At 57.5% G+C, this 57671-nt stretch carries 56 protein-coding genes and 1 pseudogene (1 of these 57 running past the window's edge); 42 read left to right on the top strand and 15 right to left on the bottom strand.

Annotated features, from left to right (window positions below):
• Positions 1–1012, bottom strand: partial view of a plasmid partitioning protein RepA gene (gene repA / locus HGO38_RS22045; RefSeq protein ID WP_250958056.1) — the 5' portion only. Its footprint begins 179 nt before the window's first position; the window shows 1012 of its 1191 coding nt (coding positions 1–1012); its start codon is at positions 1010–1012; its stop codon lies beyond the left edge, outside the window.
• 376 nt (positions 1013–1388) lie between these two features.
• Between repA and traI the strand changes: the two genes are divergently transcribed.
• From traI to trbI, 12 genes are read left to right on the top strand one after another with little or no spacing between them, the layout of a single operon-like run.
• The gene (traI, locus tag HGO38_RS22040) at positions 1389–2027 is read left to right on the top strand and encodes an acyl-homoserine-lactone synthase (protein ID WP_250958055.1); all 639 of its coding nucleotides are present in this window, start codon (positions 1389–1391) and stop codon (positions 2025–2027) included.
• Positions 2024–2995: a P-type conjugative transfer ATPase TrbB gene (gene trbB, locus HGO38_RS22035; RefSeq protein WP_250958054.1), complete on the top strand. Its 972-nt coding sequence runs from the start codon at positions 2024–2026 to the stop codon at positions 2993–2995. The genes traI and trbB overlap by 4 nt, the downstream gene beginning before the upstream one ends.
• On the top strand, positions 2985–3389 hold the full coding sequence (gene trbC, locus HGO38_RS22030; protein ID WP_250958053.1) for a conjugal transfer pilin TrbC: 405 nt from the start codon (positions 2985–2987) through the stop codon (positions 3387–3389). The genes trbB and trbC overlap by 11 nt, the downstream gene beginning before the upstream one ends.
• Positions 3382–3681, top strand: a complete 300-nt coding sequence (locus HGO38_RS22025) for a conjugal transfer protein TrbD (RefSeq protein ID WP_250958052.1) — start codon at positions 3382–3384, stop codon at positions 3679–3681. Before trbC ends, HGO38_RS22025 begins: the two co-directional genes overlap by 8 nt.
• A gap of 11 nt (positions 3682–3692) precedes the next feature.
• A complete protein-coding gene (locus HGO38_RS22020) occupies positions 3693–6161 on the top strand; it encodes a conjugal transfer protein TrbE (protein WP_250958051.1) in 2469 nt (822 codons plus the stop codon).
• Positions 6133–6942: a P-type conjugative transfer protein TrbJ gene (trbJ, locus tag HGO38_RS22015; RefSeq protein WP_250958050.1), complete on the top strand. Its 810-nt coding sequence runs from the start codon at positions 6133–6135 to the stop codon at positions 6940–6942. The genes HGO38_RS22020 and trbJ overlap by 29 nt, the downstream gene beginning before the upstream one ends.
• An 8-nt stretch (positions 6943–6950) precedes the next feature.
• Positions 6951–7172, top strand: a complete 222-nt coding sequence (gene trbK, locus HGO38_RS22010) for an entry exclusion protein TrbK (protein ID WP_284739513.1) — start codon at positions 6951–6953, stop codon at positions 7170–7172.
• The gene (trbL, locus tag HGO38_RS22005; protein WP_250958048.1) at positions 7166–8356 is read left to right on the top strand and encodes a P-type conjugative transfer protein TrbL; all 1191 of its coding nucleotides are present in this window, start codon (positions 7166–7168) and stop codon (positions 8354–8356) included. The genes trbK and trbL overlap by 7 nt, the downstream gene beginning before the upstream one ends.
• Before the next feature lie 17 nt (positions 8357–8373).
• Entirely contained in the window at positions 8374–9051 is a 678-nt protein-coding gene (locus HGO38_RS22000; RefSeq protein WP_250958047.1) for a conjugal transfer protein TrbF, read from the top strand.
• A gap of 17 nt (positions 9052–9068) precedes the next feature.
• Positions 9069–9920, top strand: a complete 852-nt coding sequence (gene trbG / locus HGO38_RS21995; RefSeq protein ID WP_284739518.1) for a P-type conjugative transfer protein TrbG — start codon at positions 9069–9071, stop codon at positions 9918–9920.
• Positions 9920–10396 carry a conjugal transfer protein TrbH gene (gene trbH / locus HGO38_RS21990; RefSeq protein WP_250958046.1) on the top strand — a complete coding sequence of 159 codons (477 nt, stop codon included), beginning with the start codon at positions 9920–9922 and terminating at the stop codon, positions 10394–10396. Before trbG ends, trbH begins: the two co-directional genes overlap by 1 nt.
• A gap of 11 nt (positions 10397–10407) precedes the next feature.
• Positions 10408–11727 carry an IncP-type conjugal transfer protein TrbI gene (trbI, locus tag HGO38_RS21985; protein ID WP_250958045.1) on the top strand — a complete coding sequence of 440 codons (1320 nt, stop codon included), beginning with the start codon at positions 10408–10410 and terminating at the stop codon, positions 11725–11727.
• A 104-nt stretch (positions 11728–11831) separates the two neighbouring features.
• Here the strand turns inward: trbI and HGO38_RS21980 are convergent, their stop codons facing one another.
• The 7 genes from HGO38_RS21980 to HGO38_RS21950 form a co-directional block, all read right to left on the bottom strand.
• Positions 11832–12878 carry an aldose 1-epimerase family protein gene (locus tag HGO38_RS21980; RefSeq protein WP_250958044.1) on the bottom strand — a complete coding sequence of 349 codons (1047 nt, stop codon included), beginning with the start codon at positions 12876–12878 and terminating at the stop codon, positions 11832–11834.
• Between the two features lie 24 nt (positions 12879–12902).
• Positions 12903–13724, bottom strand: coding sequence for an inositol monophosphatase family protein (locus HGO38_RS21975; RefSeq protein WP_250958043.1), 822 nt, complete (start codon positions 13722–13724; stop codon positions 12903–12905).
• Between the two features lie 92 nt (positions 13725–13816).
• Positions 13817–14644: a glycerophosphodiester phosphodiesterase gene (locus HGO38_RS21970; RefSeq protein WP_250958042.1), complete on the bottom strand. Its 828-nt coding sequence runs from the start codon at positions 14642–14644 to the stop codon at positions 13817–13819.
• Positions 14645–14786: 142 nt separating this feature from the next.
• Positions 14787–15608: a carbohydrate ABC transporter permease gene (locus HGO38_RS21965; RefSeq protein WP_250958041.1), complete on the bottom strand. Its 822-nt coding sequence runs from the start codon at positions 15606–15608 to the stop codon at positions 14787–14789.
• Entirely contained in the window at positions 15609–16577 is a 969-nt protein-coding gene (locus HGO38_RS21960) for a carbohydrate ABC transporter permease (protein ID WP_250958040.1), read from the bottom strand. It abuts the gene before it with no gap.
• Positions 16574–17842, bottom strand: coding sequence for an ABC transporter substrate-binding protein (locus tag HGO38_RS21955; RefSeq protein WP_250958039.1), 1269 nt, complete (start codon positions 17840–17842; stop codon positions 16574–16576). The genes HGO38_RS21960 and HGO38_RS21955 overlap by 4 nt, the downstream gene beginning before the upstream one ends.
• Before the next feature lie 44 nt (positions 17843–17886).
• Positions 17887–18660 carry a DeoR/GlpR family DNA-binding transcription regulator gene (locus tag HGO38_RS21950; protein WP_250958038.1) on the bottom strand — a complete coding sequence of 258 codons (774 nt, stop codon included), beginning with the start codon at positions 18658–18660 and terminating at the stop codon, positions 17887–17889.
• 399 nt (positions 18661–19059) lie between these two features.
• On the opposite strand from HGO38_RS21950, the gene HGO38_RS21945 reads away from it, so the two are divergent.
• From HGO38_RS21945 to traR (HGO38_RS21870), 16 genes and pseudogenes are all read left to right on the top strand, one after another.
• A complete protein-coding gene (locus HGO38_RS21945) occupies positions 19060–20172 on the top strand; it encodes an ABC transporter ATP-binding protein (protein ID WP_250958037.1) in 1113 nt (370 codons plus the stop codon).
• Between the two features lie 211 nt (positions 20173–20383).
• A complete protein-coding gene (locus tag HGO38_RS21940; RefSeq protein ID WP_250958036.1) occupies positions 20384–22027 on the top strand; it encodes a Na/Pi cotransporter family protein in 1644 nt (547 codons plus the stop codon).
• Positions 22017–22517, top strand: a complete 501-nt coding sequence (locus HGO38_RS21935; protein WP_250958035.1) for an NUDIX hydrolase — start codon at positions 22017–22019, stop codon at positions 22515–22517. The genes HGO38_RS21940 and HGO38_RS21935 overlap by 11 nt, the downstream gene beginning before the upstream one ends.
• Before the next feature lie 220 nt (positions 22518–22737).
• Positions 22738–23718 carry a LysR substrate-binding domain-containing protein gene (locus tag HGO38_RS21930; protein ID WP_250958034.1) on the top strand — a complete coding sequence of 327 codons (981 nt, stop codon included), beginning with the start codon at positions 22738–22740 and terminating at the stop codon, positions 23716–23718.
• A gap of 201 nt (positions 23719–23919) precedes the next feature.
• Positions 23920–24954, top strand: a complete 1035-nt coding sequence (locus HGO38_RS21925; protein ID WP_250958033.1) for an ABC transporter substrate-binding protein — start codon at positions 23920–23922, stop codon at positions 24952–24954.
• A 51-nt stretch (positions 24955–25005) separates the two neighbouring features.
• Positions 25006–26076: an ABC transporter ATP-binding protein gene (locus HGO38_RS21920; RefSeq protein WP_250958032.1), complete on the top strand. Its 1071-nt coding sequence runs from the start codon at positions 25006–25008 to the stop codon at positions 26074–26076.
• Complete coding sequence (locus tag HGO38_RS21915) at positions 26069–26938, top strand: ABC transporter permease (protein ID WP_250958031.1); 870 nt, start codon at positions 26069–26071, stop codon at positions 26936–26938. The genes HGO38_RS21920 and HGO38_RS21915 overlap by 8 nt, the downstream gene beginning before the upstream one ends.
• Positions 26939–26949: 11 nt before the next feature.
• Positions 26950–27744: an ABC transporter permease gene (locus HGO38_RS21910; RefSeq protein ID WP_250958090.1), complete on the top strand. Its 795-nt coding sequence runs from the start codon at positions 26950–26952 to the stop codon at positions 27742–27744.
• A gap of 93 nt (positions 27745–27837) precedes the next feature.
• Positions 27838–28974: an NAD(P)/FAD-dependent oxidoreductase gene (locus HGO38_RS21905; protein WP_250958030.1), complete on the top strand. Its 1137-nt coding sequence runs from the start codon at positions 27838–27840 to the stop codon at positions 28972–28974.
• Positions 28964–29299 (top strand): (2Fe-2S)-binding protein, encoded by a 336-nt coding sequence (locus HGO38_RS21900; RefSeq protein ID WP_250958029.1) that lies wholly within the window; start codon positions 28964–28966, stop codon positions 29297–29299. Before HGO38_RS21905 ends, HGO38_RS21900 begins: the two co-directional genes overlap by 11 nt.
• Complete coding sequence (locus HGO38_RS21895) at positions 29292–30659, top strand: NAD(P)/FAD-dependent oxidoreductase (protein ID WP_250958028.1); 1368 nt, start codon at positions 29292–29294, stop codon at positions 30657–30659. The genes HGO38_RS21900 and HGO38_RS21895 overlap by 8 nt, the downstream gene beginning before the upstream one ends.
• Before the next feature lie 49 nt (positions 30660–30708).
• Positions 30709–31089, top strand: a complete 381-nt coding sequence (locus tag HGO38_RS21890; protein ID WP_250958027.1) for a RidA family protein — start codon at positions 30709–30711, stop codon at positions 31087–31089.
• Entirely contained in the window at positions 31076–32278 is a 1203-nt protein-coding gene (gene kbl / locus HGO38_RS21885; RefSeq protein ID WP_250958026.1) for a glycine C-acetyltransferase, read from the top strand. The genes HGO38_RS21890 and kbl overlap by 14 nt, the downstream gene beginning before the upstream one ends.
• Positions 32275–33249 carry an NAD-dependent epimerase/dehydratase family protein gene (locus HGO38_RS21880; protein WP_250958025.1) on the top strand — a complete coding sequence of 325 codons (975 nt, stop codon included), beginning with the start codon at positions 32275–32277 and terminating at the stop codon, positions 33247–33249. Before kbl ends, HGO38_RS21880 begins: the two co-directional genes overlap by 4 nt.
• A gap of 56 nt (positions 33250–33305) precedes the next feature.
• Positions 33306–34541, top strand: a complete 1236-nt coding sequence (locus HGO38_RS21875) for a D-amino acid dehydrogenase (protein WP_250958024.1) — start codon at positions 33306–33308, stop codon at positions 34539–34541.
• Positions 34542–34679: 138 nt separating this feature from the next.
• Positions 34680–35383 (top strand): annotated as a pseudogene (gene traR, locus HGO38_RS21870) (autoinducer-binding transcriptional regulator TraR).
• A 317-nt stretch (positions 35384–35700) separates the two neighbouring features.
• Here the strand turns inward: traR (HGO38_RS21870) and HGO38_RS21860 are convergent.
• Positions 35701–36645: a LysR family transcriptional regulator gene (locus HGO38_RS21860; protein WP_250958023.1), complete on the bottom strand. Its 945-nt coding sequence runs from the start codon at positions 36643–36645 to the stop codon at positions 35701–35703.
• A 338-nt stretch (positions 36646–36983) separates the two neighbouring features.
• Between HGO38_RS21860 and argH the strand changes: the two genes are divergently transcribed.
• From argH to traR (HGO38_RS21820), 8 genes are all read left to right on the top strand, one after another.
• A complete protein-coding gene (argH, locus tag HGO38_RS21855) occupies positions 36984–38453 on the top strand; it encodes an argininosuccinate lyase (protein WP_250958022.1) in 1470 nt (489 codons plus the stop codon).
• Between the two features lie 42 nt (positions 38454–38495).
• Positions 38496–39416 (top strand): ABC transporter permease, encoded by a 921-nt coding sequence (locus HGO38_RS21850; protein ID WP_284739512.1) that lies wholly within the window; start codon positions 38496–38498, stop codon positions 39414–39416.
• A complete protein-coding gene (locus HGO38_RS21845; protein WP_250958020.1) occupies positions 39382–40272 on the top strand; it encodes an ABC transporter permease in 891 nt (296 codons plus the stop codon). The genes HGO38_RS21850 and HGO38_RS21845 overlap by 35 nt, the downstream gene beginning before the upstream one ends.
• A gap of 46 nt (positions 40273–40318) precedes the next feature.
• Positions 40319–41884 (top strand): ABC transporter substrate-binding protein, encoded by a 1566-nt coding sequence (locus HGO38_RS21840; RefSeq protein WP_250958019.1) that lies wholly within the window; start codon positions 40319–40321, stop codon positions 41882–41884.
• 124 nt (positions 41885–42008) lie between these two features.
• On the top strand, positions 42009–43658 hold the full coding sequence (locus tag HGO38_RS21835) for an ABC transporter ATP-binding protein (protein ID WP_250958018.1): 1650 nt from the start codon (positions 42009–42011) through the stop codon (positions 43656–43658).
• Between the two features lie 395 nt (positions 43659–44053).
• Positions 44054–44935, top strand: a complete 882-nt coding sequence (locus tag HGO38_RS21830) for a LysR family transcriptional regulator (RefSeq protein WP_250958017.1) — start codon at positions 44054–44056, stop codon at positions 44933–44935.
• A gap of 99 nt (positions 44936–45034) precedes the next feature.
• Complete coding sequence (gene cuyB / locus HGO38_RS21825) at positions 45035–45745, top strand: cysteate racemase (RefSeq protein WP_250958016.1); 711 nt, start codon at positions 45035–45037, stop codon at positions 45743–45745.
• A 325-nt stretch (positions 45746–46070) separates the two neighbouring features.
• Positions 46071–46775 (top strand): autoinducer-binding transcriptional regulator TraR, encoded by a 705-nt coding sequence (traR, locus tag HGO38_RS21820; RefSeq protein WP_250958015.1) that lies wholly within the window; start codon positions 46071–46073, stop codon positions 46773–46775.
• Positions 46776–46784: 9 nt separating this feature from the next.
• On the opposite strand, the gene HGO38_RS21815 is transcribed toward traR (HGO38_RS21820), so the two are convergent.
• The 5 genes from HGO38_RS21815 to traA all read right to left on the bottom strand — a co-directional run bounded on the left by HGO38_RS21815 (position 46785) and on the right by traA (position 53043).
• Positions 46785–47093 (bottom strand): transcriptional repressor TraM, encoded by a 309-nt coding sequence (locus HGO38_RS21815; RefSeq protein WP_250958014.1) that lies wholly within the window; start codon positions 47091–47093, stop codon positions 46785–46787.
• A gap of 308 nt (positions 47094–47401) precedes the next feature.
• On the bottom strand, positions 47402–48028 hold the full coding sequence (locus tag HGO38_RS21810; RefSeq protein ID WP_250958013.1) for a TraH family protein: 627 nt from the start codon (positions 48026–48028) through the stop codon (positions 47402–47404).
• Complete coding sequence (locus tag HGO38_RS21805; protein ID WP_250958088.1) at positions 48025–49197, bottom strand: conjugal transfer protein TraB; 1173 nt, start codon at positions 49195–49197, stop codon at positions 48025–48027. Before HGO38_RS21805 ends, HGO38_RS21810 begins: the two co-directional genes overlap by 4 nt.
• Before the next feature lie 16 nt (positions 49198–49213).
• Positions 49214–49696 (bottom strand): conjugative transfer signal peptidase TraF, encoded by a 483-nt coding sequence (gene traF, locus HGO38_RS21800; RefSeq protein ID WP_250958012.1) that lies wholly within the window; start codon positions 49694–49696, stop codon positions 49214–49216.
• Positions 49697–49740: 44 nt separating this feature from the next.
• On the bottom strand, positions 49741–53043 hold the full coding sequence (gene traA / locus HGO38_RS21795; RefSeq protein WP_250958011.1) for a Ti-type conjugative transfer relaxase TraA: 3303 nt from the start codon (positions 53041–53043) through the stop codon (positions 49741–49743).
• Between the two features lie 255 nt (positions 53044–53298).
• On the opposite strand from traA, the gene traC reads away from it, so the two are divergent.
• The 6 genes from traC to HGO38_RS21765 all read left to right on the top strand — a co-directional run bounded on the left by traC (position 53299) and on the right by HGO38_RS21765 (position 56938).
• A complete protein-coding gene (traC, locus tag HGO38_RS21790) occupies positions 53299–53595 on the top strand; it encodes a conjugal transfer protein TraC (protein WP_250958010.1) in 297 nt (98 codons plus the stop codon).
• Positions 53596–53599: 4 nt separating this feature from the next.
• On the top strand, positions 53600–53815 hold the full coding sequence (gene traD / locus HGO38_RS21785; RefSeq protein ID WP_250958009.1) for a type IV conjugative transfer system coupling protein TraD: 216 nt from the start codon (positions 53600–53602) through the stop codon (positions 53813–53815).
• On the top strand, positions 53802–55763 hold the full coding sequence (traG, locus tag HGO38_RS21780) for a Ti-type conjugative transfer system protein TraG (protein WP_250958008.1): 1962 nt from the start codon (positions 53802–53804) through the stop codon (positions 55761–55763). The genes traD and traG overlap by 14 nt, the downstream gene beginning before the upstream one ends.
• 48 nt (positions 55764–55811) lie before the next feature.
• Positions 55812–56213, top strand: a complete 402-nt coding sequence (locus HGO38_RS21775) for a thermonuclease family protein (RefSeq protein ID WP_250958087.1) — start codon at positions 55812–55814, stop codon at positions 56211–56213.
• A gap of 96 nt (positions 56214–56309) precedes the next feature.
• Entirely contained in the window at positions 56310–56576 is a 267-nt protein-coding gene (locus HGO38_RS21770; protein ID WP_250958007.1) for a WGR domain-containing protein, read from the top strand.
• A gap of 83 nt (positions 56577–56659) precedes the next feature.
• Positions 56660–56938, top strand: a complete 279-nt coding sequence (locus HGO38_RS21765) for an HU family DNA-binding protein (protein WP_250958006.1) — start codon at positions 56660–56662, stop codon at positions 56936–56938.
• Positions 56939–56983: 45 nt separating this feature from the next.
• On the opposite strand, the gene HGO38_RS21760 is transcribed toward HGO38_RS21765, so the two are convergent.
• Positions 56984–57295: a DUF736 domain-containing protein gene (locus HGO38_RS21760; protein ID WP_041699667.1), complete on the bottom strand. Its 312-nt coding sequence runs from the start codon at positions 57293–57295 to the stop codon at positions 56984–56986.
• Positions 57296–57671 lie beyond the last annotated feature (376 nt).

The raw sequence follows: 57671 nt of genomic DNA, 5'->3' as shown, positions 1-57671 counted from the left end.
ACATTTGCTGGGCAAACATGGATTGCATGAACCCAACCATCTGGGCTTGCGGAATGTCTGTCGGCTCGAAGCGCGTGATGAGGTAGCGGAACCACTGGACCCGCATCTCGGCTCCGGCCTCCGCGACCGGGCCCATAATGCCGCCCAGCATCATCAGAAATTGGCTCATCGACATGATGTCCAACATCTGGGGATGGATGGTGATGAGAATGCCGGTTGAAGCCATCAGAGCGGTGATGGTCAGGTACCCAAGTTGTGGGGGGCAATCGATGACGACCACGTCATATCTCTCATCTACCTGCTTCAGCGCACTGGCAATCCGCATGTAGAATAGTCGGCCGTCCTCTCCCTTCTTGGAGGAAATCGCAAGGGGCACGTCGTACTCGTACTCCTGCAAAACGAGGCTCGCCGGCACTACGTCAAGGCCAGGAATGTTCGTTGGCTGGATGACATCAGCGATTGACTTCCGCTCGTCATCGAAACGAAGCGCCTCGTACAGGGACGCTGTATCATCAAGTTCAGGCTGAATTCCGAACAGCGATGTCAAGGATGCCTGGGGATCAAGATCGACCGCCAATACGCGATGGCCCGTTAGAGCAAGATATTGCGCGAGGTGGGCGGCGGTCGTGGTTTTACCGCTTCCGCCTTTGAAGTTCACGACCGATACGACCTGCATCGGTTCGCCCTCCCGTCGCTTAGGGACGTAGTATCTCTTGTCGGATTTCTTGTTGGCCTCAAGATAGTCTCGGAGTTCCAACATCTGGTCCGCCGTGTAGTATCGACGTCCGCCGACCGATTCGATCTCTGGCCCCTTTCCGTCAGAATGAATTTGTCGCAGGTGGGTCTGCGTGACCCCCATAAAATCCGCGACTTCCGCCAGTTGAAACTTTCGCAAGCCTTTGCGAGCATCGGGTGGATATTGCTGACTGCGCAGCATATGCAACGCGCTCGAGATCTTTGCCCCCTGCTGGGCAATCTCAATATCAAATCGGTTGGGCTGCGAAGTGCTCATTTTGCGAACTATTTCCCGGAGGTCTTCACTTTCGAAACAATGGCCACAAAGCCATCATTTGCGAAACTATCTCCCGATTCCCATGCTGCCGCAAGAGATTTAAAGTTAACAACGGGTTAACGAGTGCGGCGTGCTTTGGGCCTCTCTGCCGAATCTGCGATATGTTTCGGATAGTTAGGCAGCTTTTACTAAAAACGTATAGTGATCCGAAACTGCAGATCTGCAGATGCGCGCCTGAGCTCTCACACCGTTCACGGCCCTAATTGCCCATTGGCCCTACGCCGCGCGGTAGAATCAGCGTCTGCAGATCTGCAGATGGCCACCCGCCTTTTGAAATGATCTTTCTCCGTCACGACCACTTCATGCGGAGAACAAGATGCAGATTCTGACCGTCTCGCCAGATCGATATGTCGAGCATTCCAATCTTCTGAAACAGATGCACCGCCTGCGAGCGACGATCTTCAGTGAACGCCTTGAATGGGATGTCACCATCACTGACGCAGGCGAGCGGGACGAGTACGACAATCTCGACCCGACCTACATCCTGGCCGTCACGGCCGAAGCGAAGGTCGTCGGCTGCGCGCGCCTGCTGCCGGCATTGGGGCCGACCATGCTGGAGCGGACGTTCCCGCAACTGCTGGCAACGGGTTCTCTCAATGTTTCTGCGAGGATGGTTGAGAGCTCGCGCTTCTGCGTCGATACGACCTTGCCCGCCGGCAGGGGAGGGGGCCAACTCCATCTCGCGACGCTCACCATGTTTGCCGGGATCATCAAGTGGTCGATGGCAAACGGCTACGATGAAATCGTCACGGCAACCGATCTCCGCTTCGAGCGCATCCTGAATCGCGCCGGATGGCCGATGAAACGACTTGGCGATCCTGTGGCTATCGGCAACACCGTGGCTGTCGCCGGGACCCTGCCAGCCAATCGGGAAAGTTTTGAACGAGTTTGCCCGCATGGCTACCGCTCGATCACCATCGAAGATTACAGCCGTCAGACCCGGAGCGCTGCGTGACCCAGCTCCGTTCCCATCCCCGCCTGGTCCGCAAACTGCAGGACGCGCTTGGCGACCAACTCTGCATCGCGCTCGATGACGCCACCGTCGTTGAGATCATGCTCAACCCGGACGGCCGGCTGTTTATTGAGCGGCTGGGACACGGCGTGGCTCCTGCGGGTGCAATGAGCCCTGCCGCCGCCGAAGTCGTGATTGGAAGCGTCGCTCACGCGCTGCAATCTGAAGCCGACGACGAACGACCGATCATCTCTGGCGAACTTCCGATTGGCGGACACCGCTTCGAGGGCCTGTTGCCGCCGGTGGTTTCTGGACCGGCATTCACCATCCGCCGGCGGGCTTCGCGTCTCATCCCTCTGACAGAGTACGTGAAGTCAACGGTGATGACCGAAGCCCAGGCATGTGCCATTCGAACCGCAATCGATGCGCAGATGAACATCGTCATTTCGGGGGGCACGGGATCGGGGAAAACCACTCTCGCCAATGCCATTATCGCCGAGGTCGTGGCTGCTGCGCCGGAAGATCGAATGGTGATCCTCGAGGACACCGCCGAAATCCAATGCGCGGCCGAGAACACCGTTTCGCTGCACACCAGCGATACGATCGACATGGCGCGCCTGCTCAAGAGCACAATGCGCCTGCGACCAGACCGCATCATTGTTGGCGAGGTCCGCGACGGTGCGGCCCTGACGCTGCTCAAGGCCTGGAATACCGGCCATCCGGGCGGTGTCACAACGGTCCACTCCAACACGGCGATGTCAGCCTTGCGCCGACTGGAGCAGCTGACGGCGGAAGCCAGCCAGCAGCCGATGCAGGAGGTGATCGGCGAGGCCGTCGATCTCGTCGTTTCTATCGAGCGAACGGGAAAGGGACGACGGGTTCTTGAGGTCATCCACATCGAAGGATACCGCAACGGCCGCTACCAGACCGAACTCTATGCCCAGATCGATGAGGACAGCCATGTCGCGTAAAATCAACATTATTCTCACTTGTGCAGCACTGGCCGCCGTCTCTGTTGGCCTTGCAGAACCCGCGCTCGCGTCCTCAGGCGGCAGCAGTCTGCCGTGGGAGTCGCCGCTAGAGAAGATCCAGCAATCGATCACCGGACCTGTCGCCGGGTTTATCGCGCTGGCCGCTGTCGCCATCGCCGGCGCCATGCTGATCTTCGGAGGCGAGCTGAATGATTTCGCGAGGCGGCTTTGCTATGTCGCGCTGGTCGGTGGTGTGCTCCTCGGGGCCACCCAGATCGTTGCTCTCTTCGGTGCGACCGGCGCCTCGATCGGCGAGGCTCATTCGCGGGCTGGGCGCAGCATGACTGCGCCCACGATGGCGCCGGCAACCGCGGGGGAGGGGGCTCATGGCTGAGGCCGGCTCTTCTCTGGCACGCTCGCGGGTACATCGGGCGCTGTCGCGTCCGAACCTCCTGATGGGCGCCGACCGCGAACTCGTGTTGCTGACGGCGCTTACGGCCATCATCCTGATCTTCGTCGTGCTGACCTGGTACGCGGCTCTGTTCGGCATCGCAGTCTGGCTGGTGGCTGTCGCGGCTCTGCGCATGATGGCCAAATCCGATCCGCTGATGCGCCGAGTCTATCTCCGCCACATCTCCTACAAGACGGCCTATCGCGCGACGTCGTCGCCGTGGCGCAAGTTTTGAAGGGGCTTTAGATGGTTGCCCTCAAATCCTTCCGTCATTCCGGGCCGTCCTTCGCCGATCTCGTGCCCTATGCCGGTCTCGTCGATAACGGTGTCATCCTGCTGAAAGACGGCTCCCTGATGGCCGGCTGGTATTTCGCGGGGCCGGATAGCGAGAGCTCGACCGACGCCGAGCGCAACGAGGTGTCGCGACAGATCAACGCCATCCTATCGCGGCTCGGTTCCGGCTGGATGATCCAGGTCGAAGCAGTGCGCGTGCCGACTGGTGACTATCCAAGCGATGCAGAGTCTCATTTTCCAGATCCGGTCACGCGCGCCATCGACGATGAGCGGCGGGCGCATTTCCAGAAGGAGAGGGGGCATTTCGAAAGCCGCCATGCTTTGATCCTGACGTGGCGGCCGCCGGAGCCGCGCCGCTCAGGCCTGGCGCGGTATGTCTATTCGGATGCGGCGAGCCGTTCTGCGACCTATGCCGACACGATGTTGCAAAGCTTCCTGACCTCGATCCGTGAAATCGAGCAATATCTTGCCAATGTCCTGTCGATCCGTCGGATGATGACGCGAGAGACTTCAGAGCGCGGTGGGTTCCGTGTCGCCCGATACGACGAACTCTTCCAGTTCATCCGTTTCTGCATCACCGGTGAGAACCATCCGGTGCGCCTGCCGGACATCCCCATGTATCTCGACTGGCTGGTGACGGCCGAGCTGCAGCATGGCCTCACACCCCTGGTGGAAAACCGCTTTCTCGGTGTCGTGGCGATCGACGGCCTACCGGCCGAAAGCTGGCCTGGAATCCTCAACACGCTGGACCTGATGCCGCTCACGTATCGCTGGTCGTCCCGCTTTGTCTTTCTCGACGCGGAGGAAGCAAGGGCGCGGCTTGAGCGTACCCGCAAGAAATGGCAGCAGAAGGTGCGGCCGTTTTTCGACCAGTTGTTCCAGACGCAATCACGCTCGGTCGATCAGGACGCCATGCTGATGGTGGCGGAGACAGAGGACGCGATCGCTGAAGCCTCGTCGCAGCTCGTCTCCTACGGTTATTACACGCCGGTCATCGTCATCTTTGAGGAAGATGCGATCCGGCTCCAGGAAAAGTGCGAGGCGATCCGTCGCCTGATCCAGGCCGAGGGCTTTGGCGCACGGATCGAGACCTTGAACGCCACGGATGCCTTTCTCGGCAGCCTGCCAGGCGTTTCCTACGCCAATATCCGAGAGCCGCTGGTCAACACTCGCAATCTCGCCGATCTTATCCCGCTCAATTCCGTCTGGTCGGGCAGTCCGACAGCACCTTGCCCATTCTATCCACCGGCCTCACCACCGCTGATGCAGGTGGCATCCGGTTCGACGCCATTCCGGCTCAACCTGCATGTCGACGACGTCGGCCATACCCTGATTTTCGGCCCAACCGGATCGGGCAAGTCGACGCTGCTGGCGCTGATTGCCGCGCAGTTTCGACGTTATGCCGATGCTCAGGTGTTCGCCTTCGACAAGGGCGGCTCGATGCTTCCCCTAACATTGGGCCTCAGTGGCGATCACTACCAGATCGGCGGCGATATCGGCCCATCGGCTGGTGGTGTAGTGAAGGCGCTTGCCTTTTGCCCGCTCGCCGAACTGTCGACCGACGGCGACCGGGCCTGGGCCTCCGAGTGGATCGAGATGCTGGTGGCCCTGCAGGGTGTGACCATCACCCCGGACTATCGCAACGCCATCTCCCGGCAATTGTCGCTGATGGCGGAATCCCGTGGCCGATCGCTGTCAGACTTCGTTTCCGGCGTGCAGATGCGCGAGATCAAGGACGCACTGCATCACTATACCGTCGACGGCCCGATGGGTCAGTTGCTCGACGCCGAAGAGGACGGTCTGGCGCTTGGCGCGTTCCAGTGCTTCGAGATCGAGGAACTGATGAACATGGGCGAGCGCAACCTCGTCCCCGTTCTCACCTACCTGTTTCGGCGCATCGAGAAACGCCTCACCGGCGCGCCCAGCCTGATCATTCTCGATGAGGCCTGGCTGATGCTCGGCCATCGGGTGTTCCGGGACAAGATCCGCGAATGGCTGAAGGTGCTGCGAAAGGCCCATTGCGCTGTGGTCCTCGCCACCCAGTCGATTTCGGATGCCGAACGATCGGGCATCATCGATGTGCTGAAGGAATCCTGCCCGACAAAAATCTGCCTTCCGAACGGGGCGGCGCGCGAGCCGGGCACGCGCGAGTTCTATGAGCGCATCGGCTTCAACGAACGGCAGATCGAAATCGTCGCAACCGCCATTCCCAAGCGTGAATATTACGTCGTCTCACCGGAGGGTCGTCGGCTGTTCAACATGGCGCTTGGTCCAGTGGCGCTTTCGTTCGTCGGTGCGACGGGCAAGGAAGATCTGAAGCAAATTCGCAGCCTGCATTCCAAACATGGGGCCGCATGGCCTTGTCCTTGGCTCCAGCAAAGGGGGATAGCCCATGCCGAAACACTTTTCCCGACCTCTTGAGACCTATCGTGCGGTGGTCATCGTGGTGACCGGCCTCGCAATCGCAACGCCAATCCAGGTCCAGGCTGGTAGCGTGACAGGTCAGGCGACCGAATGGACACAGCTTGCCAACAATGCAGAGCTGATCTCGCTTGTCGGCAAGTCGGCGGAGCAGGTCAACAACCAGATTACCCAAATCTCGCAGCTGGCCGAGCAGATTCAGAACCAGATCAACATCTACAACAATATGCTGCAAAACACGGCGCAATTGCCAAACCACGTCTGGGGTCAGGTCGAGAACGATCTGAAGAACCTTCAGAATATCGTGGCGCAAGGTCAGGGCGTCGCCTTCTCGATGGGCAATATCGACGATGTGCTCAAGCAGCGTTTCCAGAGTTTTTCCGAGATGAAAAGCAATCTGCCTGACGGAGCAAGCTTCTCCTCGACGTATCAAAGCTGGTCCGACACCAATCGCGATACGATCGGAGGGACCTTGAAGGCCGCAAATCTGACGGCGGACCAGTTCTCAAGTGAGGAAAGCACGATGTCGTCGCTGCGATCGATGTCGGAGACGGCTGACGGGCAGATGAAGGCGCTGCAGGTCGGACATCAGATCGCCGCCCAGCAGGTCGCGCAAATGCAAAAGCTGCGTGGCCTGGTTTCCCAGCAGATGACCATGATGGGCACCTGGTTCCAGTCGGAGCAGGCGCAAAAGGATCTTGCCCAGGCGCGCCGTGAACAGTTCTTCGGCGGAAGCGAGCACGACATCCGCGGTGGGCAGACGATGGAGCCCCGCTGGTGAGCCCGCGTTTGATCGTCATCCTGACCTTGGCCGCAATCCTGACAGGGGCCGGTGTGGTCTTTTGGAGCAACTTTCAGCCGAAGCCGACCCCTATGTCGGGATCGAGTTCCGGCGCGGCGGCCAAACAGTCCGCCTCCGAAGCAGAGCAGCAACAGCACCGGGAAAGGTTCTTCGGTGGCGACACCGAGCGCGACATTCGCAGTGGTCAGGAGATGAAGCCGAGATGGTGATTGTTCGACCTTACCGGCTCCTCGAACTCGCCTTCACCGCGATGGGACTTTTCCTGATCGCGAGCGCACCGGCTCTGGCGCAGCAAGGACAGGTGCTGACCACACTGGAGAACTCCGTCGTTGCCGCAGCCAAAGGCTGGGAGACGACGGTTATGAATGCGGCGAGGTCGTTGTTCTGGATCCTTGCCGGAATCGAGGTCGGCATCGCCGCTGTATGGCTGGCGATCAACGCCGCCTCGCTCGACAGCTGGTTCGCGGAGCTCGTGAAACGCATCATGTTCATCGGGCTGTTTGCCTTCATCCTCACTGAGGGGCCGGCCGTTGCCAAGGCCGTTGTCGACAGCCTCTACCAGATAGGTGCCGGCGGCGGGTCGGCCTCGCCCGCCAACATTTTCGACGCCGGTATTCGTGTCGCGACCAAGATGTCGGAACAGGCGAAATTTGGCCTCTTCGAGGATAACTCCCTGGCGATCGCCGCCGTCTTCGCCATGGTCGTGGTCGTCGTCTGCTTCTCGCTCGTTGCCGCGATCTTTGTCTCGGTCATGGTTGAGATGTATGTCGGCCTGCTCGCGGGCATGATCATGCTCGGACTGGGTGGCACGTCCTATACCAAGGACTTTGCCATCAAATATCTGGTCTACGCTTTCTCGGTCGGCATGAAGCTGATGGCGCTGGTGATGATTGCCAAGATCGGCTCCGACATCCTGCTCGGTCTCGCCGAGGCACCGACGGCCACATCAGAGCAGTTCATCACGACGCTCGCGATCGCCGGTATTTCGGTCGTGGTCTTCGTCATCGCCATGTATGTGCCGCCAATCCTGCAGGGTGTCGTGCAAGGTGCCTCCGTTTCCGGCGGCATGGAATCGCTCCGCCATGGTGGGCAGGCCGCATCCTTTGCGGCCGGCGCCGGCTTTCTGGCGACGTCAGCAGCCAGCAGAGGATTTCAGACAGCAGGCGCGGCAAGCGCAGGGGGAGCATCCCTTGGCACTGCCGCGATGCGCGGCATGGAGGCAGGCATTGGTGGCGCGGCAGGTGCCGTCGGATCGGCCGCGAAGGACAAGGCGGTCGGGTCGCCCGGCGCCTATGCCGGATCTCTGCTCGGGCTTGCCAATGCCAAACTCGACCAGCATGCCAACCGACCTGGATCGCCGCCTCCACCACCACCGATCAACGAGACCAAATGACTGGAGGCCGATCCGCCATGGCCGGACACAATCCGCTTGATAATCCCGATCTTGCCAATCCCTATATCGCCGCGCGCAACGAATGGAACGAGCGCTATGGCTCCTATGTCAGGTCCGCCGCTGCCTGGCGCATCGTCGGCATAGCCGGCATGACCATGGCTGTGATCGGCTTTGGCTATGCGCTGTACCAGAGCACGCAGGTCAAGCTCGTTCCCTATATCGTCGAGGTCGACAAGCTCGGCACGGCCGTCAGTGCGGGGTTCCCACAGCAGATCGAGTATGCCGATCCGCGTGTGGTGCGCGCCACCCTCGGCAGCTTCGTCTCGAATTTTCGCAGTGTGACGCCGGATGCGGTCGTGCAGAAGCAATATATCGACCGGACCTATGGTCTGCTGAGGACTTCGGATCCCGCAACCGAGAAGGTCAATGCCTGGTTTCGCTCCAACTCACCGTTCGAGAAAGCGAAGAATTCGACTGTCGCCATCGAGGTGAACAACATCGTCGCGTTGTCGAACCAGAGCTATCAGATGGACTGGACGGAATTCGAGCGCGACCGGCGCGGCAAGGAAACGGCCGTCCGCCGTTTCCGCGGCATCGCAACCGTGACCCTGACGCCGCCGCAGGACGAGGGCGTCATTCGCTTGAACCCCATCGGTCTCTATCTCCGCGACTTCGACTGGACAGCACAGCTTTGAAAGGCATGGCCCCGAACATGATCATCCCGCGCAAAAGAACACGGGCCACCCTGACGGGCGCTCTCGCCTCGGCAATGTTGGCGTCTACAGTAGTCGCTCCTCTGCATGCATATGCTGCCGACGGCGTCACAGCCAACGAAGCAAAGGGGATGGGGATTTCGACCCAATGGCGTGGATCGCGGGGTATCGTCACCAAGGGTCCTGACGGCAAGGTGATCTTCCTTTACGGCGAGGTCCAGCCCTCCGTCGTCTGCTCGCCTCTGCAGGTCTGCGATATCGAGCTTCAGGGCGGGGAGGTGGTCCGCGACGTTCTGGTCGGCGACAACGTGCGCTGGAAGGTAGAGCCGGCGACTTCGGGTGCTGCCGGCGGTCAAGCCATCCACCTGATCGTCAAACCGTCGGAGCCTGGTCTTGTGACCTCGATGGTGGTGACAACGTCACGTCGCACCTATCACATCCAGCTCAAGTCCCACTCGACGCAGTATATGGCGCGTGTCGGCTTCGAATATCCGGAGGATGTTTCGACAAAGCTCGCTGACATCAACGCGCGTTTGGAAGCAAGCACCATCCCGGGCGCCGGTGTCCCAGCCGAGCAGCTGAACTTCTCCTATTCGGTCTCGGGCAACGCCGGCTGGCGGCCGACACGGGTCTATTCCGACGGGCTCAAGACCTACATCCAGTTTCCACGCTCGATTTCCGGCCAGGATGCGCCGGTTTTGTTCGTCACGTCAGGCGGGCAGAACCGGATCGTCAACTACCGGATGAAGGGCGACATGATGGTCGTCGATTACCAGGTCGATCGCGCGGTGCTCGTGTCGGGGGTCGGTTGGAAACAGGAAAAGATCACCATCAAGCGGGGAGGGCGGTAATGAACATCCCTTTCTCACATTCGCGCGCCTTGCAACCCCTCCGCAACTTCGCTGCAGCCTGCACCCTCACCATCCTTCTTTCCGGATGCCAGTCGATAGGAACTGACAATGTCGTGGCTAGCAGCGCGCCGCCAGAAATCTCCGGTCCCGCCGCCAGCGCCATCGCCGGCGATATGGTGAGCCGCCTTTCCGAACAGATCGGACCGGGAAAAGCGACCGTTGCGCTCAAGACTGATACCTCGCCCTTCGGACAGGCGATGGAAGCGGCGCTGAAGGGATGGGGCTATGCCGTCGTCACCGACCAGAAGACCGATAGCGGTACGACGGTCATCCCGCTGGCCTATGTGATCTTGGCCGCAGATGGTCAAGTGCTGGCCCGTCTCTCGACAAACAGCGTCGAGCTCGGCCGTGCATACACGGTCACAGCCAACGGCGCGACGCCAGCAAGCGCCTTGTCGCTCATGCGGCGCGGGTGAGAGAGGATCATATGGTGCAATCTCTCAATCTCGGCGGCGCCCCAAACAGCCAAGCCCCATCCACTATCCGGCGGATCAATCGTCTGCCGATCGTCGTCATCACCGTCCTGGCGGTCGCGTTCCTTGGCGTGATCTTCTACGGGCTCGCCTCTCGCGGGCTCTATTTCGGTAGGGACAGTGGCCCGGAGACAAGTTCGGGCAGCCCTGCCTCTACTTATGCCGACCAGATCAAACGCGGCGTCACCGATGGCATTATCGGAGAGCCGCAGCAGCAGACTACCTTTCAACCGACGCCGGCCGAATCAAAACGGGTCGAAGGGAAGACCGACAATCCCTTCGCGTCGCAGCCGGAAGGGCGAGAGAAGCAGCAGCGCGGTCAGGAGCTTGAGCCGGAAGAGGTCTGGCGTGCCCGCCTTCAGCGTGAACACCAGGAGCAATATGTGCGGGAGCAGCAGCGCCAGCGAATGGCGCGCCTACAGGCGAACAATGCCGCATACGACGCGCCGCTCGCCATTGATCGCAACAAGCTGGAAACGCGTGCGGAAGCAAGAGACGCGACTACGGACACGACCGCAGTTGCCACAACGCCATCCGCAACGGCGGGGCAGTCGTCGGATCTCTATGCGGCCGCGTTGCGCGCTGGCTTGGGTGGTCAAAATGTCGATCCCAATGGGCAGAGCTCAAAAGAGGACTTCTTTAACGCCGATCTCAAGGATCTCGGCTACTTGTCGAACCGTGTGGTGCCTCAGCAATCGCCATTTGAATTGAAACGCGGGTCCGTGATCCCGGCAACACTGATCACGGGCATCAATTCCGATCTCCCGGGCAGGATTACGGCCCAGGTCAGCCAGAACGTATATGACAGCGCCACCGGGCATCGTCTGCTGATCCCGCAGGGCACAAAGTTGTTCGGCCGTTACGATAGCAAAGTTTCATTCGGACAGAAACGTGTGCTCGTTGTCTGGACCGACATCATCTTCCCGAATGGTTCGACGTTGCAGATCGGCGGCATGTCGGGAACCGATGCGCAAGGGTATGGTGGTTTCAACGACAAGGTGAACAACCATTATTTCAAAACCTTTGGATCAGCAGTGCTGATCGCCCTGATCGGAACAGGGATCGACATGGCCGTTCCGGAAAGTTCGACGCTCGCGACCCAGGACACGGCCTCGGATGCGACGCGGCGGAATTTTGCCGAGACGTTCGGTAGGGTCGCCGATCAGACGATACAGCGCAACATGAACGTCCAGCTGACTTTGGAAATACGCCCTGGCTACAAGTTCAATGTCCTTGTCGATCAGGATATCGTGTTCCCGGGAGCATGGAGATGAGATCAGTCCGCCAGATGTTCAATTGCGACAGACGCCACGTGGAAGCATAAGCTGGTCTAGCCGGCTACACGTAGACCACCCCAGCCGATTGGATCTGGCTGGCCTTAACCGTTTGCCGATTCCAATTGCAGTTCGAGCCAGTATGCGGCGGTCTCTCCAGGCTCCAACATCCCGTACCCCTGTCCTGCCTCGCCTTGGAGGCCGCTCCGCTTCATTGGCTCGAACGCCAAGGCATAGACACCTGACTGAAACGCTCGCCACATGCCGAAATCAGGCATTGCCTTGAGTGGAAACGAAATCATCGCCCGTAACCCTCCAGCCAGTTTGTCGTTCCGGACCTCGATAGTCGCGCTGGAGCCTTTGGAAATAACCGGGATTTCCTGGAAGTAGTCCACAAAGTCATCCCGGGGAGACTTGTCTTCGCCATTGAAAGTCGAGACGAATGCCTCATCAATGTCGCCACCGATCTGCGTCGCGTGATCAAGGAAAGGATAGCCGAAATTAATGTGATAAAGGATCGCATGCGGGCTGGGTCGAAAGCCAAGGTTTTCGACCGTATCATCGACGCGGATCGTGCCACTGAAGATTTCCAGGCTTATCCGGCGTCGAAGCACCAAATTTTCGCCGAATATCGAACTCTGTTTGACGGTGCCTTCGGCCCAAATGACCGGCGTGTCGGATTTCCAATCCACCCCGTAGCCAGAGATCATCGCGCGCTGGCTGGAAATCCTGCCATGCAGTGGGTGGAAGACCTCTTTCCTGTGCTTATGAATGAAATGCGATGCGTCACTTCGACGAGCGCCACCGATGTGATCAAGCCCACACGTCACCAGGAAGCCATCGAGGTTTCGATAGAATCCGACACCATCTTCCGCATCGACAGAGTTCATCGGCCAGGGTAATCCGTTGGCACTGTTCCATCCAACATTGATCCCACGCCAGGTGGCGCTGGAAATATCGAACCCGCGATCGGGCGCGATTTCCAGGCCAATGCCCGATGCATTTCGCAAGACAAGCAATCTCTGTCCCCGGCCGGGACCGTCTTCAACCTGCAGGAGCCTGATGTCGGCAATACCCCTGCCGTCGACGGTCCGTTGGCGCAATTCGGTGGCAGAAAGCTCCCGTGCCGTGCGTTGCTTTAGGGCTTTCATACGGTCATCCTGCTCTCACAGTCTTCAAGCGGCTGCGGACACAGTCTTTAGCAGCGGCTGCATTCTCGCCAAGAAGGGGTCACTCCCGCACGCGAATCGCAGTTTTTCGTGCAAAGCAGTGCGATCCCAATCGATGGTATGAGATACCCCGAGGCTCGCAAGAATAGGCAAGCCCGCCATTACGTCCCATGTGGAGTCACCAAGTGCGATGTAACCGTCTGTCTCTCCCATAGCGATTTCCACGAGGGAGAGCGCAGACGATCCGCAACAACGGAAGTTGATCCGAAGTTCGTCGGATATAAAGCGGAAGACTTCAAGCCGATCCTGGGTCGGTATTGACGGGTGAAAGCCAACCCCGGTCGATGCACGAGCGAGGTCGAATGAAGGAAGCGCTGACATCGGCTTGCCGTTAATCCTCGCCTTGATATCGGTTCCGCCGGCTAGCAACAGGTCGCGGGCGGGCGCGAAAATTATGCCAAAGACCGGCTTGCGATTATCGAAAAGACCTATGGAAATCGCCCAATTCACACTTCCGCGCACGAAATTAAACGTGCCGTCGATCGGGTCGATGACCCAGATCCTTCCTGATGTCCCCGTGACATCTCCGCCCTCTTCTCCAAAAACACCGTCGTCGGGAAATGCCGTTCGCAAGCTGGCGATTAGAAATTTCTCGACTTCCCTATCTGCGTCAGTCACCAGATCGAGATGTCCCTTTCGTTCAACAGGCAATGTGGCCAGCGCTTGGAAGTGAGCAAGGGCAATTTGTCCGGCTTTGCGGGCTATTGTTTCCACGGTGGCTTGCGTGGCGTGATCAAGCGCCCCTGTTTCAACTGAAGTACCGGACATGCGTTTTTATTCCTAACATCATTCAAAGGACCTCAAAGAGATCAAAGGCTGCGCGGTGAGGCCCATTCTCCAGGGGACTGGGGTTTATCTTCTCACCCAGCGAACTTCAGCCGTGCCGGTTCCAACCCGCAGGTTTCAACGAAATTGACCATCCAGGCGACGTCATCGCATACAAGCATATCGATCAGGCCGGCGCGCATGTGTGATTGCAGCAGTTCAAGATAATCCAGGCCATACGATCGTCTGAGAGCGAAGTGTTGCGGAGGTGGAACGTAGTGGCTGACAGATACTCTCTCGGCGTGGAGGCTTTCGGCAATATCAGGGGCGAATTGCGGATAATCTGTATTCATGACATCCATCGACGCCGAGCGGGCGGCGAGGGCTGGCTCGACCAGACGATGGTAATTGATCCCCATCGTTCGTATGCCCGGAGAGAGACGTTTGATATCTCGCAGGACGACGTAATCAAACGAACTGATGAGAACCCGTTCCAGCATTCCGGCTTCCTCAATAAGTCCGACCACCTGTTCAAGGTAAGCTGTCCCTTCGAACTTATCCTTGATCTCAACGATCAGAGCGAGTCCGAGGTCGCGGCAGTACGAAAGAACGTCCTCGAATGGTTCGATCGGCTGCCCCTCAATGTTCACCGAGTTTCGGTTCTTCGTTTTAAACCGGGCAACTTCGGAAAATTCCATCTGGGAAATGAGACCGGTGCCGGTCGAAGCATTGTCAAGAATATCGTCGTGGAAGACGACCAACCGCCGGTCGCGGGTGATCCTCAGATCAATTTCACAAAGCGCGGCGCCAAGTTCGGCAGCACGTCGCAATGCAGGGCGTGTGTTCTCGTGACCTTCGATGGAATGGCCGCGATGACCACACACGAGCACGCGACCGGAGCGTGATGGAAGGAGGTCAAACATGAGAATCCTTTTTGTTATTGGAGCACCGGCTAACAGCGCCTTTAATGCGAATACCGTCGAGACGCCCTTCTGGACGGCGCGAAATCGAGTTGGGCTACGTGGCCAGCGATCGCCACGTAGCCGTCTCTCTGAGGAAGAGGGGCTATTTCAACCCGCTCCGGGCAAAGCTGGCGATGAATCGTTTTTGAAGGATCAGGAAGATGACGATCATTGGCAAAGCTGCAAGCACCCCAGCCGCCATGAGAACGTTCCAGTCTGTGGTATATTCCCCACGCAAGAGAGCGATGCCCGGTCCGAGCGTCATTTTCTCGATGGACCTGTTGACCACGATTGGCCACAGCAGTTCCTTCCACTCCGCCAGGGTCGTTAAGATGGCAAGAGAAATGATACCGCTGCGCGCCAATGGAACAACGATCGTCGCCAGGATACGTAGGTGGGACGCCCCGTCTATTCTTGCGGCCTCTATCAACTCCCGCGGAACGCCGCGAAAGAACTGATAGAGCAGGAAAACTCCAAAAACGTCGAATAGCGAGGGCAGGGCAAGAGCCACAAGCGTGTCGGTCAAACCCATCGAAGTAATAATCGAATAGCCGGGGATGATGAAGATGTCGCCCGGTACCATGAGCAGCGCGAGGATGACAACAAGGATGATTTTCGCACCGGGAACCTTGATGATCGCAAGCGCATAAGCTGCCATCGAGCAGATAACGACTGTGCCAATCACCCTGCCGATCGAGACGATTACCGTGTTCCATAGCAAAGTTGCGAATGGAAGACGGTTGAAAACTTCCCGAGCGCCATCGAGCGTGACGGGAGAGGGGATGACGTTTGGCGGAACCTGTAGCGTCTGGCTTGTCGTCATAAGAGCGGTCGAAACCATCCATGCGAACGGAACCAGGATAACAAGCCCGACAACAGCGGTCAGGACATAGGTCCACCAGCGGACCCTATATTGGATCATCATCTAGCCATCCTCCCCGTAGTGGACAAACCGACGCTGCAACCTCAGCAGAACGAACGAAACGCCGAGAATGAGGAGCAGCAAGAACAGCGAAACTGCTGCCGCGTAGCCTCGTTGACCCGCGTCGACAAACGCCAGGTAATAATAATAGTAGACGAGCGTCAGGCCGTAATTGGTCGAAACGGAGTGCTCGACTGGGGGCAGCAGCAGGTAGACCGTGTCGAACAGTTTCAGAATGCCGATCGTCGTCGTGAGGATTACGAAAAAGAGCGATGGCGTAAGCAGGGGCAATGTTATCGAGAAAAACCGGCGCACAGGCCCGGCCCCGTCCAGCATGGCTGCCTCATACACGTCGGATGGGATATCCTGCATCCCCGCATAGAGAATAATCGCCGGGACACTGAAGGACAGATAGACGACTATCATCGAAACAATGAAGGTCACGCCGCTCTCGCTTCCAAACCAGCTTACGGGTGAGGCGCCGACGGCATTTATCATTGCATTGATCAGCCCATACTGGGTCTGAAACATCCAGCCGAACACAAGTATGATGGCCGTTGGCAGACATACGGCCGGCAGGAAAACGACCGCGCGGAAAACCGATTCACCCCGGAAGCGATACTGCATGAGCAGGGCGCAGAGCAGCGCGAGTACGATAACACCTGGGACTGCAATGGCGGCGAATTTCACGGTGTTATAAAGCGCAACGACAAGCTGACTGTCGGACATAAGGCGCCTGTAGTTATCCAAGCCGACAAAACGGGGAGGCCCGAACGCCCCCGCCTTGGTGAACGAGAGCCAGACATTGTAGCCGAAGGCATAGAAACGGAAGACGATCAGCCCCGCGACCAGGGGGACCAGGAACAGATACCCTGCCCATGCTTGTCGCCACCGAAGACTGCCCAGCCGCAGTTTCCTGCGGCTGGGTTCAAGCTCAGTTTTGTTGGGCTGCATCGCTGATGCACCGGTCACCGCAGCGCCTCGTTGAGCGTCTCATCAATCTTCTTCGCGGTATCGGCCGCCGATACGGTTCCGGCGTAGTAGGGACCCATCACCGCGCTTGCAATCTTCGAGTTGGCAGTGATGATTTTAGGAAACTGCGTCGTGGTCCGGAGATAGCTTTTGTCGACGGTGACGGAGAGTGTTTGCTCCAGGCCACCGAGTTTTTCGTTCGCCTTTACGAAAGCGCCAAGCGCGGCCTTGGAGTTGTTTGCTGGGAGCCCGGCGCCGCCTTCAGCATGGAGTATTGCGCCCTGTTCCGACGTAAGGAACTTGATGAGTTCCCACGACGCGTCCTTATGTTTGGTGTTGGCGTTCATCACGTAAACAAGACCGTTCGTGTCGGTTGTCCACGACCCGTTGACCGAGGGCATACGGACGACTTGTAAGGTCCCGCTCGGAAGATCCGCCTTGGAGAGGACACTCAAATTCCAGGACGGGATTTCGCCCATCGCCAGCTTGCCCGAGATCAACGAGGTTACGGGATTGAAGTCTGACGAGTCGCTGACCTTCAGAATGAGTCCTTCGTCCTGTAAGGACTTGACCATCTCAAGCGCCTTGATACCGGGGGCCGATGACATGGAGCCCTTATTGTTGTCGATCACTTTGCCGCCCAAGGCATGAACCAGGCTCGACACACCATTGTTGAATGAGAAATTGTAGTACAATGGAACGTCGTTCGCGGGCTGCTTTGCCTTTATCTCCTTGGCAATCCGGACCATGTCGTCCCATGTCCAGTCCGGCTTCGGAGTTTCCACGCCATGTTTGTTGAAGGTCGCAGCGTTGTAAACGAACGTCCAGGCGTCCATGTCCTTGGGGATGCCGTACTGTTCGCCGCCGATGTTATAGAGGTCGACGATTTTCTTGTTGTAGCCATCAAGAGAGAGTTTTTCCTTCTTGATGTAGCTCGTCAGCGGCTCCAGTGCGCCACCGTCAATATAGTAGGATGCCTTCGAGCTCTGCCACATGACATCGGGACCTTCGCCGGCGCCAAGCGAAGCATCGAGCTTGGTGTAATACTGGTCTGGTGGAACCTGAATGAGGGAGACCTTGATATTGGGGTTCGCGACCTGGAAGGCATCGACAGCCTTTTGGACGCCCGCCTTTTGTGCGGGATCCCAGATCATCAGGCTCAGATTTACATCACTGGCGCTCCATGCGCAGGTGGCTCCCGAAAGCGATGCCATCATAATCGCAGCCGCACCAAGCATTGCTTTTCTTCTGCTAATAGGACCCATGAGTTCTCTCCTCCTTGATTGATTGCTTGGCGCCCAAAGGCCGTTCAACTTGCGATGATGAATTTTTTCCGGAGCTTCTCAGACACCGTATCGATGATGGTGCGAGCGCCGCTGTCGGTGACGATAACGCCGACCTCTTCGAGCTTGGCAGTGGCGGAAAAGCTGGATTTCGTGAACTTCGAATGGTCCGCCACGACGATCGTCCTACTCGAAACCTCGATCATTGCCTTTTGTATGCTTGCGTTCGCTGGCGATCCGGTAAAAATCAGCCCTCTGGCAAGGTCGATGGACGCGGCATTGAGGATAAGCTTGTCGACGCTGAATTGGCGGATGAAATGCTCGGCGAGGGGACCTCGAAAAGATCGATTGATTTCGGCAAACTCACCTCCCACGGCGTGGAAGTTCGATATGTCGTTGCGGATCAGCTCGGCAATTATGTCTGCGCCATTGGTCATAAATGTCAGGCCCTTGCGGCCTATCAGAAATTTCGCAACCTCCAGCGCGGTCGTACCGGCATCAAGAAAGACGACGTCACCATCTGCGACCATGTCCGCCGCTGCTTTTGCAATAGCCGTTTTCTCAGCCTTATGAGAGATGGCTCTCGCAGCGTTGCCCGGATCCTGCGAGACTTGAGATATGCTGACTGCTCCGCCATGAGTACGACGAAGAAGCCCGGCCTCCTCAAGATCGAGGACATCACGTCGAGCTGTTGAAACGGATATGTGGAAGCGCTTGGTCAGCGTCGTGATATCGACGAACAGTTCCTCGCGGAGCATCTCAACGATCTTTCTTTGGCGATCCTCGGTAGTGTTGAGCATGAACTATCCTTAGCAATGACGTATTTCGTTCATAGCGAACATATTACGCCTTCGTAAAGCTTCCCAACCATGAAGTTTTTATGACGACTTTATGGGCATATGCTAAGCTTTTGTCCTGCGTGACAGGCTTTCTGCAAATTCTTCGCGCTCCACCTTGTTTATGAACAAAAACGGTCATACGTTGAATGTAGATGCCTAGGGGCGCTAATCCGGAGGCGCTCACGATGCCCTTTGCTGTCACTTTTTTCGGCACGGACAGAAAGACCGGAGCGCCTTGGTGTGCAACGAACTGGAATTTGAACGCGCAAAAACACGTCGCTGTCTCCAACGGGGATGGGACGTCGGAACTCAAATCGCCCGGGGTTATAAATTGGGGCGAGCAACCTGGGAGGATTGGTCATGGCCGGAGTCGCAATCAATAATGTCAAGAAAACCTACGGCGCGCTTGCCGTGCTCCACGGCGTTTCCGTCGATATAGAGGATGGCGAGTTTGTCATTCTTGTCGGCCCGTCTGGGTGCGGAAAGTCGACGCTTCTTCGGATGATAGCTGGCCTTGAAGATATTTCCGGTGGCGAAGTCTTAATAGGCGATCGCATCGTCAACGAGGTGCCGCCAAAAGAACGAGACATCGCAATGGTCTTCCAGAACTATGCCCTGTACCCCCACATGACGGTGTCGCAAAACATGGCGTACTCTCTCAAGCTGAAGAAAGTCCCCGCCAAAGACATTGCCAGTCGTGTCGAGAATGCAGCCAGTATTTTGGGGCTTGGGAAATACCTAAGTCGTTATCCCCGAGAATTGTCCGGTGGACAGCGTCAACGCGTGGCGATGGGCCGAGCGATCGTCCGCGATCCCCAAGTTTTCCTGTTCGATGAACCGCTGTCAAACCTTGACGCCAAGCTGCGCGTTGCCATGCGGGCGGAGATCAAAGAGCTTCATCAGCGTCTCAAAACGACGACCGTGTACGTCACGCATGATCAGGTCGAAGCCATGACCATGGCGGATAAAATCGTGGTGATGAATGACGGCATCGTCGAGCAGATTGGTCCACCTCTGGAACTTTACGACCATCCCATCAATCTGTTCGTTGCGAGCTTTATAGGTTCGCCATCCATGAATTTCATCCGTGGGAAAGTTCATAGGAGCACTTTTTCGAGCGAATCTGGATTGCAGCTGCAACTGCCAGAAGGCCTGCCAGCGTACTTTGATGGCCGGCTCGTAACATATGGCGTCCGTCCAGAACACTTTCGGCTGACGATCAAGGATGCGGTCGGCAGCGTTCCAGTCGAGGTTGTCGTCGTAGAGCCCATGGGATCCGAGACACAGGTGGTTGTTCGCGGTCCAGGTCTAAAAGGCAATGTGACGGGTGAAGATTCTGACGATCTGGTCTGCGTCTTCCGGGAAAGGATTGCAGCCCGGCCGGGTGAAACAATCTACGTCGCGCCCGATGCAGACAAGATTCATTTGTTTGATGCCGGCAACGGTAAGCGCATCGAACTGAAAGGACATTAGTCACCCGAGAACACCGGAATAATGGCTGAGCAAGCCGTTGTCTGTCGGTTGGTGCAGTAGAGCCAGCATCCTCCTCCCGGGGACGGCCGCCGCCTGCCTTTAGGCGGACCTGTGTAAAGCAGGCGGCGGCTCGTCTGGGAGCAACCGCTGTTGTCTGCGTGGTCAGCGACCGTCGCTGTCCTGCTATACCCAGCGAAAAGGAGGCCAAGACTTGGAAACCACGATCGTAATGATCAACCTGCTCGGCGCGGTCGCCCTGCTGCTATTCGGGTTGGCGCAGGTCAAGGACGGCGTGTCGCGCGCCTTCGGGGCGAAGCTCAGAACAGGGCTGGCATCCGGGACGCGCGGCAGTGTGCGATCCTTCCTTTCAGGTTTTGTTGCAACCGTGGCGCTGCAGAGCTCGACGGCGACGGCGCTGATGGCTGCCTCGTTCGTCGAGCGTGAACTGGTCAAGCCGCGGATGGCGCAGATCGTACTACTCGGCGCCAACGTCGGCACGGCCGTCACCGCCTGGATCGTCGCCACCGGCATCGAGTGGCTCTCACCGCTCGTGATCCTTGCCGGCATCGTGCTGTACCGCAGCGGCTCGACCAATCGTCAGGGCGGTGGTACGGCGCTGATCGGCATAGGCCTGATGTTGCTGTCTCTTCACCTGCTCGGGGCGGCAACCGAACCGATGCGACATTCGCCGGCACTCGCTGCCTTTATCGGTCTGCTCGACAATGCGTGGTTGGTAGCGCTCATCTTGTCGGCTGGTATCGCCTTCGTTTCGTCGTCCAGCCTCGCCGCAGTGGTGCTCATCCTGTCGCTGGCGTCGACCGGTATACTTTCGGCCGGGCTAATCATCGTATTGGTCCTTGGCGCCAATCTCGGCGGCGCCGTTCCGCCCGTTATCGCGACGCTTTCCGGTCCAGTCTCAGCCAGACGCGTGACGCTCGCCAACCTCATCGTGAGGGCCGCCGGCTGTTTCATCGCATTACCACTTGCTGGCTACGGGGCACACCTGCTCGAAATGCTGCCTCTGGCGGCGGAAAAATTGCCAGTCGATGCGCATCTCGGGTTCAACCTCGCTCTGGCGGCGCTCGCATGGCCGTTCTCGCGGCTCTTGTCGCTACTGATGATCTACCTGGTGCCTGACGAACCCCAGTCCGAGAACGGTCCAAAATATCTGGACGCCCAGGAGCTATCGACGCCGGTGATTGCACTCGCCAGCGCCACGCGTGAGGTGCTCGGCATCGGCGATCTCATCGAGCGCATGTTGATACGCGCCTGCGAAGCCTTCGAGAAAAACGACATCTCGATTTCCAACGAGATCCCGTTGCTGGAAAAGCGTGTCGATAGCCTGCAGCAGGAGGTGAAGGTCTATCTCTCGAAGCTTGGCGGGGAGGGTCTTACTGAGGAGAACGGCCGCAGGTCAATCGTCATCATCGACTACGCGATCAACCTCGAGCATATCGGTGACATCATCGAAAAGGGTCTTTTGCCGCAGGTCATCAAGAAAGCCTCGCTCAACCTGAAGCTCTCGGCAGATGGGTATGAAGAGTTGAAGACGTTCTTCGAACTAACCATCGACAACCTGCGGATCGCCCAGACGATCTTCGTCACTCGCGACTTCAATCTCGCCAGGCAGTTGATGGAAATGAAGGTCGAAGTGCGGCGGATGGAAAAGCAATCGGCCGAGCGCCATCTTGAACGCCTGCGCGATGGCCGCGCTGACAGCCTGCAAACGAGCTCACTGCATCTCGACGTGCTGCGCGACCTGAAGCGCATCAACGCCCATGTAATATCTGTTGCCCACCCGATCATGGACGAAAGCGGTCTCCTGATCGAAAGCAGGCTGCGCGATGCCGGATGATAAAGTGCGCTCGTCTGCTCTTTCCAAACTCGCCCAGGTCACCGAGCAGATCCTGAAGGGGAACGTGGGCGAGCAATATGCCGCCATCTGCGTAAGGGAAAAATCGCAATCTGAAGGCGACATCGAAATCCTCCTGATCACCAGCCGCGATAGCGGTCGGTGGGTCATTCTCAAGGGTTGGCGAATGCCCAGGAAAAAACCGCATGAGGTCGCTGCCCAGGAAGCTTGGGAAGAGGCAGGTGTTACGGGCAAAGTTAGGAAGAAGCCGGTCGGCTATTATACCTACGTGAAGAAAGTCCGGGTAGGAGAGCATATGCCTTCGCTCGTCCAGGTGCACTTGCTTAGGGTCACCAAGCTCGACGACGATTATCCGGAAAGCGGCCAACGAAAATCGCGTTGGTTTTCTCCGGAAGAGGCGGCGGCGGCGGTCGATGAACCTGAACTCGCGACGCTGCTAAGACGCACCAGGCATTTCATCCGCAAAGTATGACAACGCAACCTAAACTCATGGAGCGCTTGTCTCCGGCATCAGTCCGGTTTGACCAGAATTAGCTGGTAGTGATAGCCATCTACGTAAGGCGACCACAACGCTTGCCTTAGTCGGCTGCTATCTGAGCGCCGACATCAGTTGACCGAGACTTTCGGAATACAACTATAAGCCCGACCAGCGTGTTCACCGCGCTCATCTGTGCGTATAGCGTAAGTGGCACATGGAAATGCGCATTATCTATCTCGCGGATGCAAAGTGGAGGTCCAAAACCTTGCTACGATTTTCTCAAGTTGAAGCTTTTCGAGCTGTTATGATTTCTGGTTCCACCACTTCTGCAGCCCAAATACTTCATACCTCCCAGCCAAATGTGAGCCGATCCATCGCACAGTTGGAAAAGGCCACCGGACTTCGCTTATTTGAGCGGACACCGGGCAAGCTCGTACCGACACACGACGGCGTGTCATTTTTTAAGGAGGTCCAGCGCAGCTTTGCTGGACTTCGGCACTTGGATGAGGCAGCCAAACGGATTCGTAGGTTCAGCGGAGGCTCTCTCACTATTGCAGCAATCCAGATACTGGCTCTCGGTCTTGTCCCACGAACAATCAAGCGCTTTGCTGAGCTGTACCCGGAAGCAAGTATCTCCATACATACCGGCCACTCCTCAGCCGTTACCCAATGGGTTGATGATCAGACTTGCGACATTGGAATCGTATCGCAACTGAGTGAAACGTCCGGATTGGAAACCGAGAAATTGTATGAAATCGACGCTGTCTGCGTGATGCCGAAAACTCATCATCTGGCAGACAAGGCATTTATTGGACCAGATGATCTCGTGGATGAGCCATTCATCTCGCTGCCACGAAACGAAAACGGCCACTCAGCTGTAGACGCGATTTTCGAAGAGGCCGGCATCAACCGTGTCATCAACCTCGAAACGCCTTACAGCTCAATAACATGCTCGCTTGTGGCGCAAGGTCTTGGGGTTGCGATCGTCAATCCTCTGGCAGCACTGGACTATAGACATACAGGGATTGTCACGAGACCATTTCTTCCCGCCATCAAACACTCTGGCTATTTAGTTTTCCCAAGGGGGCGGCCTGAAAATCGGCTGATCCAGACTTTCACAGAGACGCTCAGGGTGGTGTTGCTGCGCGAGCAGCAAGATCTAACCACTCCTGCTGAGGGCCAAGCCGAGACATAATGCATAAGGCGCGCGCCATGGCATCATTACAAGGCAGTGGAATGCCTCGTCGCATTTCCTATAGCTCATATCAAAAATGCATAGACCCCGTCCGCATATCTATTTGCCTAGCTCCATTTCGGCTCATACCGTAGGGGCCACAAGGCTAAGACTGCTACAGAACGGCGCCTTGCAGAAGACAAAACAATAAGGGGTCCTCTCATGAAAAAATTCTACAAGATGCTGGTACTGGGAACGGCAGTCTTTGCAACGCCCGCGTTCGCGGAAGACACTTTATACGTCGCGGGTTATTCGGGCGACTTTCAGACCATGTTCGAAAAGGAAATCTCCCCGCGGTTTGCGGCCGCACACAACGTAAAGATTGTTTACGTGGCAGGTAACTCCAGCGAGACCATCGCAAAACTGCAGGCGCAAAAGGCCAATCAAGAGATCAACGTGGCTTTGGTCGATGATGGCCCGATGCACCAGGCGGTTCAGTTTGGGCTGTGCGACGACGTGGCCGATGCACCGGTCTACAACGATATCTACGATATCGCTAAGGTTTCAACATTCCAAGGGAAGGCGGTGGGCTTGGGCCTGGTGGCGACGGGCATCACCTACAACAAGCGGAGCTTTGAGAAGAACGGCTGGGCTGTTCCCAATTCGTGGAACGACCTAACCGATCCGAAGTTTTTGCAACGAACAGCGTCTAACCCGATTTCGGGCACCTATGGTCTCAATACGCTGGTCATGTTCGCGCGGCTAAACGGCGGAAGCGAAAAAAACATTGAGCCGGGCTTCGACGCTGTACGACAGAAGCTTGCACCGAACATTCTGAGTTGGTCTTCTTCCAATGCGCAGCTGGCTCAAATGTTTCAGAACGGCGATATAGACATTGCCGTTTGGGGCAGTTCCCGCGCCGTCGCCCTCAACAAGACCGGCTTTCCTGTAGAGTTTGTTTATCCGAAGGAAGGTGCGCCCGCAATCGTCGCATCTGCATGCGCTGTAGCCGGCAACAAGCTGCCGGAGAAGGCCCAGGCGATGCTCCAATATCTGGCCTCTCCTGAGGTTCAGGCTAAGCTCGCCACTCAGGGCTTTGGTCCGACAAACCGAAATGCCAAGGTCGATGGCTCATTGGCCGCAGAAGTACCCTACGGGGACGAGATGCTCTCAAAGCTGGTCAACGTTGATTGGGAAACCATCAACAAGAACCGCGCGGATTGGACCAAACAGTGGACCCGCACAGTCGAAAAATAATAGCGGCCCGCGCTTCGATCAGACGGACTTCAACAGCGTGAGCCTTTCCTTATGAGCAAACTATCGATACGCGGGCTTTCAAAGACCTTTGCGGGCGGAGTACAGGCCGTCCGCAAACTGGATTTGGAAGTGGAAAGCGGAGAATTCATTTCCCTTCTCGGGTCGTCCGGTTGCGGAAAAACAACAACGTTGCAGATGGTTGCGGGCTTTGTAGCTCCAACCGCAGGCGCAGTCTTGCTAGAAGGCCAAGACATCACCAACGCCGTGCCGGAAAAGCGCGATATGGGTATCGTTTTTCAGAGCTATGCCCTGTTTCCCCATATGACAGTGGCACAGAATGTCGGCTTCGGTCTTGAAATGCGTAAAATTAAAGGCCGTGAACTCGGAGACCGCATTTCAGAAGCGCTCTCAATGGTGCGGCTCTCCGGGCTGGAAGGCCGGTATCCGGGAGAATTGTCCGGTGGTCAGCGCCAACGCGTTGCCATAGCCCGCGTGCTCGCAATCCGCCCACGCGTTCTTCTACTCGATGAACCAATGTCTAATCTCGACGCCAAACTGCGCGGCGAAATGCATGTCGAGCTTCGCGCGCTCCAGAGACGCCTTGGGATCACGACGATTCTGGTGACGCACGATCAGGTGGAAGCCATGACGATGAGCGACAGGATTGCCGTCATGGCGGAGGGTGGTATTGCCGAGCTCGGCAAGCCACAGGAGATATACGATCGACCGACCTCCGAATTCGCCTTCAAATTCTTAGGCCAGACGAACGTGATCGTAGGCGAGATAGCTTCCATTACCGACGGCACTGCGGTTGTTCGCGTCGGCTCTACGAGCGTGCACGTCAAAATTGCTGATGGGCAAATTGGTCGGGAGATCCGCCTGTTCATACGCCCGGAAAGGCTGCGCCTTTGTCCTTTGGAAGGGTGCAGAATCAAGGGCAAGATCCTCACGCGCCTGTTTCTGGGCGGTGTCTGGTTCTACGAGGTTGACAGCGATATCGGCAAACTTTCCATCACGGCTCTTCATACCGGGGCCGCGCAGCCGCCAGAAGGTGAAATTGTGGGGATGGCCTGGAACGAGGGGGATTTGCAGATGGTATCTTCGGGTGCGCACCATGGCTGAAACGACCTACAGACCGAATGGCGCCCAGTGGCTTTTATCGTTGCCAGCGCTTGTTCTATTCCTGGGACTTCTCGTGGTTCCGCTGACGCTCACGGCGATGCTCTCGTTCAACGTGTTTGACGCGATGCGCGGGCCACAACCCGAATACACGCTTAGCAACTATCTCGAAATTCTATCCGACACTTATTATTACGAATTGTTCGGGCGCACTGCCGTGATGTCGGCAGGCGTCACGGCCATATGCATACTCGTCGGAGTGCCCGAGACATTGATCCTGTCCAGAATGCGACCGGTCTGGCAGGGTGCGTTTTTCGTCGTCATCCTCGGCCCGCTTCTCATATCCGTCGTCGTCCGGACTTTGGGTTGGTCCATCCTGCTCGGACGCGAAGGGTTCATCAACAGCGCTTTGATCTCGCTCGGTCTCATAGACAAACCAGCTCAGTTGATGTTCTCCATGACCGGAGTCGTAATCGCATTGACGCATGTAATGTTGCCTTTCATGGTCATCGCCATCTGGAGCACGTTGCAGAAGCTTGACAGTCAGATCGCCTACGCGGCTCGCTCGCTCGGCGCCGGTCCGGTAACAACATTCCGCCGAGTACTTCTGCCGCAATTGATGCCCGGCATCCTTTCCGGTGCGATCATCGTGTTCACTTTGTCTGCTTCATCTTTCGCTACGCCAGCACTGATCGGCGGAAGGAAAACGAAAGTCGTGACCACCGCAATCTATGATGAATTTCTAAGTTCGCTCAACTGGCCGCTCGGCGCGGCTGTAGCAGTCTTGCTGCTGATCGGAATCGTCCTGGTTGTCGTCGGGAGCAATCGCTTGATCGAGCGTAAATTTAAGCAGGTGTTCGCATGAGTAGCCGGGGAATGGGGCAAAACGGGCCGGTAGCGCTGATCTTTCACACGCTGTTTACGGCCTTTATCATCGCCCCTCTCATTGTCATCGTTCTGGTGTCCTTTTCCGACAAAGGATTTATATCGATGCCCTTTGATGGCGCATCCCTTCGCTGGTATCGGGCAATGCTTGAAGCCCCCGAACTGATGAGCGCTTTCTGGCTGTCGGTTTGGCTGGGGCTGGGGTCGGCGACCTTGGCGTCGGTCGTCGCCGTTCCCGCCGCGATCGCGATCGCCCGGTATAGGTTCATCGGTCGCGACGGGCTGACTGCGCTGCTTCTGTCGCCGCTGATGATCCCTCACGTGGTTCTCGGCGTTGCCTTCCTGCGCTTCTTTTCGGTAATGGGCTGGACAGGATCGTTCATCGCGCTGCTGCTAGTGCATGCACTGATCGTGGTCCCGTACTCCCTGCGATTAACACTGGCTGCGGTGATCGGTCTGGATAGAGATTCGGAGTTAGCGGCGCGCTCGCTCGGTGCATCACGTTTCGTATCCTTCCGTCGAATTCTGCTTCCCTTGATTTTGCCGGGTGTCGTTGGTGGCTGGGTCTTAGCATTCATACAGAGCTTCGATGAGGTCACTATGACCATCTTCATCGCGACCCCAGGTACGACGACGCTGCCTGTGGCTCTCTATCATCGCGTATCCATGCTGACTGATCCGGTAACCACATCCGTATCGACGATTGTGATCGTTGGAACCATGGTTCTGATGTTCATTCTCGATCGCGTCGTCGGTCTCGACAAAGTCCTGATCGGAAAAAAGTAAGCCAGCCTCACCAGGCCTCTTTCGCGCTTCGCTGGAGGGCAGCAGAGCTGTGCCATTTTTTAAGAAAGAACCGCCCGTGAACGGGAGAAATAGATGAGTAAAAGACAAATAACGGTCGTAGGGGGCGGGCTTGTCGGAGCGGCGATCGCCTATGGCGCGGCGCGGCGTGGCCTGCGCGTTCGCGTACTGGATCAGGGCGATGCCGCCTTTAGGGCGTCGCGCGGTAATTTCGGTCTCGTATGGCTGTCGAGTAAGGGGGGAAGTATGCCGCAATACGCCCGCTGGACCCGTGATGCGGTTGGGCTCTGGCCGCAACTTCATGCGGAACTGCTGGAACTCACCGGGGTCGATTCGGGCCTGCAGCAGAATGGCGGTTTTTGGCTCGGCTTCAGCGAAAAGGAAGTAAAGGCCCGCGCCGACCTCCTGGAAAAGATCGATCGGCAGGTCGGCAATGTACCCTACCAGATGATGAGCCCCTCAGAGCTGAAGGATTACCTTCCGGGACTGGGTCCCACGGTGATTGGTGGAAGCTTCGGCGCTCACGACGGGCATGCAAACCCTCTGATGCTGCTACGAGCGCTTCATGCAGGGCTTCAAATGAAGGGGGCCGATGTGATTACCGGCGCCGACGTCGTCGAATTGCAGCACGACGCAGGAAGCGAACAGTTCACGATCAGGGCCAGCGATGGGCAGAGCTGGAAAAGTGACAGGCTTATTCTGGCGGCAGGCCTGGGGATATCGAAGCTTGCGGATCAGTTGGGCATCTTGGCACCCGTCACGACGACCCGCGGTCAGGTCCTAATCACCGAGCGGCTCAAGCCCTTTCTGCATTATCCCACAAACAAGGCGCGGCAGACCGCCGAAGGCTCCGTTCAGATCGGGTCGACCTCGGAGGATGTGGGCTTCGATGACAGCACGACCACAGACAAGATCGAAGGGCTTGCCCGCCGCGCGGTCGCTACCTTTCCGGCTCTTGGAAAAGCCAAGCTCGTGCGGGCCTGGGGCGCTTTGCGGCCGCTAACACCGGACGGCTATCCGATCTACCAAAGTTCGGCGCAATACCCCGGCGCCTATGTGGCTATCTGTCATAGCGGTGTCACTTTGGCTGCAGCGCATGCCTATGTGGTCGGCCCCTGGATGAGCGGGCTGATGGAAGCTCCGCCGGGCTTTGAAACGTTCCAAAGTGATCGCTTCCTGGATCCCAATGCGAGTTTTTCTCATGACCACTGAGCCCCTCTTTTCCATTGCAATACAGCGCAACACGCCAATGGTGACGATCACATTCGAAGGCCAGAGAATGATTGTTCCAGAGGGCATCAACGTCGCCGCCGCTCTGCTGACAGGAGGCGCACGTGACTTCCGATCCAGCATCGTAGGCCAGGCCCCCCGGGCTCCATATTGCATGATGGGCGTGTGCTTCGAGTGCCTGGTCGAAATCGACGGCATCCCCGGACGGCAGAGCTGCCTCATCCAGGTTCGCGACGGGATGCAAATCAAGCGTCAGCTCGGTGCATCCGCGCTGGAGGGTGAAAGTGTTGGAGAGTATCATGAGTGAGGCCACGGTAGATCTTGTCATCATCGGTTCCGGCCCTGCCGGAATGGCTGCGGCATGCGAAGCACGAGCACACGGTCTTTCGGTCCTTCTGCTCGACGAGCAATCGTCTGTTGGGGGACAGATATATCGCCGTATCGAGGAGGCGCCTGCCGACATTTTAGACGTGCTAGGGAAAGACTACGCGGCCGGGCAAAGACTAGCGATGGAGTTCCGCGAAAGCGGCGCGGGCTATCTCGGCGGCGCCGTTGTCTGGAACGTAACCACAACGGGCGTCGTAGATTATGTCGCCAACGGCCATGCCGACGAAGTCGCCGGCAAGTTCGTGCTGCTTGCCAGCGGCGCCATGGAACGGCCTTTTCCGGTGAAGGGCTGGACCCTTCCGGGAGTCATGTCGGCGGGCGCCGGCCAGATCATGCTGAAGGGCGCAGGCGCGCTTCCCACCGAACCCGTCGTGCTGGCGGGCTGCGGGCCTCTCCTTTATCTCCTTGCGTGGCAATATCTACGCGCCGGCGTCACCATCCGCGCATTGGTCGATACGACGCCACAGTCGGCTTATGTCAGAGCCGCACGCCACGTGATCGGCGCCGCGAGAGGCTGGCGGGAGTTGCTCAAGGGCATCAAGCTTCTCTCCGTCATCAAGCGTCGTGGCGTGAAGGTCTATTCCGGCGCAACTGAGCTTTCGATCGAGGGCGAGACGCTCGCTGAGGGTATCGCTTTCGTACACCACGGCAAGAAGATGCGCGTACCGGCCTCTCTGGTGCTTCTGCACCAGGGGGTGGTTCCAAACACTCAACTCACTTGGTCAACGGGGGCGGAGCACCGTTGGGATGACGATCAGCTCTGCTGGCAACCGGTCACGGACGAAGCTGGACGAGTGGGCAATACGTCGGTCTATGTTGCCGGGGACAGCCGAGGGATCGTCGGCGCCAATGCTTCGGCGGTTCAGGGCCGCCTTGCTGCCCTCGCTATCGCGCAACATCTGGGAACCACACGCGATGCGGTACGGCGCTCATCGGGACTGAGGCGCGAACTTCAACGCTACACACATTTGCGGCCGTTCCTGAACACGCTCTATCGGCCCCTGGACGAGAACCGGATTCCTACTGACGAGGTGCTCGTCTGCCGATGTGAGGAAGTCACGGCCGGACAGATACGCCGGTATGTCGAACTAGGCTGTCTCGGACCTAATCAAACCAAGGCGTTCGGCCGTTGCGGAATGGGACCGTGCCAAGGGAGACTCTGCGGGCTGACCGTCACAGAGGTGATCGCCGAAGCGCGCCATGTCGAACCGTCGGAGATTGGCTATTACCGCATCCGGCCGCCAATTAAGCCGATCATGCTCGGCGATTTTGTCGGCTGAGCCACTGGTTTGGAAAACAATCACATCCAACGAAGAAAGAGAATATTCCATGAGCAATATCGTCCGCATCGAGACTGACAAGCGTCGCAGCCGCGCCGTGGTCTACAACGGCATGGTCTTTGTTGGCGGCATGACCGCCGACGACCGGAGCCAGGATATAAAGGGCCAGACGAAGCAGACCCTCGCCAAGATCGAAGAATTCCTCGCACAGGCTGGCACGGACAAGAGCCGCGTGCTCACGGCGCAGATCTGGATCAAGGACCTGGCACGCGATTTCGACGGAATGAATGAAGTCTGGAACGCCTGGACCGCACCGAATTCGGCTCCAACGCGGGCGACCGCCCAATGCGAAATGGGTGCGCCGGACGTTCTGGTCGAAATCATCATTACCGCAGCGGTAGCTGATGGAGCTCGCCATGGTAACGGCTGAATCCTTCTACAGCAAAGTCCGGTCGGAACTGGAAGGTATCCGCGATGCGGGATTGTACAAGTCCGAGCGGATCATCACGACCCCGCAAGGCAGCAGAATCAATACTTCGGGCAGAGATGGGGTCATCAACCTCTGCGCCAACAATTATCTCGGCCTGTCCTCTCATCCCAAGGTTCTCCTCGCCGCAAGCCAAGCACTATCCGACCGTGGATTTGGCTTGAGCTCGGTCCGCTTCATATGCGGTACGCAGGACGCCCATAAAGAACTCGAGCGCCGTCTGTCGATCTTTCTCGGCATGGAGGATACGATCCTCTATGGCTCCGCGTTCGATGCCAATGGTGGCCTGTTCGAAACCCTTCTAGGTGCAGAGGATGCGGTTATCAGCGACGAGCTTAACCACGCATCGATCATCGATGGGGTTCGGCTTAGCAAAGCCAAGCGGTTTCGCTACAGGCACAACGACATGGCCGACCTCCGTGCCCAGCTCGAGGCGGCGAATGCGGCTGGCGCAAGGTTCAAACTTGTCTTTACCGACGGCGTCTTCTCAATGGATGGGACAATAGCCCAGCTCGATAAGATCCGCGGAATCTGCGATGAGTTCGGGGCATTACTGGGAATAGACGAATGCCATGCCAGCGGATTTCTCGGCAAGACCGGCCGCGGCTCGCATGAATTTCGCGGCGTATTCGGCCAGATTGACATTATCACCGGTACCTTGGGCAAAGCACTGGGCGGCGCTTCCGGCGGGTTCACAAGTGCCAAAAAGGAGGTGGTCGAGCTTTTGCGGCAGCGCTCTCGTCCCTACCTTTTTTCGAACACCGTTGCACCGTCGATCGTTGGAGCATCCCTCGAAGTCCTCGACATCCTCGAAAGCGATACCTCTTTACGAGACAAGTTGGAGGCGAACGCAAAGTTCTTCCGTCGCGGTCTGGAGAAGCTGAGCTTCGACGTCAAGCCAGGCGACCATCCGATTGTTCCCGTCATGGTCTACGATGCCCGCAAGGCACAAGAACTATCCGCCCGCCTCCTGGATTTGGGTGTCTATGTGATCGGCTTTTTTTATCCTGTCGTGCCGAAAGGGCAGGCGCGCATCCGCGTGCAACTAAGCGCCGCCCATAGCGAGCAGGACCTTTCAGAGGCTTTGTCCGCATTTGAGACCGCCGGAAAGGAGCTGGAGATCATCCAATGACCACTGCACCCAAAATCCTGATCATCGGCGCAAATGGCCAGCTTGGCACTGAACTTGCGGAAGCGCTCGGCAATCGGTTCGGGCCGGATCGAGTCATGACCAGCGACGTCATGTCCGAAGGACGGCATTCCCATATCGCGCACGAACAACTCGACGTGACGAGCATGGATCAGTTGAAAGCCATCGTCGAGGGGCACGGCATTTCTCAGATTTATCATCTGGCTGCGGCGCTGTCCGCAACAGGCGAAAGGCAGCCGGAATGGGCATGGAACCTGAACATGTGCGGCCTGCTAAACGTCCTCGAAGTGGCGCGCCAGAACAAGCTCGATAAAGTTTTTTGGCCAAGTTCGATTGCCGCATTCGGTCCCACTACGCCGAAACGCAAAAGCCCACAAAGCACAATCATGGAGCCAACGACCGTTTATGGCATATCGAAATTGGCGGGCGAAGGGTGGTGCCGGTGGTACTTCGAAAATCACGGTGTGGATGTTCGAAGCATTCGCTATCCAGGTCTGATCTCCTATAAGGTTGCGCCTGGCGGAGGCACCACCGATTACGCGATCGATATCTTCCGTTCGGCAATCAGGCAGGAAACATATACTTGCTTCCTGAAGGAGGACGAACCTCTCCCGATGATGTACATGGAAGATGCCGTCAGGGCGACCATGGAACTGATGGAAGCTCCTGCCGAGCGCATAAGCAAACGCAGTGGCTATAACCTAGCCGGCGTAAGCTTTACACCCCGCGAGATTGCGGCCGAAATCAAGCGCCAGGTTCCATCGTTCAAAATCGAATACAAGCCGGATTTCCGACAAGCTATCGCGGAAGGGTGGCCGAACTCGATCGACGACAACGCCGCCAAACGCGACTGGCTATGGAAGCCGGCATTCGGGCTTTCCGAGATCGTCACCGACATGTTGAAAAATCTTGCCCATCTGAAGAGCGATCCAGCTGTTTCCGCCTCGGCGTAAGCTCGCCGCCTCCATACAGGCACTTCGGTTCCGTCCCCTTAAAAATGGAATTATCGATGGCGCATATCATTGTCATTGGAGCTGGCATTTCAGGCGTGACCTCGGCATACGCACTGATCGAGCTTGGCCACCAAGTGACGGTTCTTGACCGCAACCTTTATCCCGCGATGGAGACTTCTTTTGCGAATGGTGGTCAGCTTTCCGCGTGTAACGCGGAGGTATGGAACAGTACTTCGACGATTGCGAAGGGCGTCAGGTGGATGTTGTCGAAAGATGCACCACTTCTGCTCAATCCCACGCCGACGTTCCACAAATATTCCTGGCTTGCTGAATTCACCGGCGCCATTCGGAATTACCGCGAGAATACGTTGACCACCGTCAGGCTCGCACTGGAATCACGAAAGCATCTATTTCGGATCGCGGAAGCGGAAAACATCGAGTTCGACCTCGAGGAGCGTGGAATCTTGCATTTCTACCACGACAGCAAATCATACGCGGTCGCGAGCAAGGCCAATAATCTGTTGGTTGAAGGAGGCCTCGAGAGGTATCCCGTCACCAACGCCGAGATCAACAAGATCGAGCCGTCGCTGAGGGGAGAATATTTCGGCGGATTTTATACCCCCTCTGACTCGACCGGCGATATTCACAAGTTCACACGTGGTCTAGCCAACGCTTGTGAACGCCGTAGCGTAAAATTTGTCCACGGAGTCTCGGTAACGGCCATCAAGACAAGGGATCGGGCTGAGGTCTATTATCAGCAGGAGGGGCAAAACGGCACAGTAGACTACCTACATGGCGACGCAATCGTCGTTTGTGCCGGCGTCGGAAGTCGAGCGCTCGCTAGAATGGCTGGAGACCGCCTCAACATATATCCGGTTAAAGGATATTCGATTACCGTTCATCTAGACGACGCTGACAGCATTAAGGGCGCTCCCTGGGTCAGCCTACTGGATGAAAGCGCCAAGATCGTAACCAGCCGCCTGGGTCGTGATCGCTTCAGAGTGGCCGGCACTGCGGAGTTCAACGGCTACAATCGCGATATTCGCGCCGACCGGATAGAACCGCTTGTGGATTGGACGCGAAAAAACTTTGAGATCAACACGTCTAGAGTCACGCCCTGGGCGGGACTTCGTCCCATGATGCCAGATATGTTGCCACAAGTTCGACAGGGAAAAAACCCACGGGTATTTTATAATACGGGACACGGCCATCTCGGTTGGACCCTATCAGCTGCAACGGCTCCAAAGCTGACAGGTTTGGTGGAACATTCACTCATCAAAAACAACTCATAGATGACCAACCTAGTGACAAGTCAAAGTTCCATAAGATGCGTTATGCAATCTATGGTTGATTTTTGAGCACATATTATAATAAACGTCGAGGGGCTCTCGTGACCTGTTCCACCTGACCACCAAAAACGGAGTGAAAAAATGCAGCACTGGCTGGACAAGCTGACCGATCTTGCGGCGATACACGGCGATGAAAGCATCCTCACGCAGGGCCTTTCCGACCTGACCCAACATTTCGGCTTCGCCGGCTACGCCTATCTGCATATCCAGCACAAGCATATCATCGCAGTTACCAATTATCATCGCGAGTGGCGGTCGACGTATTTCGAGAAGAAATTCGACAAGCTCGATCCGGTCGTCAAACGCGCGAAGTCCAGGAAGCACGTCTTCGCGTGGTCCGGCGAACAGGATCGCGCGAGGCTATCGAGAGAAGAGCGTGCGTTCTACGCACATGCTGCCGATTTCGGCATCCGCTCCGGGGTCACCGTTCCGATCAAAACTGCCAACGGCTCGATGTCGATGTTCACTTTAGCGTCGGAAAGGCCAGCAATCGATCTCGACCGTGAGATCGACCCGGTCGCAGCGGCCGCCGCCGTCGGACAGCTCCATGCCCGCATCTCGTTCCTTCAAACAACTCCGACCGTGGAAGATGCCGCCTGGCCCGATCCGAAAGAGGCGACCTATCTCAATGGATCGCTGCCGGCATGTTGATGGAGGAGATTGCTGACGTCGAGGGCATCAAATGCAACAGCGTCCGTGCCAAGCTTCGCGAGCCTATAAAGCGCTTCGATGTCCGGAGCAAGGCCCATCTCACCGCGCTCGCGATTCGTAGAAAGCTGAACTGAGAGACGGTGGCCGACCCCGCTCGATCTGTTGGCGCACCAGGCTTGACCCAAAAAACGGATCAGTTCGTGGCCATCTTGGGAACGTACCCGAGAACCCCTACGAGCGTGTTGACGGCGCTCATCTGTGCATGCTTCACGCCCATACCATCTCCGTTGCCCATCCGATTATGGACCAGAGCGGGCTCCTTATTGAAAGTAGGTTACGGGATGCGGGTTAGAGACAACTTTTCAGTCGCTCGATCGGCGACGCCATTGACGCCATAATTGATGTTCGTTGAGAACAACGCGAACACCCAAAAACACCAATCGTAAATGTCTCAAAGCGGCTTACTTGCCGACTTTTCACCAATTGCGCTGCGGGCAGGCAGATCTGCCGCATAGTTCTTGAGTTCTGAAATAAGATGCTTAACGAATTCTTCGACAATTTTAGGTCTGGTCCTGTGCTTTGGAAGTGCTACAGCAATTTCGTAGGGTAAAACTGGCGTGAACGGCTTGTGGACCAACGTGCTGCCGCCAACGTTCGACAGGAATGGATTGATGATCCCAACGCCGAACCCCTGCGCCACAAGTTCGCAAATGCTCGCCGCCGTAGAGGCCTCTATTCGTCTTATGACTGAAACTCCTGCCGTCAAGAGCGCGGCATCGGTACGGATCCGCAACGGGTTTTCGCGGTGAAGCGAAATCAGTTCTTCCCCCTGAAGGTCCTCGACGCTTATCTGGTCTCGCGAAGCCAGTGGATGATCGGCGTGCATCACGCAAACAGCCGCAAACGGCGGCAGCTTAATCAGGTTGACCGACTGGCTTTCCGCCCTCCATTGCACCAGCCCCACATCCACCTTGAATGTGCTGATCAAACGCAGCGTCGTGCTGGAGTTTCCGACCTCAAGCGCGAAGGACACATTCGGCCGGTCGCTCAGGAAATCGCCGATAATCTTGTTCAACAGTCCAAACGACAGGCCTGACATAGCAGCGAGCGATATCCGACCGATTCCGGAGTTCCGGATCCCGTCCGCCGCATCACCAATGTTGTCGAGTCCGATATGCCAGTGTTCTACATGCTCGAGGAACAACCTGGCTTCGGTCGTTGGAATTACCCGGTTATTCAACCGTTCGAACAGACGGAAGCCAAGCGTTTTCTCAAGATCGAAGATCAGACGGCTGACTGCCGGCTGTGTTATACCCATCGCTTTTGCTGCCGCCGACATACCACCAGCCTCGATGACGGCGAGGAACGCTTTTAATTGCTTGGGCTGAAGCTGCATGTAGTCCAAAGATCCTTATTCATTGAAACGCTCATAATGCAGCCGACAATCGCACCTGAGCAAGCTCCTATGACCAGTTGCGAGGTACCTCCCCTCACTACCCATTGAAAATCACTCCCGGAATTTTAGCATAACATTTGAACATGGCGACATAGCCTTGTGTAGGCTTGAGAAGTTTCGATTTCGGATGAGAATGTTTTTTAGACATATCCGACCCCTGCACAAAAATATTGCGTTGCAGCGTGCGAGTCTTCCCATCCGACCGGATCCGACTTCCGGCCATGATATCGTAAGGATCAGATTTCGTGAGAGAGAGATTAAATTCAGCGCCAAGTGAGATGATCAGAAAACATCTGATCGACCCTCGCCTGCTCGGCAACCTTGAACCCGACTTCGTACAGATGTCGAGGATCAACAAGGCGCATGTGGTCATGCTGGTGGAGACCGGCGTTCTATCGTCCTCTGACGGATCAACGCTGCTGGGAGGTATTGCATGGTTAGACCGACAGGGCGTCGATGCCATCGAGCTGGACGCGGAGCGCGAGGATCTTTACTTCAACCTCGAACATGCCCTAATCGGCAAAATTGGCGCAGAAATTGGTGGGCGCCTGCACACCGCGCGCAGCCGCAACGATCTCTATGCCACCATACAGCGTATGAAGGTGCGCGGTTACAGCATTACGATGTCACACCTTTTGCTCGACGCGATCACTGACATCGTCGCGCTGGCCGGTCGCGAGCTCGATACTGTGATGACTGGCTATACCCATCTTCAGCCTGGCCAGCCGATAACTGCCGGCCACTATCTCTCGGCCATTTCCCAAGCGCTTCTGCGTGACGCGCAGCGGCTGATCGATGGTTATCCCCGCATCAACCTGTCGCCGCTTGGAGCCTGCGCTTTGGCGACGACGACATACCCAATCGACCGCGATCGCACAGCAGCTTTGCTGGGCTTTGACGGACTGGTGGAGAACTCACTTGATGCAGTTGCGTCACGTGACTACGTGCCGGAACTCCTGTTCGGTTTCGCAATGGTGGCAACCACCATCAGCCGGTTCAGCGCCGATCTGCATATATGGTACACGCCCGAGTTCAGTTTTATCGGCATCGACGACGCGATCGCCGGCACGAGCAGCATTATGCCCCAGAAAAAGAACCCAAGTCCGATCGAACATCTGAAAGCGAAAGCCAGCCATCTCTACGGCGCGCTAGCCGGCTCGTTAGCAGCCCAACGCGGTGCAGCCTACAGCCACGGGAGAGAAGTTGGAAGCGAAAGCACCGCTGGACTGGGTGAAGCCCTAAAGCAGACGGAGGCAATCCTCGAGCTGACCAGCGCTGTTGTGCGCGGACTACAGTTCCGACGCGATACACTTATGGACAAGGCGTCGGCCAACTACTCGACATTGACGGAACTCGCCGATTCCTATGTGACCACGCATGGGCTTTCCTTCCGCGCTGCACACCAAATCACTGGCCTGCTCGTCCGCGAATGCCATGAACGCGGCTTGCGTGGCACGGCTGACATCACGCCGGACCTGGTTAACGGTATTGCAGCTGAGGTGCTGGGCCGCGCTTCCGACATATCGGAAAATGAACTCCGCGAATCTCTCGACCCGGCAAGAAGCGTCGCCCGTCGGCGCGTGAAGGGTGGGCCTGCACGGGATTGCGTGGCATCGATGCTTGAGGATCAAAAACGCCTTCTCGCCGACCTGCGCAAGCTCTTGACGGAACGCCAAACCCAGCTCGACCAAGCTGACGAAAACCTTGAGCACGCCGTCCGGATCAACCCGATGAAACATGTCGCGTGACGACAAGAACTGTCGAACCAACCGCAAGAGAGGTGCAGCACTATGGTAAGTTATATTTTTCGGCGCCTTGTCATGCTGATACCCATGCTGCTTGGGGTCTCGGTTGCCGTATTCCTTGTGCTCCACCTAATTCCCGGCGACCCTGCCCGGATGGCGGCTGGGCCAGATGCGACTGAAGCCGATGTGCAGCAGATAAGGGTCAATTATGGTCTCGATAGACCTTTGACCCACCAATACGGCATCTATCTCAGCAAACTGCTTCAGGGCGACCTGGGGGAATCGTTTCAGACCCTTGGTCCGGTCACCGAAGGCATTGCCAGGACGTTCCCGGCAACGCTCGAGCTGACCATTGCCGGTATGCTGATTGCAGTTCTGGTCGGCGTCCCACTCGGAATCTTTTCGGCTCTTAATCCGTCCGGCCCGGCCGATCGCTTTGTGACTGGCATAGCCGTCCTGGGGATATCCATGCCCGGATTTTTCCTCGGGCTGATGCTGATGCTGGTCTTTGCTTCCATGCTCGGCTGGCTTCCGCCGACCGGCCGCGGAACTTGGGCCCACTTGGTACTCCCGAGCCTGACCCTTGGATTGCCCTATGTCGCCACGTTCGCACGGCTCACTCGCTCCAGCATGCTCGAGGTGCTGACAGAGGACTTTATACGCACCGCCCGCGCCAAAGGACTTTCGTGGTGGAAAGTAACCTATCGCCATGCACTGCGAAATGCGTCGATTCCGATCGTCACCGTACTCGGCTTGGATTTTAGCCGGCTTCTAGGTGGAGCGGCGATCGTCGAAACGGTTTTCGCCTGGCCCGGCATGGGTCGTTACATGGTCGAGGCGATCATGGTGCGAGACATCTACGTCATCCAAGGGACAATTCTCGTCTTCGCCGCCGCTGTCGTCATCATCAACCTATTTGTGGACGTGATCTATGGCATTCTCGACCCCCGCATCTCCTATGCATAAGCATAAAAAGTCCCAAGGGCTGTTCGGATATTTGATCGGCCGGAAAAACTACGTCGCTATCGCAGCGATTGCGGTTGCTGCCGTGTTTGTGCTGGCTGCCCTTTTTGCTCCCTGGCTTTACGATTGGGACGCAACGACCCGGGTTTCCCTGAGTACCGTACTTCTTTCACCGAGTGCAGCCTATCCGCTAGGGACTGATGAAGTTGGTAGAGACATGCTGGCGCGCGTGGTCTGGGGAGCGCGCATCACGCTTGTCGTCGCCTTGGTCAGCGTCGCAATCGCAATGGTGATCGGCGTTGTGATCGGACTGCTCTGCGGCTACTACGAGAATTGGTTTACAAGCCTCGTCATGCGGTTCATCGACGGAATGATAGCATTTCCCCGCACGCTGCTGGCCATTATCATCGTCACGATATTCGGACCTGGCATTCTCAGCCTGACGCTCGCAATCGGTATATCGACGATACCGGCCAACGTCCGCCTCTTTAGAGGACCGGTGCTCGCGCTAAAGCGTCGCCAGTTTACGACAGCGGCAAAATCGCTTGGAGCAAGGGATTCAAGTATTCTTTTTTCCCACATTCTTCCCAACACCATGTCCCTGATCATCATTCAGAGCACTCTGTCTCTCGCAGAAGCGATCCTTATCGGCTCGGGTCTGAGTTTTCTCGGACTTGGCCCTCAACCGCCAACCCCGGAATGGGGAGCGATGATCGCCGCGTCGCGCGCCCAATTCCCAAGCCATCCGCACGTGATCTTGGCACCCGGCATTGCTCTATTTCTCGTGATCCTGAGCTTCAACATCATCGGGGATGCCTTACGGGACTACATTGACCCACGTTCACGCAAAGCGATGTGACGACACGACTGCCAGCATAATTAACCAGATAAGAAAGAGGGAAACGATGCCAAATATTCTGACATTGACACGCCGGTGCTGCCTGACGCTCAGCATAGCACTGGTTAGCACAACCACCGTGACGACTGCAGCACGGGCGGAATTCGATCTACGCGTGGTTCAGGGGTCGGACGTTGATACGCTAGACCCCGCCGTGGCGCGCAACAGACCGTCTCAGGTCGTTTATGGTCACATTTTCAATAAGCTTGTGCGGTGGAAGGACACAAAACTCAGCGAGATCGTGCCGGATTTGGCAGAATCCTGGAGTAAATCCGCTGACGGTCTGAAGTGGACTTTCAAACTGCGCAAAGGCGTAAAATTTCAGGATGAATCCGAATTCAATGCGGAAGCGGTAAAATTTAACCTCGACCGGATCAACGATCCGGTGCTCGGTTCGCCCAACCGCTCGCTATTTGAGGACATTGCCCAGGTTACCGTCATAGACGACGTAACCGTGGAGATTACCACCAAGAAGCCATCGCCGACGCTGCTTGAGGTCCTGGCGGAACCGTATTCATCGATCAGCAGCCCAGATGCTGTTCGAAAGAGCGGTCGCGCCTATTCGAGAAACCCAGTTGGCACGGGCCCGTACAGCCTGTCGGAGTGGATTCCGGGGCAAAAAGTCGTTCTTAAACGCAACCCAAATTATTTCGATGCGGCCGGAAAGGCAGACACGATTACCTTCCGCCCTGTGCCTGAAGGCAGTGCTCGTGTTATTGAGCTTGAGACGGGAAATGCCGACATCGCTCTGGGTCTCGCACCGGAATCGGCCGACGAAATCAAGCAGCATAAAGCAACTGATCTCGTGGTAGAGCCGAGTTCCTTCCAGATCTCGTTCGACCTTAACGCGACCAAACCTCCCTTCAACGATCCGCGCGTGAGGCAGGCTGTAAACTACGCCATCAATCGTGATGCTCTCATCAAGACGATCCTCCAGAGTTACGGCAAATCGCCGGAGGGGATTTTCCCTGAGGGGGTCCAGGGGCGCGCCAAGCAGACCGCCTATCCTTACGATCTCGAGAAAGCTCGCAGGCTGATTGCGGAAGTCTATCCCAATGGCTTCAAGGAGAAGATCGTCATCTGGACGCCTGCCGGGCGCTACATGAAGGACAAGACCGTTGCCGAAGTCGTGCAGGGCAGCCTCAACGATCTGGGCTTTGAGACCGAGTTCAAGGTTTGGGAATGGGCAAGCTACCAAAAGACGCTTTATCGCCCGGAACCCGGCAAGGGCACGGGCAAGGGTAGCGACGATGCAAATCTGTGGATGCTTGGCACCAGTATCACAAACGCCGATTGGCGCTTGCGTCGGAAACTCTCCAGTAAGAGCGACTCCAATTTGTCGGGTTATAATAATCCCGAAGTCGACTCTCTCCTCGACAAGGCGTCGCGCGATCTCGAATACGCCTCACGTATTAAGACCTACGGTGACATTCAGAACATCGTCTGGAACGACAATCCGTCGGCCCTCGTGCTCTTCGACCAAGTCCAACTCATCGGCGTCGCTAAGGGGCTCAAGGGCCTGCAGGTTTATAGCGACGAAGCCGTTAGGTTCGACCAGGTTACCAAGCCGTAGGCTCTGAACCCTCGCGTGCAAATGAGAGCGTCTGGTGGATCGAGTGATCCGCCAGGCCTCAACAAAGCTGAATGGCATCCGGACCGTTTCGTTCCGACGCCCTATGTTGCGGATAGGAAAGACGATGGACATGGCATATCCCAAGCCCACGGAAACTTTGCTGGAGATTAAGGATCTTCGCATTGATTTTCGCACGCCGGATAGCACGATCGCGGCGGTGCGAGGTATCAGCCTCCAGCTCGGCAGAGGACAAACTCTGGCTCTCGTGGGTGAATCTGGTTCAGGCAAGTCAATCACGGCGCTCTCCATCCTCCAACTCCTTCCATATGCCGTCTCTAATGAGCAGGCCGGGAGCATTTGTTTTGACGGCCGGGAGTTGATGGGCGCTACGGAAAAAGATCTGGAGAAGATCCGAGGCAACAGGATCGCAATGATCTTTCAAGAGCCTATGACCTCTCTCAATCCGCTTCAGACTGTCGAGAAACAGATCGGCGAGGTTCTAGCGATACACAAGAACATTCGCGGCAAAAAGGCACGCGAGCGTATCATCGAACTCCTGACGCTCGTGCGCCTGCCAACTCCCGAAAAGCGGATGAATGCCTATCCACACGAGCTGTCTGGCGGCCAGCGCCAGCGTATAATGATTGCAATGGCGCTTGCGAACGAGCCGGATCTTCTGATCGCGGATGAGCCTACGACGGCTCTCGATGTGACCGTCCAGGCACAAATCCTGGAGTTGCTAGCCAGCCTACAAAAGCGTTTTGGCATGGCGATGCTTCTTATCACTCACGATCTGGGTGTCGTACGCAAGGTCGCTGACCGCGTCTGCGTCATGAACAAAGGAGAGATCGTTGAAACCGGCGATACGGCGGATATTTTCAAGCGTCCGCAACATGCTTATACACGCCAACTCCTCGATTCAGAACCAAAGGGTCAACCCGTTTTCGCCGCTGCTGATGCACCTGTCATCCTCGAAGCGCGAAACATGAAGGTTTGGTTCAATATCAGGGGCGGGTTCCTGCACCGTACGGTCGCCCATGTCAGAGCCGTCGATGGCATTGATCTGAAAGTTAGGCAGGGGCAGACTGTAGGCGTTGTTGGAGAGAGTGGCTCGGGAAAATCCACTCTTGGCGGCGCCATCCTGAGGCTCATCGAGTGTCAGGGCTCAATCAGCTATCACGGCATGGACCTTAGAGCGCTCGGCAAGGAAGAACTGCGAGCCCTCCGGCGGGAAATTCAGGTCGTATTCCAGGATCCTTATGGCTCCCTGAGCCCTCGCAAATCGGTTTCAGACATTATCGGCGAAGGGTTGCGCATCCACGGGATCGGGTCGTCTGCAGCAGAGAGGCAGAGGATGATTGAATCAATTCTTGTCGAAGTCGGGCTTGATCCAAGCGTTCAGGAGCGCTACCCGCATGAGTTTTCTGGGGGTCAACGGCAGCGCATTGCAATTGCACGAGCAATGGTTCTCAAGCCCAAATTTGTTGTTCTCGATGAGCCGACATCTGCTCTCGATATGTCGATACAAGCGCAGATCATCGATTTGCTTCGGGACCTGCAGAGAAAACACAACCTCGCCTATCTGTTTATCAGCCACGATCTCAAGGTGGTAAAGGCGCTTTGCGAAGAAGTCATCGTGATGAAATCCGGCAAAGTCGTTGAACGCGGAAGTGCTAAAGATATCTTCAACGCTCCCCAGGAGCCTTACACAAAAGCTCTTCTCAAGGCTGCGTTCGATGTCGTCGCGGATCCAGCTATAGAAACAATATTTTGAGCGGTACTTTACTCACGTCTTGGCGCTCGTGGCATGTTTTAAATGCGTCATGTAGAGCGCCGCCCATTGCATAGCTGGTACGGGCTAGCCGCTGCGGTTTGGTAAGCGCTTATAGCGTTAAGATCTAAGCGAGCTTCTGTGCCGCCCGTCAACGAAGATCAAGTACGAGTTCGGCAAGGCCTTTCTCCAAGCAAAGCGCGTCTACCACCACAGCAGAAGCGTGCCCATATGCGAGATAGGAAACGAGCGTGGCGGATGCCGCTTGTCGCTGTAATCCGCAGGTCCGTAGAATGCCCAACTGGAACACGCTGTGCGCTCGGTTCACAGCGAGTACTTATACAAAAACCAATCTTTACATAAGATTGGGGGTTCGCCGATCAAGCAGGAGAAGGTGAATGGAGTTGAAATGGCTGGAGGACTTCCTATGTCTGGCAAAAACTCATAGCTTCTCAAAAGCGTCGGCGGAACGGAACGTGACCCAATCGGCGTTCAGTCGTAGAATACAAGGTTTGGAGCAATGGCTGGGCGTCGTGTTAATCGATCGCAGTACATATCCTACGGCTCTGACCGAGGACGGGCTGCAGTTTTTAGAAACTGCAGAAGAAACGCTGAGAATGCTGCACGGAAGCCGCTATCATTTTCAGGCAAAATCTCGGCCAAACATGCAGATGGTTTCGATAGCGGCCTTGCATACATTGTCACTGGTATTCTTTCCCGCATGGTTCCGGCAAATAGAGACGGAAGTGGGGCCAGTAGACAGCCGGCTTTTGCCGGATGATTATCATAACTGTCTCCAAGCCCTCGTCGAAGGAGGATATGATTTTCTCCTAACCTATCACCATCCCAGTGTTCCGGTGCCTCTGGACTCCGATCAGTATCCTTACATTGTCGTTGGCAGAGACGATTTCACGGCAGTCTACAGTCCAGCGCTTGAACGCGGCGGGGACGCTGGTGCATTCCCATTGCTCGGCTACGCCGCAAATTCATTTCTCGGTCGGGTGGCTACCTTCGCTCACGCACAGGGAGGCATCCCCGCAATCCGCGTCGCCCACACGAACGAAAATTCTATGGCCGACGCGTTGAAGCGTATGGCCATCGAGGGGCACGGTCTCGCATGGCTGCCAAGAAGTCTTGTGCAACAAGAACTGGCCGACAGTACACTTCTCTCGCTTTCGGCCGATATACCGCTAGAGATTCGCCTCTATCGCAACGCCAGACGGACCCGGCCAGTTGTTGAGAAAGTATGGCGAGCAGCTCAGTCCGCCAGTTCCAGATAGCTTCCAAATCTATGTAAATTTAGAATAGGCGCTTCCGACACAGCATTGGATTTTTGCCCTCACCTAACCGCATCCTCTCCTAACAACGGAGAGTATATAATGCTTGGTGTTCTTGGTGGCATGGGTCCCCTCGCGACCGTGGATTTTCTGACGAAACTTATAGAAAATACTCCGGCCTCCTGCGATCAGGATCATATCGAAACGATCGTGTCTTCGGCCTCGCATACGCCTGACCGCTCTTCTGCTATCATCGGGACCGGCGAAGATCCGTATCCTCACATGAAGAAAGCCTTGGTCGGCTTAGAGCGGTGCGGAGCGGACATCATCGCCATCCCCTGCAACACGGCTCACTACTGGCACGCTGCCTTGCAGAAAGAAACTAAGCTTCCAATCCTTCATATCGTCGACGCAGTTGTAGACCAGTTCGAATCCTCCCGGTGCAACAATGGCGTTGTCGGGATCCTCGCGACGACCGGTACGATACAGGCGGGGGTGTATCAGACACGGCTTTTGAACCGTGGCTATGGCTATGTAGCGCCGGCCCTGCATTCACAGTCAGATGTCATGCATGCAATACGTCTGGTCAAGGCTGGCCAACTGGCTCTCGCATCCAAGATCCTGAGTGTGCAGGCCCGTTTACTGATGGATGCCGGCTGTACCGTCATTGCCATGGCATGCACGGAGATACCGCTAGCACTTGCCGACATTTCGAGCGATCTTGCGCCATTTCTTGTCGATCCCACAAAGGCATTAGCACGAGCCTGCATTCAGGCGGCGGGGCTCGAACCGGTCAAGCTTAGTGTGATTTAGCGAGTTCCGCACCTTTCTGCAGTATTTGCGGCGAAATCTGAATGAGCCGCCTTTCAAAACTCAAGCAAAGCGGGAACAACGGCTAAACAATTTCGATTTTTGCAGCCTATAAGTGCAGTAACTGCATTTGTTCATTACGATGTGAGTCGCCGTTGTAGGATCGAGTTAGCGGTTTGACTTCGGGTGCTCTCTCTACCAATCGATAAACGTGTAAGTTACACAATTACATTTATACGATCTCTGTTTTATTTCTGAGCGCATATAATAATAAACGTCGAGGGGCTCTCGTGACCTGTTCCACCTGATCACCAAAACGGAGTGACACATGCAAGACTGGCTGGACAAGCTGACCGATCTCACCGCAACACAGGGCGACGAGAGCATCCTCAAGCAAGCACTTGCGGATTTCGCCGACCAGGCCGGCTTTGGCGGATACGCTTATCTTTATATCCGGCCAGGCCATACGATCGCCGCGTCCAACTATCATCCGGAATGGCGCTCGACCTATTTTCAGCGAAACTATGAGGCAGTCGATCCAGTCGTCAAACGCTCAAAGTCCTTGAAACTGGCTTTTACCTGGAGTGCGGACCAGGAACGGCCGCGTCTCTCCAAGGCCGAGCGTGCCTTCTACGCACAGGCCGCCGACTTCGGAATCTGCTCCGGTATTACCATTCCGATCAAGGCTGCAAACGGGTCAATGTCGATGTTCACTTTGGCATCGGAAAAGACGGTGATCGACCTTGAGCGAGATATCGATGCTGTTTCTGCCGCTGCAACCGTTGGGCAACTCCATACCCGTATGTGCTTCCTGTCCCTGACGCCGAGCGAACAGCATCCAGCCTCGCTCGATCCCAAAGAAGCCGCTTATCTTCAATGGATTGCCGTTGGCAAAACCATGGAGGAAACGGCAGATCTTGAAGGGGTCAAATACAACTCGGTGAAGAGCAAGCTCGAAGAGACAAGGAAGCGCCTTCGCATCCATACGATGCCGCATCTCGTCGCGCTCGCCATCCGCGCCGGACTTATCTGAGCGGCGACATCAGTTGACCGAAACCTTCGGAATATAACCCAGAAGCCCGACCAGCGTGTTCACCGCGCCCATCTGTGCATGCATCTCGATCATCGCCTCGATGTATTCGAGATGCTGCGCACCCCCGGCAGCTGTTCCGGTCTTGTAGTCGTCCGGCAATGCCTGGAACAGTTGATCTGCCTTTTCAACGAGCTGCCTGTGAAGCCGGATGGCATTCACTGCCAACGTCTCGATGTCTGAGCTTGGCAGTCCGCGCGTGAGCCCGATCACCGGGCGGAGTTCACATGTGTCCGAGACTGCTGAATCTTTCAAATCCATAGGTGATCCAACCCTGAGAAATTGTCTGCGGTACGCCCCCGCAAACGCAACTCTGATCCCAAGCCGGGGGTTGGAAACTGTACCTGGACAGTCCTGCGACCTTTAGCACCGGAGCACCTGGACATACGTCGCAGGCCCACCGGCCAATGGCCAGAGGATTTTGGTGTCGTATCGGCCGACACCAACCGCCAGATAGAGGTTTCCACACCCCGGGACAGCGCGTACTGCCCTGTCAGCCCTTATAGAGGGCAGATGTTGTTTTCGCTAGAGCGATGGAAAAACAATCACTTTGCAGATCTGCAGATACTTCAAGGTCTTCCTCCAATTCCCGTCAAGTCGATCCGGATCCCCGCTTTGTTCGCATCGGATGCAACAGCCTCGGCTGGCACCGCCGGTTCGGCTTCATTTTCAGGAAGGCCGGACCGGCTATCTGCGCCATCGCGCTGGGCCGGCTCCGGCTCGGCGAGCTTGACCTCACCCGGATCCTCCACCCGAAAGACAGCTGTCCCCTCGAAATACCCCGTCTGCCAGGCGATGATCGCGTCGTCGAACACCTGTGGCAGGACCTCTTTCGCTGTCGGGTTTCCATACCATTTGGTGACGACGCGGTACACCTTGGCGAACAGTGCCGTGCCCATACGGATGTTCTGGCAAGGTTCGATTAGGTCCGGCTTCATTTCCCCGGCCTCGATGATGCCGAGCCCGGCAGGATACTGCGTGATGCCGAAACGCACGGTATTGCGGCCGAGGTTGTCACGGATCAGGGCCAAGGCTTCGTCCGGCGTCGTGGGTTTCGGCACCAACACAATACGGCTGCCGGAGCGTACCGTTACGGCAAGCGGATCCTGCGACCCCGCCCGCTCGATGAACATCTCGACGATCTCAGGCTTCAGAGCCTTGTCGGCGCATTGCTGGATAAGGGCCGCATCAATCATCTTGTCATTCCCCGATATTCTGAGTGAACGCTGTTCTGATTGAAAGCCATGACGATCGGCACGCCGAACAGCCGCGACCAGGCTCGGGCGCTCGCCTGTTGGATGGCGGTGATCGTCGTGCCTGATGTCCACCAGCCGTTACCGCTCGCCACGATGATGTCGGGAGCTTGAAGCATCGACTGCAAGATTGGCCAAAGGATCAGTTGCTCGTAGCAGATCAGCGGTGCGATCCGCATGCCCGAGACATCGACGACCGGATTGGCAAAAAAATGGGCGCGCGCCCCGCCGCCCTGGCCCATCCAGAACCGCCAAGGCCGCCACATCGACACCGGGACCGGCATGCGCTCGCGATAGAGGATACGGGCCTCAGCATCCGAAATAGCCACCATGACATTGTCGTAGCCGGCCGCATCGATGACAGCGGCGCCGGCGATAACGGTAATGCCAGATCCTCGCAAGCCATCTTGCCAAAGTCGCGCCACGGTCGGCGTCCAGAAGCCAAGCGCGCTCTCAGGCAGAACCACGAAACGGGCCTCTTCGCCCTCCGCAAGAACGGTTGCAATCAAGTCACGATGATAACGCAGGGCGCCGTCTCGACCGAGATTTTGCCCGAGCGCAAGGTCGACCCCTTTCCAGGTGTCTGGTACCTTTGGCTGCGTCCAGTCCGTGGCGGACCAGGCGTATAGTCCAAACAGGACTGCGACCGCGATTTGCCACCGTCGACCGGTCATGACGACCAACAGGATCGCGGTCGCTCCAAGACCACACCAGCCCCAACCCGGGAACAGGACGCCAGCCGCAGTTAGCGGATGCGCCCAGCCGGCAATCCCGAAGGGCGGCACACCCGTCAGCACCATGGCGAGCAGATACCGCACGCCCCTTCTCTTTTCCGAATGCCCTATCCAGAGGACGGCATGCACTAGGGTAAAGCCCACTGAGGCCGTCGCCCAAAGCAAAAGGCCGGGCCAGAGATCTGCGGCATAGAAGTTCGCGACACCCTGCGGCAAACCCCTGGATGCGGCGAGGAAATATGCCGCCGACACGGCAGCCGCGATCACGCGTGATGGCGACTTGGCCCAAAGCAATGGAAAGAACATCGCGACCGGGAGGGTCACCATGTTTCCGCTCCAGGCGACCGCGCCCACCGCGACCGACAGCCCAATCAGGATCGCCCCACGCAAGCGGTCATGGCCCGAAGGTGAGGATCGGCGTGGCAAGGCCGAGGAGCCCAGAGATCGGGATCGGTCCAAAATATCGGGAGTCATAGGAGCTCGCAAAGGATGAGTGGAGAAACAGGTGTCCTGGCGGCACGATGCCCCCGGAATAGGGAATGATCGGACGGCCCTGCCCGTCGTTCTCGCGGATGAGAGACGCGTCGAGAACTGTGCCGTCGATCGCGACAGTGTCGCCAATCGCGACGCGCTGGCCGGGAAGCGCTGCAACGGTCTTGATAAGCGGCGCGAAACCGCCAGCACACAGTCCGTGCCGGACATAGCCACGCTGCCGGGCCTCTTCAAATTGCGGCGTGGATGGAGGGCAGACGAACACGAGATCGCCAACGCTTGGAGCTCTACTAACCGTCTCGATACGCCAGATACCTAGCGGTTCGCTCGGCGTCAGGTTCAGCCTGATGCCACCGATGAGCCCGATCGCTGCAAAAGCAGCCATGACGCTCGCGCTCGCAGTGACGAACGCAATCACCCCTCGCCTGCTCACTGCTTGATCACCGGCGTCTGACGCTTAGCGAGCTTCAGGTCCTCGGCTTGGCTCAGCGTTGCCACTGTGCGTTCATGGGCCGCGAGCTGCTGGGCTGTGCGCATCACCGGCCAGGCTTCTTTCAGCCGCGCCTTCTCTTGGGGTGCCAGCCCCTCTGAGAGCTTGTCGAAGAGCTGACCTTGAGGCCTCTGCGCTGTGTTGGTCAGCAGGGTCCGCTCTCCGAACCGCTCGGCCACCGCCTTGTTAAATCTGTCGATCTCGGCTTTGGTTTCGCGATTGCTGACCGCGTAAGCCATCGCGGCAGGGAGATCGTTGCGGTCGATCGCGTCGCGCACGCGTTCCAGCACGGATCGAGCCGCCAGCGACAGCGCCGGGATGTCGATCGAGACGCGCTGGCGCAGCGTCTTCTCTTCACCCTCTATCCGCTGCGTGGCCGTCTCGCGGATCCGAAGGTAAGTTTCGATGTCGCGCTGCAGCGCGGGAGCGTTGACCTCCGCGACGCGGCGGGCCTCTCGGTCAGACTTGCTGGCGAGAATGCCGGTCTTGCCCTTGAGCGGTCCGATCGACGCGGGCTCGGCCGGAAGGTTGTCGAGCGTCTGCGAAGCACCCTGTTTGTCGGCGAGGACCGCATCGAAGTTCATGGCCCGGAAGGCGGTCTCTGGATCGGCGAACACATAGCGGAAGCGCGTCGACACCTCCTCCCATTGTTTCTTCACAGCGGGATCGTCGGCAACCTTGCGATCGACGGCGTCGCTCAGTGGTACCGGGAACAGTTTTACGCCTGACACCATCGGGCGGGCCTCCTTGTTCGTTTGCGATTTCAGAGCTTGCAGCAGGCCGAGACTTGTCCCCGCGGCTCGAAGACGGATAGCCAGATCGGCAAGTTTCGAGCTCTGGCGCAAAGTCCAGTCGAGCCGGTCGCGCAGCAGGGTCCTGGCGACATGGACGATGTGCAGGCCGCGGTTTTCGGCAAAGGCGAGTGCAGGGCGATAGAGCGAGCCGCGCTCGTAATCGAGCGTGGTCTCCTTGGTATTCCTGCGCGACAGGATTTCCGTCAGACCGCCGGCCTTGGAGAAGGAACGGCTGCCGTAATAGAGTGCCAGATCCTCGCGGTGGCGGGTCATCGCGACATAGGTGAGATGACGATCGAGCGAGAGGCTTGCCAGCACCTTCACCCGATCGACCGTTGCGCCCTGGCTCTTGTGGATCGTCGTGGCATAGCCGTGATCGAGATTGTTGTAGAAGCGCTGCTCGACGGACACCTGACGCCGCTGCTCCCCCTCACCGACGACGACCAATATGCGATTTGGCGCTGCCTCGACGACACGGCCGATCATGCCATTCTTGACGCCAAGCGAGCCTTCGTTTTTGAGGAAGACGATCTGGTCGCCGGCATCAAAATGGCGGATACCGTCGGCGGTCCTGAAGGCATGGCCTTCACTGAGGATGCCGCGCTCGACAAGTTTTCCCCGGGCCATCACGTTCAGCATGCGGACGTCGCGACGCAGATGCGCCAGCATCAACATGGACTTTGCCGGATCGTAGTCGCGGTTCCAGTCGGCAATGAGGTTTTCGACAGCCTGAGCCTTCAGCTCCGAGCCAAGCACCCGGCCCTCCGAACGATAGGCGGCGAGCGCTTCGCCAACATTGCCGCGCGCGAGATCAAGCGAGGCCTTGCGCATCCAGTCCTCGCGCTGGCGATAGATAGTCTCCAGCTCAGCGTATCCAATACGATCAACAATGGCGCGGAAGGCAGCCCCCGCCTCGATCGGCTGAAGCTGCTCGGGATCGCCAACCAGCACGAGCTTGGCGCCTGACTCGACAACGGCTTCGACGAAGCCGGCCATCTGCCTGGATGCGACCATGCCGGCCTCGTCCATAACGAACACCGTCCTGGCATCGAGCGTGTCGCGATCCTTCTTCCAGCGCAGCTCCCACGACGCCAGCGTGCGGCTCAGGATCCCTGCTTCCCTTTCCAAACCCTCTGCCGCCTTGCCGGCAAGCGCGCCACCGACGACGCGATATCCGGCCAGTTCCCACGCCTCGCGGGCAGCCTTCATCATCGTGGTCTTGCCAGCACCGGCGCGACCGACGACGGCTGCAATCCGGGCAGACCCCGCGATGCGCTCGATGGCCGCCTTCTGCTCTTGCGACAGCCGCGCGTGACGGCGGAACGTTGCATCGAGGACAGCGGGTGTGACGCTGTGCGACTCCTTACCCGACAGCCACATGGCCTGCCGAGCCATGGTCGCCTCCAGCCGGATCATCGCCCGCGTCGTGTAGCGGGCCGGCACCTTGCCACCGGTAGTAAAGTCGATCGTATCGCGCTGCAAACGGAGCACATCCTGGGTCTGGATGATGCGCGCCATCAGTTGCTGAAAAATGCCGGGATCGTCGATATAGCGATTGAGCACCTTGGCAACGTCGCGTTCATCAAAGACGCTCTTCTCGCGGGTGATCAGGTCAAGCACGATGCCCGGACTGCGAAGAATACGGCGGGCATTCTCGCTTCGACGCTGCTCATTCAGCTCGATCCGCTCGAGCTCTGGACGCACGCCTCGGCTTTCGGCCTTGCGCTCGATCGCCTTGGCGCCGACGCCGAGATGGAGGGTCGGCTCCAGGCCGATGCCCTGCTTCTCGTAGGAGCGGCCATCAACACGAAGATCGATGCCGCCCAGCGCCAGGTGATGGTTCTGACGCTCGAACCATCCATCACGCAGCTTGTTAAAATCCTCTGTCGAGCCGGCCCAGAGCTCGTAGGCGATCTTCCCGGATTTCGTCCGGACAGGCTGCGCGTCTTTCCCTGTCACCGCGACCTTCTTTGCGCCGAACCCCTCTTCTGTCAGCGGGCGCAATGTCGTCATCAGATGAATATGCGGATTGCCTGGATTGTCGTGGTAGACCCAATCGGCACCCATACCCTTGGCGAGGATGTTCCTTTCCACGAAATCCCGGACCAGCGCGATGTTCTGCTCCGGCGTGAGCTCCAGTGGAAGTGCGATGGTCAAGTCGCGGGCAAGCTGCGCATCGGAGCGTTTCTCGAACGCCTCGACCTTGTTCCAGAAGGCTTCGACCGCTCCCGAGACCGACCGATCGGCGATCATTGCTCGTGCCCATTTCGGAGCATCCGCAGGAAGCACAAATTCCTCGTGCAAAAGGCCCTGTTTGCGGGTGTAGTCGATGGTGCGGGCCTCGCGCTCGTATTCCATCTTCGCGCAATGCCGGTATGCCGCAGACAGCACGGCACTGCGGCCGTCACCACGGCTAACAATGCTGGCTGAGAAATGGGCGATGGCCACGGCGTAAAACACTCCCGGTTCGAATCTCGTTCGTCGGGGGCGACGACCCCACGACGGCCCCGCCAGGGCCATGAGCAAGCACGTCGCATCACCGACGTATAATTGCGCCCTTGGAGCCATTCCTTCGGAACGGCGGGATCATTCACAAAAGCATCGCCCTTGGCGATCTGCAGATCTGCAGATTCCTTTTTCTGGGCATCCGGGAGAAGTTTGGCGTCACAGCAGCAACGCCAAACTCTAAGGAGAGCATCCGGAATGAAGAAGCCATCGTCGAAGATCAGGGAAGAAATCGCCAGATTGCAGGAACAGTTGAGAGCGGCTGAAACACGCGAGGCCGAACGCATCGGGCGGATCGCGCTGAAGGCCGGCATTGGTGAGATCGAAATCGAGGAGTCCGAGCTTCAGGCTGCCTTCGAGGAAATTGCCGGGCGGTTTCGCGGAGGCAAAGGACCGACGACCGGAAAAGAGAATGGGCCTGGTGAAAAGCCAGATCGCGATGCGCGCCCGTCGCTCGCATCTGGCACGGATGCGGGCGGGCCTGGTGAGGCTTGATCGGATGGCGAAGGGGATGACGACAGAAGCGCGCAAAAAGGACACGCGCGAAAAGATCGAGCTCGGCGGCCTGATCGTAAAGGCCGGCTTGCGATACGAAAAACGGGCGCTGCTGCTCGGTCTTCTGATCGATGCGAGCAACCGGATCAAGGGCAATGAGGCGGAGCGATTGCGCCTGACATCCATCGGTGCGGAGGCGTTTGGCGATGACGGTGAATAGGCTGCTTCTCGGGATTCTTCCTGCAATCATCATGCTGGTCGTCATGTTCGGGACGACGGGTATGGAGCATCGGCTAGCGGCTCTGGGGACGAGCGCGCAGGTTAAGCTTTTCCTCGGCCGCGCCGGTCTCGCCCTACCCTACATCGCAGCCGCCGCAATCGGCGTCATCTCGCTGTTCGCAGCAAATGGATCGGCCAATATCAAGGCAGCCGCGCTGAGTGTGCTTGCCGGGAACGGTACAGTCATCCTCATCGCAGTCGCCCGGGAAGCAATCCGGCTCGCCGGCATCGCAGGCAGCGTTCCGACAGGACAATCGGTCCTCGCCTATGCCGATCCCGCGACCCTGCTTGGCGCGAGCGCTGCATTCTTCAGCGCCGTGTTTGCCTTGCGAGTCGCCATCAAAGGCAACGCCGCGTTTGCTCAAGGAGGGCCCACGCGCGTCAGTGGCAAACGGGCAGTGCATGGTGATGCCCACTGGATGAGCTTGGCTGAGGCCGGGAAACTGTTTTCCGATGCGGGCGGCATCGTCGTCGGTGAGCGATACCGGGTCGATCGTGACAGTGTCGCGGCGATGGCGTTCCGCACTGACAACCCGGAGAGCTGGGGTGCAGGAGGCAATTCCCCGCTGCTCTGCTTCGATGGCTCGTTCGGCTCCTCGCACGGTATCGTCTTTGCCGGCTCCGGTGGTTTCAAGACGACGTCGGTCACGATCCCGACCGCGCTCAAATGGGGCGGTGGGCTCGTCGTGCTTGATCCCTCCAGCGAGGTCGCGCCGATGGTCGTCGAGCATAGGCGAATGGCCGGCCGTAAAGTGATCGTGCTCGATCCCGCCAACCCCGCGACCGGCTTTAATGCACTCGACTGGATCGGTCGGTTCGGTGGCACGAAAGAGGAGGACATCGTCGCGGTCGCGACATGGATCATGACTGACAACGCACGGGCGGCTTCGGCACGCGACGACTTCTTCCGCGCGTCCGCCATGCAGCTGCTGACCGCGCTGATCGCCGATGTCTGCCTGTCGGGATACACGGACGCAAAGGACCAGACGCTACGTCGCGTCCGCGCCAATCTATCCGAGCCCGAACCGAAACTGCGCGAGCGGTTGACGCGGATTTACGAGCAGTCGGAATCCACCTTCGTCCGCGAGAACGTCGCGGTGTTCGTCAACATGACGCCGGAGACATTCAGCGGCGTTTACGCCAATGCCGTCAAGGAGACACACTGGCTTTCCTATACGAACTATGCCGCACTCGTGTCCGGCGACAGCTTCTCGACCGACGAACTGGCGACCGGCGTTACAGACATCTTCATCGCCCTTGACCTGAAGGTTCTGGAGTCGCATCCGGGACTGGCACGGGTGGTCATCGGCTCCTTCCTCAATGCGATCTATAATCGAAATGGCGAGGTCGCGGGTCGCACCTTGTTCCTACTTGATGAGGTGGCGCGCCTTGGCTATTTGCGCATCTTGGAAACCGCCCGCGACGCTGGACGCAAATATGGCATCAGCCTGGCGCTGATCTTTCAATCCATCGGCCAGATGCGCGAGGCCTATGGCGGCCGCGATGCCAGCTCGAAATGGTTCGAGTCCGCATCGTGGATTTCGTTTGCGGCGATCAACGATCCAGAAACCGCGGAGTATATTTCCAAGCGCTGCGGTGACACCACGGTCGAGGTCGACCAGACGAACCGCTCTTCCGGAATGAAGGGATCGTCGCGCTCGCGGTCGAAGCAACTCACGCGCCGTCCGCTGATCCTGCCGCACGAAGTGCTGCGCATGCGCGGCGACGAACAGATCGTTTTTACTGCAGGCAATGCACCGTTGCGCTGCGGTCGCGCCATTTGGTTCAGACGCAAGGATATGAGCGCGTCCGTCGGCGAAAACCGGTTTCACAGGCAGGCCAAAAAAGGGTCGGGAGCCAATGAGACGGGTCCCGCGCCTAAGAATTGAGGAGACCGTAATTTGAGAATTTTGCCCGCCGTAGCAGCCCTATCCGCCATGGTCATCTGCCTTGTTGCATCAGCGGGGTTGGCACAGCAGCCGAAGAGCTCGCGTGACGCGTTTTCAATTTGCGGAAGCGGGCAACGGATCACCTGCGTGGTGGATGGTGATACGTTCTGGTTTCGAGGTGAAAAGCTCCGGATTGCCGACATCGACACGCCGGAGCTAAGCCCGCCGCGATGCCAGCGTGAACGCGAGCGTGGCCTTGCGGCGAAACAGCGTCTGCTCGACATCCTTAATTCGGGTCCGCTCTCGTTCAAGACGACCGCCAGAGAAGAAGACCGCTTTTTTCGCAAGCTCAGGATCGTCTACCGCGACCGGCGCTCGGTCGGGGATATTCTCGTCGCCGAAGGCTTGGCTCGGAAGTGGGAAGGATCACGCCGGAGTTGGTGCGAATGATCCGGGTACCAACGGATCACAGATGTGAATCGATGATATCAGTCCGATTCAAAACTGTCATTGGACGGCAGATTCCGAACACGCGATTCTGCCGGCATGATCACGCAGCCCTACCACCTCTATGTCGAGCGTATCGCGCCGGAAAAAAACATGGCGCGGTTCTATGCGCTTGCTGTTCAGCCGACATTGTTCGGCGAGGTTTCGCTTGTGCGCGCCTGGGGCCGGATCGGAACGCGCGGACAGCAGATGGTGCATCTGTTTGACAACGAGAGCCAGGCCATCAACCTGTTCCTCAATGTCCTTCGCGAGAAGCGCAAACGGGGTTATCGGCCAAAACGACCTGTGGACATCCCACGGATCTGATCCTCGGCCCCATCGTCGCCGATGACAATCCGGTCATAAGCTGACACGGATTTTATCTTTGACAACAAGATGCGAGGAATTCCATGACCACCACCAATGAAATCGCCGACAAGATTGCAGCCGATAACGGCCTGACCAAGGTTCAGGCCAAGGGCATCGTAGAAGCCGTGTTTCAGGCGATCGCCGATGCCGCAGGCTCCGACGCCGAAACCTCGATCCCCGGCTTCGGAAAATTCAAGGTGAAGGCATCGCCTGAGCGCGAGGGTCGCAATCCTGCGACCGGAGAAAAGATGACGGTTGCCGCTTCGAAGAAGCTGACCTTTGCGCCTGCCAAGGCGCTCAAGGTTGCACTGAACAAGTGATCCCTGACGTGGAGAGCCCCGCTCTGGCGGGCGGGGCATCCAGTATCAGTCCCGGTTCGACCGGGACCAGATGAGGGAGAGGCCTTCCTCGCCTTCGACCTCGATCAGCGTTGCGTAGATCGGGGCCGGGAAGCTCGGGTCGTCGAGCTTGACCGAGAGGTAGTCGCGGCCTTCGTTCGAGGTCTTTTTCCAGGCTGCGCCGAATTCGACCGTAGCCCCGGCGAGGATTCGGTAGTCCGGGCCCTTTTCGGATGTGCGCTCGACGGCGCGGATGGTTGCCTTGACGTTGAGGTTGAGGGTCTTGATGGTGCCGGAGAAGCCGTTCCCGGAAGCGGTGAAAGAGCCGATGGTTGCCATTGTCGTGTTCCTTTTCGGTTGTTCGAGCCGCGTCCATCGCGGCCTCGATGGCAGTCGATAGGACCGGAGGCGATCGGCCTGCACCTGAAGGGCCGAAACGAAGAGGAGGACGGCCAGGAGAGGCTTTCTTGATGATGTGGACACCCCCACCACTACCGCCGAGAATATCGGCAGGGACCAATCAAACGTTGGAAAGGAAACGGGATGTCCAGGCTGACAATCGGAATCGACCTTGCAAAGAATGTCTTCGTGCGACCTGCAAGTCGCGTGAGTTTCTGTTTCACAGGAGGAGATATTGCCTGAAGAAACCGGCTGTTCCATCAGCCGTTCCCTACCCGGACATGCGGAGCCGGTAACGGCTCGGTGTGAAGCTCTG

This window comes from Rhizobium sp. CG5 (assembly GCF_023701945.1).
Classification (GTDB): domain Bacteria; phylum Pseudomonadota; class Alphaproteobacteria; order Rhizobiales; family Rhizobiaceae; genus Allorhizobium.
The sequence above is the reverse complement of the archived record's forward strand: the minus strand, read 5'-3'. Positions and strand labels throughout refer to the sequence as shown.

What these genes read in the sequence shown, in the direction of transcription:
- HGO38_RS21880 (WP_250958025.1), top strand. Translation starts at nt 32,275, where the DNA reads ATGACCACTGCACCCAAAATCCTGATCATCGGCGCAAATGGCCAGCTT.
- kbl (WP_250958026.1), top strand. Translation starts at nt 31,076, where the DNA reads ATGGTAACGGCTGAATCCTTCTACAGCAAAGTCCGGTCGGAACTGGAA.
- traF (WP_250958012.1), bottom strand. Translation starts at nt 49,696, where the DNA reads ATGGCTGCTTTTGCAGCGATCGGGCTCATCGGTGGCATCAGGCTGAAC.
- HGO38_RS21900 (WP_250958029.1), top strand. Translation starts at nt 28,964, where the DNA reads ATGACCACTGAGCCCCTCTTTTCCATTGCAATACAGCGCAACACGCCA.
- HGO38_RS21840 (WP_250958019.1), top strand. Translation starts at nt 40,319, where the DNA reads ATGCCAAATATTCTGACATTGACACGCCGGTGCTGCCTGACGCTCAGC.
- trbH (WP_250958046.1), top strand. Translation starts at nt 9,920, where the DNA reads ATGAACATCCCTTTCTCACATTCGCGCGCCTTGCAACCCCTCCGCAAC.
- HGO38_RS21895 (WP_250958028.1), top strand. Translation starts at nt 29,292, where the DNA reads ATGAGTGAGGCCACGGTAGATCTTGTCATCATCGGTTCCGGCCCTGCC.
- HGO38_RS21910 (WP_250958090.1), top strand. Translation starts at nt 26,950, where the DNA reads ATGGGGCAAAACGGGCCGGTAGCGCTGATCTTTCACACGCTGTTTACG.
- HGO38_RS21925 (WP_250958033.1), top strand. Translation starts at nt 23,920, where the DNA reads ATGAAAAAATTCTACAAGATGCTGGTACTGGGAACGGCAGTCTTTGCA.
- HGO38_RS21835 (WP_250958018.1), top strand. Translation starts at nt 42,009, where the DNA reads ATGGACATGGCATATCCCAAGCCCACGGAAACTTTGCTGGAGATTAAG.
- HGO38_RS21760 (WP_041699667.1), bottom strand. Translation starts at nt 57,295, where the DNA reads ATGGCAACCATCGGCTCTTTCACCGCTTCCGGGAACGGCTTCTCCGGC.
- HGO38_RS21955 (WP_250958039.1), bottom strand. Translation starts at nt 17,842, where the DNA reads ATGGGTCCTATTAGCAGAAGAAAAGCAATGCTTGGTGCGGCTGCGATT.
- HGO38_RS21930 (WP_250958034.1), top strand. Translation starts at nt 22,738, where the DNA reads ATGGAAATGCGCATTATCTATCTCGCGGATGCAAAGTGGAGGTCCAAA.
- HGO38_RS21875 (WP_250958024.1), top strand. Translation starts at nt 33,306, where the DNA reads ATGGCGCATATCATTGTCATTGGAGCTGGCATTTCAGGCGTGACCTCG.
- HGO38_RS21765 (WP_250958006.1), top strand. Translation starts at nt 56,660, where the DNA reads ATGACCACCACCAATGAAATCGCCGACAAGATTGCAGCCGATAACGGC.
- trbC (WP_250958053.1), top strand. Translation starts at nt 2,985, where the DNA reads ATGTCGCGTAAAATCAACATTATTCTCACTTGTGCAGCACTGGCCGCC.
- HGO38_RS21810 (WP_250958013.1), bottom strand. Translation starts at nt 48,028, where the DNA reads ATGATTGATGCGGCCCTTATCCAGCAATGCGCCGACAAGGCTCTGAAG.
- trbG (WP_284739518.1), top strand. Translation starts at nt 9,069, where the DNA reads ATGATCATCCCGCGCAAAAGAACACGGGCCACCCTGACGGGCGCTCTC.
- HGO38_RS21775 (WP_250958087.1), top strand. Translation starts at nt 55,812, where the DNA reads ATGGTCATCTGCCTTGTTGCATCAGCGGGGTTGGCACAGCAGCCGAAG.
- HGO38_RS21845 (WP_250958020.1), top strand. Translation starts at nt 39,382, where the DNA reads ATGGCATTCTCGACCCCCGCATCTCCTATGCATAAGCATAAAAAGTCC.
- HGO38_RS21890 (WP_250958027.1), top strand. Translation starts at nt 30,709, where the DNA reads ATGAGCAATATCGTCCGCATCGAGACTGACAAGCGTCGCAGCCGCGCC.
- HGO38_RS21970 (WP_250958042.1), bottom strand. Translation starts at nt 14,644, where the DNA reads ATGTTTGACCTCCTTCCATCACGCTCCGGTCGCGTGCTCGTGTGTGGT.
- HGO38_RS22025 (WP_250958052.1), top strand. Translation starts at nt 3,382, where the DNA reads ATGGCTGAGGCCGGCTCTTCTCTGGCACGCTCGCGGGTACATCGGGCG.
- traG (WP_250958008.1), top strand. Translation starts at nt 53,802, where the DNA reads ATGACGGTGAATAGGCTGCTTCTCGGGATTCTTCCTGCAATCATCATG.
- HGO38_RS21965 (WP_250958041.1), bottom strand. Translation starts at nt 15,608, where the DNA reads ATGATGATCCAATATAGGGTCCGCTGGTGGACCTATGTCCTGACCGCT.
- traC (WP_250958010.1), top strand. Translation starts at nt 53,299, where the DNA reads ATGAAGAAGCCATCGTCGAAGATCAGGGAAGAAATCGCCAGATTGCAG.
- HGO38_RS21950 (WP_250958038.1), bottom strand. Translation starts at nt 18,660, where the DNA reads ATGCTCAACACTACCGAGGATCGCCAAAGAAAGATCGTTGAGATGCTC.
- traI (WP_250958055.1), top strand. Translation starts at nt 1,389, where the DNA reads ATGCAGATTCTGACCGTCTCGCCAGATCGATATGTCGAGCATTCCAAT.
- trbL (WP_250958048.1), top strand. Translation starts at nt 7,166, where the DNA reads ATGGTGATTGTTCGACCTTACCGGCTCCTCGAACTCGCCTTCACCGCG.
- HGO38_RS21915 (WP_250958031.1), top strand. Translation starts at nt 26,069, where the DNA reads ATGGCTGAAACGACCTACAGACCGAATGGCGCCCAGTGGCTTTTATCG.
- HGO38_RS21770 (WP_250958007.1), top strand. Translation starts at nt 56,310, where the DNA reads ATGATCACGCAGCCCTACCACCTCTATGTCGAGCGTATCGCGCCGGAA.
- HGO38_RS21815 (WP_250958014.1), bottom strand. Translation starts at nt 47,093, where the DNA reads ATGGATTTGAAAGATTCAGCAGTCTCGGACACATGTGAACTCCGCCCG.
- HGO38_RS21830 (WP_250958017.1), top strand. Translation starts at nt 44,054, where the DNA reads ATGGAGTTGAAATGGCTGGAGGACTTCCTATGTCTGGCAAAAACTCAT.
- HGO38_RS21980 (WP_250958044.1), bottom strand. Translation starts at nt 12,878, where the DNA reads ATGAAAGCCCTAAAGCAACGCACGGCACGGGAGCTTTCTGCCACCGAA.
- cuyB (WP_250958016.1), top strand. Translation starts at nt 45,035, where the DNA reads ATGCTTGGTGTTCTTGGTGGCATGGGTCCCCTCGCGACCGTGGATTTT.
- HGO38_RS21905 (WP_250958030.1), top strand. Translation starts at nt 27,838, where the DNA reads ATGAGTAAAAGACAAATAACGGTCGTAGGGGGCGGGCTTGTCGGAGCG.
- HGO38_RS21975 (WP_250958043.1), bottom strand. Translation starts at nt 13,724, where the DNA reads ATGTCCGGTACTTCAGTTGAAACAGGGGCGCTTGATCACGCCACGCAA.
- HGO38_RS21935 (WP_250958035.1), top strand. Translation starts at nt 22,017, where the DNA reads ATGCCGGATGATAAAGTGCGCTCGTCTGCTCTTTCCAAACTCGCCCAG.
- trbI (WP_250958045.1), top strand. Translation starts at nt 10,408, where the DNA reads ATGGTGCAATCTCTCAATCTCGGCGGCGCCCCAAACAGCCAAGCCCCA.
- traD (WP_250958009.1), top strand. Translation starts at nt 53,600, where the DNA reads ATGGCGAAGGGGATGACGACAGAAGCGCGCAAAAAGGACACGCGCGAA.
- HGO38_RS21860 (WP_250958023.1), bottom strand. Translation starts at nt 36,645, where the DNA reads ATGCAGCTTCAGCCCAAGCAATTAAAAGCGTTCCTCGCCGTCATCGAG.
- HGO38_RS21850 (WP_284739512.1), top strand. Translation starts at nt 38,496, where the DNA reads ATGGTAAGTTATATTTTTCGGCGCCTTGTCATGCTGATACCCATGCTG.
- HGO38_RS21920 (WP_250958032.1), top strand. Translation starts at nt 25,006, where the DNA reads ATGAGCAAACTATCGATACGCGGGCTTTCAAAGACCTTTGCGGGCGGA.
- argH (WP_250958022.1), top strand. Translation starts at nt 36,984, where the DNA reads ATGATCAGAAAACATCTGATCGACCCTCGCCTGCTCGGCAACCTTGAA.
- HGO38_RS22000 (WP_250958047.1), top strand. Translation starts at nt 8,374, where the DNA reads ATGGCCGGACACAATCCGCTTGATAATCCCGATCTTGCCAATCCCTAT.
- trbJ (WP_250958050.1), top strand. Translation starts at nt 6,133, where the DNA reads ATGCCGAAACACTTTTCCCGACCTCTTGAGACCTATCGTGCGGTGGTC.
- HGO38_RS22020 (WP_250958051.1), top strand. Translation starts at nt 3,693, where the DNA reads ATGGTTGCCCTCAAATCCTTCCGTCATTCCGGGCCGTCCTTCGCCGAT.
- HGO38_RS21945 (WP_250958037.1), top strand. Translation starts at nt 19,060, where the DNA reads ATGGCCGGAGTCGCAATCAATAATGTCAAGAAAACCTACGGCGCGCTT.
- traR (WP_250958015.1), top strand. Translation starts at nt 46,071, where the DNA reads ATGCAAGACTGGCTGGACAAGCTGACCGATCTCACCGCAACACAGGGC.